Origin of the sequence: Methylobacterium sp. V23 (assembly GCF_002917135.1) — a bacterium.
GTDB lineage: Bacteria > Pseudomonadota > Alphaproteobacteria > Rhizobiales > Beijerinckiaceae > Methylobacterium.
On record NZ_PDHT01000016.1, the window covers coordinates 53,545 to 110,277 of the forward strand.

Consider the following 56,733-nt stretch of genomic DNA (forward strand, 5'->3'; position numbering starts at 1 on the left):
GGTACCGCTGGATCTCGGCCCGCGCCGTTCCGCTGAAGGACGAAACCGGCCGGCTCGTCGAGTGGGTCGGCGTCGCGACGGACATCCACGAGGCGCGCCAGGCCACGGAAGCGCTGCGCATCCAGGAGGAGCGCCATCGCCTCGCCGTGCGTGCGACGCGCGACGCCGTCTGGGACTGGGACCTGACGACCGACGAGACCCAGTGGAGCGAGGCCGCTCCGCATCTCTTCGGGGAAGGCGATTCCGGAAGCGACCAGGGCGGCGCATCGTGGGCCGGCCGGATCCACCCGGATGACCGGGCCCGCGTCCTGGCCTCCGTCCAGGAGGCCGTCGGGGGGCCGGACGACCGGTGGGACGAGGCGTACCGCTTCCTGCGCGTCGACGATACCTACGCGGAGGTGATCGACCGGGGCTTCATCGTCCGGGACGAGGCCGGGCGGGCCCTCCGCATGGTGGGGGCGATGCACGACGTCACCGAGCAGCGCGAGGCGAACTCCGCCCTGCGCAGCAGCGAGGAGCGCCTGCGCCTGGCGCTCCAGGCGGGGCGCATGGTCGCCTGGGAGCGGGACATGACGACGGGATTGGCCACCCGCTCGGCCAACGCGATGGCCCTCCTGGGCATCGGCTCGGGGTCGATCGCGCTGCTGATCGACCAGGTCCACCCGGCCGACCGGCCGCAGGTCGAGAACTTCGTCGCCTATGGCGGAACCGCGCACGCGGTCGAGTTCCGGTACTTCCATCCCGCGGGGCCGATGATGTGGCTGATCATGCGGGCCGATCGGGTCACCGACGACCGGATCGTGGGCATCACCTTCGACATCACGGACCGCAAGCGCGCCGAGGAGCATGCCTGGTCGGTCGCCCATCACGACGGCCTCACGGGCCTCGCCAACCGCGCCTTCTTCCTGCAGCAGCTCGAGGCGGCGCTGACGGAGGCCGAGCGGGCGGGGGCGTGCGTCAGCCTGCTGCTGATCGACCTCGACGGGTTCAAGGACGTGAACGAGACCCTGGGCCACGACGTGGGAGATGCCGTGCTCGTCGAGGTCGCCCAGCGCCTCCGGGCCGGTCTCGGCCCGCGGGATGCGGTGGCGCGCCTCGGCGGCGACGAGTTCGCGCTGCTCCTGACCGAGGCGCCGGGGCTCGCGCACGCGGTTCCGTTCGCATCGACGCTGTTGGAGCGGCTTCGCGCGCCGCTGAGCTATCGCGGCCGCGCCCTCACCTGCAAGGCCAGCATCGGGATCACCGCGTTTCCCGACCATCACCGCGATGGCCTCGAACTGCTCAAGGATGCGGATATCGCGCTCGACCGCGCCAAGGCGTCGGGGCGGAACCGCGCCGTCGTGTTCGATCCGTCCATGCGCGCCGAAACCGAACACCGCGTCGGCCTCATCGCCGAAATCCGCGCCGGGATCGACGCCGGCGCCTTCGTGCCCTTCTATCAGCCCAAGGTCTGCCTGCGGACCGGCGCCGTCGTCGGCTTCGAGGCCCTGGCGCGCTGGCAGCATCCGACCCACGGCCTGGTGACGCCCGGCTATTTCGGGCTGGTCTTCGAGGATCCCGAGCTCGCCACGGCCCTGGGGGATTGCCTGATCCGGCAGATCGCCGCCGACATGCGGAGCTGGCACGGGGACGCCCTCGCCTTCGGTCGCGTCGCGGTGAACTTCGCCTCCGCCGAGTTCCGGAAGGCGGATCTCGCCGGCCACGTCCTCGCCGTCCTGGAGCAGTTCCAGGTCCCGGCCGCCGCCTTCGAACTGGAGATCACGGAGACCGTCTTCCTGGGCCAGGGCTCCCATTGCGTGCCGCAGACGCTGCAGCGCCTGCACGACGCAGGCGTGATGGTGACGCTCGACGATTTCGGGACGGGCTTCGCGTCCCTGACGCATCTGAAGCAGTTCCCGGTGGGCCACATCAAGGTGGACCAGAGCTTCGTGCGCAACATGGAGAAGGACCCGGATGACGCCGCCATCGTGGCGGCGGTGATCGGCCTCGGGCACAGCCTGGATCTCCAGGTCACGGCGGAGGGCATCGAGACCCGGGGGCAGGCGGAGCAGCTCGTCCGGATGGGGTGCGATTACGCGCAGGGCTACCTCTACGCGAAGCCGATGATCGGCGCGCGCATACCCTGGTTCCTCCGGAACTGGACCGGCGCCGCCCAGGGGGCCCCCGAGGCGCAACGAGCCTCCGCGTGAGGCCGGCCCGCCGCCCGGGCCCGCCGGACCATCCGGCAGGCGGGGCGCATCGACGGCGGGACGCGCGTCCTCCGCGCCCGGCCCGCCTCCGCGCGCACCACGCCGCCGCGCCGCCGAGCCCGAGCCGTCCGGTCCGCTGGGACGGGACGGCGGAATCGGCGGGCCGACAGGCTCCCCGGCGCTGCGTTTTCCGCTAGGCTGTCGGACATCCGAGGAACAGGAAGGACACGCGGGCGATGAGTACGGACAGCCTGACGGCGCACGGCGTCTTCGACGTGGCGGAGCAGGCCGCGCGCCTGCCCGAGACCTCCGACACCATGGTGGCGGATCACCGCTTCACCGACGATCCGGCGGCGAGCGCCCGGGTGTTCCGGGTCTACCACCCGACGCCGCCGCACAGCCACGCCTCCTGCGACGAGTACCTCTACGTGCTGTCCGGGCGCTGCCTGATGAAGTTCGGCGACGAGGCGCCGGTGGAGGTCGGCCCCGGCAAGCTGGTGTTCTTCAAGCGCGGCGTGGTGCATTCGGTGCCGGAGATCCTCGAGCAGCCGATGGTGTTCCTCTCCGTCGACACGCCCCGGCGCGAGCCCCGCGACATCCGCTTCGTCAGCGACGGCACAGGCACACCTGACACCTTCATGCGGCAATCGTGAGCGGCGCCCGTCCCGCGGGGGCGGCCTACTCGACCTTCTCGTTGGGGTAGACGCCCCAGAGCCGCTCCTGGCGGATGTAGCCGTCCACGTCGCCGCGCCGCTGCGGCAGCGCCACGATGATCCGGCACCAGGTGCCCGTGCAGGTCTTGACGCTGCCGATGACGCCGGCCTGGAGGCGGGCCTCCTCGCCGGAGGCCTCGTCGGCCTTGGCGTAGAGCGGCACCGGGGCCTTGTCGCCGCCCTTGTCACTTGCTTTGCCGGCGGTGACGATGGAGGTGCGCCGGCCCGAGAGCAGCGAGTGCAGCACCCAGCCCTCGGTGCCCTCCGAATCGCGGATGCGGCGCCAGGTCTCGAACTCGGCGACGATCTCGACGGGCAGGCCGGCGCGCTGGAACACCCAGAGGGTGCGGTGGTCCTTCGAGGGCCCCTCGCGCAGGTTGACCCGGTCGGTCTTCAGGCTGGCGTAGCGCGGCAGCGGCAGCTTCGTCACCGGCCCCAGGGCGACGTCGGGGCCGGCCCCCGAGGCCGGGGCAGCCGCGGCGGCGCCGGCCGACAGGAGGGTCGCGAGGGTGAGGAGCAGGGCAGGCGCGCGCATCGTCCGGTGATCCTTCACGCTGTCCGGTTGCGGGCCGAAGGCTGGCGGCCGGCCCCGGCGTGCATTGTGTTCCGCGGCCTCTCTGGTAGAGAGGCCTCAGGGTCGAGAGGACCCTGGGGTCGTGGCCTTCCGGCCGTCGGCCCGGTCGTCTCGAATGTCTTGACCGGTGCGTGGTTAACGCGCGGTAAGCCGGCGGTGTCGCCCTCGCATCGGAGATCGCGCCGGAGACCGGCCGGGTCGGATCGGGGCTGGCCGACACCGTTCGCGGGGAGGGTGCATGTCGTCGTTGAAGCGCAAGCCGCTCGTGGTCGTCACGCGGCGTCTGCCCGAGGTCGTGGAGGCGCGCATGCGCGAGCTCTTCGAGATCCGACTCAACACCGACGATGCCCCGATGGCGCCCGACGCCCTGATGGCGGCCGTGCGCGAGGCCGACGTCCTGGTCCCGACCGTGACCGACGAGATCGATTCGGGCCTTCTCGCCCAGGCCGGCCCGAACCTGCGGCTGATCGCCAACTTCGGCAACGGCGTCGACCACATCGACGTCGCCGCGGCATTGGAGCGCGGCATCACCGTCACCAACACCCCCGGCGTCCTCACCGAGGACACCGCCGACATGACCATGGCGCTGATCCTCGCCGTGGCCCGCCGGGTCACCGAGGGCGCCCGGATCATTCCGGACGACGCCTGGACCACCGGCTGGTCGCCGACCTGGATGCTCGGCCGCCGAATCACCGGCAAGCGCCTCGGCATCGTCGGGATGGGCCGGATCGGCCAGGCCCTGGCCCGCCGGGCCAAGGCCTTCGGCCTGCAGATCCACTATCACAACCGCCGGCGCGTCCCGGCGCAGATCGAGCGCGACCTCGACGCGACCTACTGGGAATCCCTCGACCAGATGCTGGCCCGCGTCGACATCGTGTCGGTGAACTGCCCGCACACGCCGGCCACCTACCACCTGCTCTCGGCCCGCCGCCTCAAGCTCCTCAAGCCCGAGGCCGTGGTGGTGAACACCGCCCGCGGCGAGGTCATCGACGAGACCGCCCTCGCCCGCCTGCTCGAGGCCGGCGACATCTCCGGGGCCGGCCTCGACGTCTTCGAGCAGGAGCCGGCGGTCAGCCCCCGCCTGGTCAAGCTCGCCCGCGCCGGCAAGGTCGTGCTGCTGCCCCACATGGGCTCGGCCACCCACGAGAGCCGCGTCGACATGGGCGAAAAGGTCATCATCAACATCAAGACCTTCATGGACGGGCACCGCCCGCCCGACCGGATCCTGCCGAGCATGCTCTGACGGTGGGGCTGTACCGCGGCATCCATGCCTGCAGCGGATGGCGGCCCCCCATCACAACGTAGGATCGGAACGGGCCCATGCCCGGCACGTTGACCGGCGCTGGCTCGGGCGGGGTCGGTGTTTGGAACGGGTGGATCGAGACATCATGGCCGCGGACACACCGTCGACCGAGGCGGCATCGGTGAGTGTTATGGGGTGCGGCGAGTTCCGGCGTTTCGCCGATTTCGTGCCTCTGATGATGTGGCGTGCCGATCCCCAGGGAGCCGCCGTCCATCACAATGAGTCCTGGCTCGCCTTCACGGGCCGCTCGGTCGAGGAGGAACTCGGCCACGGCTGGCGCCGCGGCCTGCATCCCGACGACCTCGAGCGCCATGCCGCCATCGTGGCCAAGGCCTTCGCCGCCCAGGAACCCTTCACCTCCGAGTTCCGCCTGCGCCGGCACGACGGCGCTTACCGGTGGCTTCTCGATACCGCCAAGCCCTTGCTCGAGAACGGCGATTTCGTCGGCTTCCTCGGGACCTGCTTCGATATCACCGACCGCAAGCATGCCGAGGAGCACTCGGAGCGCGCATTGGTGGAGAAGGAGGCGCTCCTCGCCGAGGTCTACCACCGGGTGCGCAACAACCTCCAGGTGATGGTCAGCCTGATCGGCCTCTACGGCCGCGCCGCGCCGGCCCCTTGCCGAGGCAGCTTCGAGGCGCTCGGTCAGCGGGTCCGTGCCATCGCCCTCGTGCAGCAGCACTTGCACGAAGCACCGCACATCGCCTCCATCGACCTGCGCGACTACCTGCACCGTCTCGCCTCCGGCCTCGGCCAATTGCGCCGGGCCGGGCGCATCGGCGTGACCGTCGGCGGTCACGGCAGCAGCCTGGTCGAGCCGCGCACCGCCAACGCCCTGGGGATGATCGTCGCCGAGGTGGTGTCGGAATGCCTCGACACCACCGCAGAGACGGTCGCTTGCGCTATCGCGATCCAGATCGACGCGGCAGCCGGCGGCCCCGTGCGCCTGAGCATCGTCTCCGGCGCGGGGGAGGGCGCTGCCCCTGGCAAGCTCGAGGTACCAAATCTCGGCCCTCGCCTGATTGCCGCTTATGCGTCCCAGGCCGAGATCGCCGTTCGGGGCGTCGGCACCGCCGCCGAGCCCCTGGAACTGCAACTGCCCGAGGTCCTCGCGCAGCCGTCCTGAGGATCGCATTGGCGATGGGATGAACTATATGCGCGAGGGTGCCGCTGCGCAGGAGCCGTTCCCCCACCCATGCTTCCAGACATTGCGACGATCATCGACAACTTCAGCATCCTCGATGAGGGGCCGGACCGCTACGAGTACCTCATCGAACTCGGGCGAGCCCTACCGCCGTTCCCGGAGGCGTTGCTGACCGAGGAGAACCGAGTCCATGGCTGCGAGAGCCAGGTCTGGGTCGATGCCCGTATCGACCGCGCCGAGGCCCCGCCCCGCCTGCACCTGCGCGGGACCAGCGATTCCGTGATCACCAAGGGGCTGATTGCCCTCGTCATGGCCCTGCACGACGGCAAGGCGCCGGAAGACATCGCCAAGGTCGATGTCTTCCAGACCTTCAAGGAGATCGGGCTCGGGGCCCATCTGACCTCGAAGCGTTCCAACGGCGTCCGGGCCATGGCGGAGCGCATCCACCGGGACGCGATCCGCCTGACGGCCGCCTAGAACCTGTCAGCTCCGCCGCGCGGCGTGCAGCGAAGCGTCCCGCCACAGGCGCGGGCGGGCACGGTCCGGTCCGACCGCGGCGCGCTCCAGTCCATAATGTTCGGCCAAGCGCGCCAGGGCGATGCGCGCCACCACCTTCGCCGAGCGGGCCGGCCAGCGTCGCTCCGCCTCGATCCGCTCGAGGCCCTTGAGGAAGCCGCACAGGTCGATCAGCAGGCCGGACAGGTCGCTGCCGACAGCGTCGAGGGCCGCCCGAACCCGCTGGCGAGCGGCCAGCATCGCGTTGGAGCCTGCGGCCGGATCCCGCGGACCTGATCCATCGACCTTCACACCGCTCCAATCCTGACCCATCCGCGGCATCAGCGCCGCCCCGGTCAGGTCCCGTCGCAGGCGTTCCCCCGCCTCGAAGCAGGCTGCGTCGATGAGGGGGGTGCCGTCGCGATCCCGCCGCCGTGCCATCCAGGCCAGGGGGCTCTCGGATGCATCCCGGACCGGCCGATCCGGCGCGAGGGAGCTGCTCACGAGATCGAGATGCTGGGCGAGATACGGTGTCTGCGAGCCGGCCGCCTCCCTGCGCAGCCGCGCCCGTCCCGCCGGGCTGATCGTCATGCGGGCCGGGCGTCCCGAGCCGTGTTCCGCCAGATCATGGGCCAGCAGTTCGGCACCGGCGCTTCGTCCGAAGCGACCACCCCCGATGGAGATGCCGGTACCGCCCTCCCGGACAATCCAGTCCTCCGTCTCGGTGGGATCGGGCAGCGCGTAGGCCCCTTCCTGCGCCAGGGCGTTGAGAAAACGACGGGCTTCGGTGCCCAGCGTCTCGCTTCCGCGACGGGCGGGCTGAGGGCGCGCGAGCCGGGGGCCGTGCTCCTGGGCCGGCTGCACGGCAGCGATCGACGGGACAGTCCGATCAACGTTCATGGTTTGTTCCAGTACTCAGGACGACAGCGCCACGCGCCGGAACGCCAACAGTACGGGAAATATATCCTAACACAAGTCTTGACGGCGATTTCGCCGAACGCCCATCAGCCGGTCCCGACTCGGAATGATCGGGCCCGGTCACACGCGCTTCAAGGCTCTTCGCAAACGCGGATAAGCTCCGGACGCCGCAGGCGCTCCGGAGCACTCGCAAGCTTACGCCGCTTCGTCGTAGTTTCCGTTGCGGGTTTGTCCGAGGCCGATCGCCTTCGCCAGGTCGGAGCGCGCCTTGGCGTAGTTCGGAGCAACCATCGGGTAGTCGGGCGGCAGGCCCCACTTGGCGCGGTATTGCTCGGGGCTCATGTCGTACTTGGCACGCAGGTGGCGCTTCAGCGACTTGAAGGTCCGTCCGTCTTCGAGGCAAATGATGTGATCGGCCGTCACCGACTTCTTCACGGAGATTGCGGGCTGAAGCGACGCTGCAGGCGCCTTGGCCTCGAGCTGCCCGCTGGCAATCTGGGTCAGCGCCCTATGAATGCGCGTGATCAATTGAGCCAACTCGCCGGGAGGCACCGGGTTGTTGCTCACGTAAGCCGAAACGATGTCGACGGTCAGCTCGACATAATCCGCGGAGTGTTCGATGTCGGTCATAATCGGAAGGGCTCTCCTGACGCGATGCAGTGGATAAGGTACGCAAGCAACTCGACCGCCATCGCGCCGATGCTCGCTCGTTCCGTGGGGCGATCCCGCAGCGTCACCGTGTGTCCTGCATGCGCTATAGAATGCGCAGCAACTTCGCCTGCTACGATTTCTTGATATGCTATTCTCGATGACATCGCAAGACGGGCATGCGCAGTTCGATAACGTCAAGCAACTGTTGCGAACAATATTTCAACCGCGCCGAATTCTCGGGATCTTCATCCCAGCTGGCTGAGCACCAGCCCCATGAAACCCATGGACAGATTGCCGCAGCCGCGGCCGCGTTCGTCGGTTCAGCGCCCCGCGGCCCGCACGCTTGCTTGCTGCCCACGTCCGCGCCACATGGCACGACAACGTGGAGCGACGCGTCTCCGTGTCTCGACCCTGCGTCAGGATTTTTCGCAATGGCTTCCCAGTCAACAAGCATTTCGGTTTCGGCCACCGCTCCGGTCGCGGACGTGCGCCCGCACACCTACGAAGTCCATGGTCGCATGATCCGCGACGACTATGCTTGGCTGAAAGCCGACAATTGGCGGGATGTCCTCAAGGATCCCGCGGCCTTACCTGTTGATATCCGGGAACATCTGGCAAGCGAGAACGCCTATTCGGACGCTGCGCTCGCGAGCACTGCCGCTCTGCGCAAGACACTCGTTGCCGAGATGCGCGCGCGGATTCGGGAGGACGACAGCAGCGTGCCCGAACCCGACGGCCCCTATGCTTATTACACCCGCCATCGCGAGGGTGGACAGCATCCGTTGGTGTGCCGGCGTCCGCGCACCGTCGTGGTGATCCCCGGCCAGGGCGCCGAGACGGCGGCCGACGGGGGGCCGGAAGAGGGGGAGGCCATCCTCATCGATGGTGACCGCGAGGGGGAGGGGCTGGCCTTCTTCGAGATCGCCGCGGCCGTCCATTCCGACGACCACCGGTTGCTCGCCTGGAGTGCCGACACCAAGGGCTCGGAACTGCACAGCATTCGAGTGCGCGACCTTGATTCAGGCTCCGAGCTGTCGGACCGCGTCGAAGCGACCACCGGTGAGGTGGTCTGGACCGCCGATTCCCTAGCCTTCTTCTACGTCGCCGTGGACGACAACCACCGGCCCGCGCGGGTCATGCGCCATCGCCTCGGGACCACGCAGGACGCTGATACCCTCGTCTACGAGGAGGCCGATTCCGGCTTCTTCGTCCATATCGAGGAGACGCAGTCGGGCGACTACCTCACGGTAACGGCCAGCGACCACGAGACGTCCGAGGTTCATCTGCTCGATCGTCGGACGGCGGAGGGCACGCTCACCGTGGTGCAGCCGCGCGAGCCGCTGCTGATCTACTCGGTCGAGAACTGGGCCAACCACCTCTTCATCCTCACGAATGCCGACGGGGCCGAGGACTTCAAGATCGTCACCGCCCGGGTGGAGGCTCCCGGTCGCCAGAACTGGGCCGACGTCATTGCCCACCGCCCGGGCGTCATGATCCGTCACCAGCACGTGATCGCCGACCATCTCGTGCGCCTCGAGATCGAGAATGCCCGCCCGCGCATCGTCGTGCGCGACACCAAGGGCAACGAGCACGTGGTGGCCTTCGCCGAGGAGGCTTACTCCCTCGGCCTGCAGCCGGGGCATGAGTTCGAGACGGCGGTGATCCGCTTCACCTACTCGTCGATGACGACGCCCGCGGAGACCTACGACTACGATTGCGTCACCCGGGCCCGGCAGTTGCGCAAGCGGCAAGCCGTTCCAAGTGGCCACAATCCTGCGGACTACGTCACCCGGCGCCTGTTCGCCACCGCACCGGACGGCGAGACCGTGCCGATTTCGCTGCTGCACCGGCGCGACTGCCCGCTCGACGGCACCGCCCCGCTGCTCCTTTACGGCTACGGCTCGTACGGGACGCTGATGCCGGCGGCCTTCCGCACCAACCTGCTGTCCCTGGTGGACCGCGGCTTCGTCTACGCCATCGCCCACGTGCGGGGGGGGACCGAGAAGGGCTGGCGCTGGTACCTCGATGGCAAGCGCGAGAAGAAGCCCAACACCTTCTCGGATTTCGTTGCCTGTGCCCGCGCTCTGATCGAGGCCAACTACACCGCCCAGGGCCGCATCGTGGCGCATGGCGGCTCGGCCGGCGGCATGCTGATGGGTGCGGTCGCCAACCTCGCTCCCGAGCTGTTTGCCGGCATCGTCGCCGACGTGCCCTTCGTCGACGTGCTGAACACCATGCTGGATGGTGAACTGCCCCTGACGCCCCCCGAATGGCCGGAATGGGGAAACCCGCGCGAGAGCCTCGCGGCCTTCGAGACCATCCTGGCCTACTCGCCCTACGACAACGTGGCGGCCAAGGCTTACCCCGCGATCCTGGCGCTTGGTGGCCTGACCGACCCGCGCGTGACCTACTGGGAGCCGGCGAAGTGGGTCGCGCGCCTGCGGGCGACCATGACGGGGGGGGGGCCGATCCTCCTGCGCATCAACATGGAGGCGGGGCATGGCGGCGCCGCTGGGCGCTTCGATCGCCTGGAGGAGGTCGGCCTGATCCAGGCCTTCGCCCTGCAGGCCGTCGGCAGGGCCTGAGGGCTCTCGCTCAAGGCCGAGGGGCCGCCTCGGGTTGCGGAGCATTCGCCTCCGGGGCCTGGCGGCGTGCCGCCTCGGCCTCGCGCGCCTGCACTTCGCGTGCGGCCTCGTCGGCCGCCTGCTGCGCCCGCAGACGCGCTTGGCGGGCGGCTTCCTCGGAGGCCGCCAGCTTGTCCGCTGCGGCCTTGATGGCGAGGATGCGGGCCTTGTCCATCTCGATGCGGGCGCGGCGCCGCTGGCGCTCGCTCTGGTCGGCCTCGAACAGCTCGATTTTCTCGAGCTCGCGCTGAAGCACCAGGGCGGCGAGCCCGTTCGTTACAGGTCCGGCGTCGATGCTGCGTTCGGGATTTCGAATCGGACCGCTGAAGCCGAGCTGGATCGACGGGTTCGCCCCGCTCCAGCCCTTGGGCGACTGGCTCGCGACGAGAGACCCGCGCGCATCGATGCGTGCGTCCCGCAGGTCGACGCCGAGCGTCCCGATCCAGCGGGCGGATCCGAGGGCCAAGGTCAGCGGGCCGGCGCGCAGGGTGCCGCCGACGAGGCTCGCAGGGCTGGAGACCGATCCCTTCACGGTGAGCGAACCTGCGCCGAGTTCCTCGGCCACGAGGGCCTGAAGGCGGCCCTCTCGCAGGGGGTCGTCCTCGGCCAGGGCCCGTGTCAGCGCCCGATCCAGACCGGCCGGATCGGCCCCCGGGAGGCTGACGTCGGTGAGCGTGAGGGTGCCGCTGCCGCCGAGGTTGTTCATCAACCCGGTCAGGCTCTCACCCGAACTGCCGAAGCGGAGCTGGGCGGTGACACGACCTTCCACCGACCCCGGGCCGATCAGTCCGGGGATCGTCGCGTCGGTGATCTGACCTTCGCCGGAGAGCGCGGCGGCACCACCCTGACGTGTCGAGGTCACGCGTCCCGCGATGCGTCCGCCGGCGAGGGTCGCGTCGAGGTCACGCAGGGTCAGGGTCTCGCCGTCGAGGGTGACACCGAGGGTCGCGCCGGTGGCGGTAAGCCCACGCCCGAGCTCGAGGCTGTCGACCCGGAGGCCGAGGGAGACGGGTGGCCGGCCCGCCGGCACCGGCGCGAACCGCGCGCTCGCGGGGCTCTGCCCCGGCCCGCGCGGGGCTTCGGTCGGCAGGATGGTGGCGCTGGCCAGCATCGGCAGGGACAGGCGGGTCAGGGACGCGCTGCCGCCGATCGCGCCCTCGGCCGTGCGGGTGAGGTCGGCCGAGACGGGCTGGCCGGCGATTCGACCGACGACCCCCAGGCGCAAGTCCGGGCCGGCGCGCGACAGGCGCAGGCCGAGATCGGCCGGGAGCGGCCCGGGGACCGGTACGGCGCTGCCCGCCAGGGTGAGGAGTGGCGCGAGATCGGGCAGGGCGAGCTGAAGCTCACCGCCTCGCGGCAAGGTCTCGGCGGCGTCGAGGCGGAGCGGCTGGACCGTCGCGATCGCGATGTCGGCGACCGTCCCGCTTAGGCGCAGGGCGAGGCCTCCGGGAGACGCGGGGTCATCGGACGGGGCGGGCACGGCGGCGATGCGCAGGCGACCGGGCCGGCGCAGGGCCGGGACGTCGGTGCGCCCGAACCAGGAGGCCGCGTTCGCCGTCGCGATGGTGAGGTCGAGGGTGTCGATGCGGCCGGCCCGGCTCAGAAGGTCGAGGTCGAGGGTGCCGCCCGCCGCGTTGCCCTTCGCCCCGACCCTCAGCGTGTCGGCCGCGCCCGCATCGCGCTCGATGTTGACCGCGAGGTCGAGGGCCCCGTTCCGCAGGAAGGCCGGGACCTGGCGGGCCTCCGTCACCCAGACTCGGTCGAGGAGCGCGAACAGGGGAGCGGCCACCGCCGCCGAGACCTGCCCGGCGATCCGACCCGTGCCGTCCGGACTGATCCGGCCCGAGAGCTTGGCATTGGCGCCGGCCAGGTCGGTGATGTCGAGGCTGTCGACCACGAGGCTCGGGCCGTCCGACTGGATGCTCGCCGCGATGGTGCCGTTGCCCCCATGCGCGCCGGCAGGCCCGTAGCGCACGTCCCGGGCCTGGAGCGTGATCCCGACATCGTGGCCCCGCAGGTCGGCGAGGGTGCTGCCCAGCACCGGCAGGGCGGCGATGTCGAGGCCCTGCGCGGCGAGCTGCGCGTCGAAGCGCCCCCGCTCCGTGCCCTCGGCCGCGATGTAGCGGGCATTGCCGGTGATGCGAGCCTCGCCGAGCCCGAGGCGCAGAGTGCGCAGGGACACCGTGCCGGCGGCGACCGAGAGGTCCGTCGTCCCCTGCACCGGACGGCCGTCCATCACCGCCACGGCAGGGCCTTCGAGCCCGAGGCGCCGCAGGTAGCGGCCGAACCCATCGGAGGCCGGCGTGTCGAGGGACAGGTGCCCGGTGAAGCGCAGGCCGGACTCGGTGTCGATCTCCCCGCTGGCGCCCAGGACCGCTGCGCCCGGCGCGGTGACGTCGAGCCGGCGCAGCACCACGCCACCGGTGCGGTCGAGGGTGCCGCTGGCGGCGAGGCCCGTCCATTCGTCGAGGCCGAGGGCCAGGCTCTCCACCGCGAGATCGAGATCGACCATGATCGGCAGTCCGAGGCCGTTGCGGCTGCCGGTGCTCGGCACGCCGCGGGCGATCAGCGCCTGCCCGGCCGCCGAGGTCAGGAAGGCGTCGAGGTCGAGGCGACGGGCGGAGAGCGCCAGGGCACCACGCCATTGCTTCAGGTCGAGCTGACCCGTGCCGCCCAGGCGCAGGGCTTGGCCGCCGGGATCGATCTCCAGGGCGACGTCGGTGAATCGGGCCGTCAGGCCGCGCCCCTTGAACTTGCCCGCGAGCGAGAAGGGCAGGTAGGCGCCCGCCGCCTGGACCGGCGGCCCGACGACGATCCGGGCGCTGCCTTCGGCCACCGCCGAGGCCAGGCGCCGGCCGCCCGTTCCCGTGCCGGCGGGGGCGAGGCCGATGCGGGCATCGGCCTCGAAGCGGGGCTGCGTGTCGCCGCCGCCCGCGATCTTCACGCTGACGCCGTCGGGTCCGAGCTCGCCGGTCGAGACCCGGAAGGGAACGCCCCGGCTGATGCCTTCGGCCCGCCAGGGCCCGACGAGGGCCGGCGCCGAGACCTGCAGCGCCTCGGCGTAGAACTGCTCCGTCCGGCCGGTCGCGGGCACCTGGGTCGTCAGCACGAATTGCCGAATCGACAGATCCTCGATGGCGAGGTCGCGCCGCAGGGCCGCCGAGAGCCCGCGCGCGGGCAGCAGCATCGCCTCGCCATCGGTCACGGGGAGCTTGACCTCCGCCCGGCCGACCCGCGTCTCGGTGAAGCGGATCTCGCCCTTCAGCAGCGGCGCCAGGGCGATCTCGGCCTTGATCCACTGCAGGTCGAGCTGGGGCTGGCCGAGGGTGGACTTCTGCGCGGCGCCAGCCCCGGATCCCAGCCGCAGGCGATCGAGCTTGAGGCGCGGCGAGGGCAGGAGCCGGACGCCGATACGGCCCTCGGTCTGAGCGGCGACCCCGAGGGAGCGCGCGATCGTCCGGTCGATCGTGCCGCGATAGCCCTCCCAGGCCACGAAGGGCGGGACGGCGAGCGCCGCGACGAGGAGCAGGATGACGGCGCCCGCCAGCGCGGTCAGGATGTCACGCACCGTCTCTGTTCCGCCTCGTCATCCGGACCGGGTCCCGCTTCGCCGGCGGACATAGCACAGGCAGGGCCGGAGCGCGCCAGGGCCCGCGCCGCCTCCGGCGCTGCGGCTCAGCGACGGCCGGGAACGACGATCGGGGCAGGGGGCGCGCTCGGCCGGAACAGGTCGCTGCGCTGGATCTGCAGGCGCGACTGGTTGGTGTCGAATTGCTGGCGCTGCTCGATGCCCCGGAGTTCGCTGCGGTTGGATAGGCGCTCGTTGGTGGCATTCAGGCTGTCGACGCCCCGCGACGAGACCTGGGCGAGGGCCGGGCTGGCTGCGAGAACGGCGAGGCCGGCGAGAAGGGCGGGGGAGCTACGCATGGCGGCGTCCTTGGCGATGACGGAATGAGATCTGATCTGGTAAGACGACGCATCGTTGGAAAGGCGAGTTCCCAAATCTCAGGCTCCTGCGGCGCTGCGTCGGTGTCAGGCCGAAATCCAGGGGCGCGCCCTCGTCGACGCGCCGCCAACACGGGCATCACCCTCGACGCCGTTCGCGTTTTGGTCCAGGGATGCGGCATGACCCAGCACTCCGACGCGGCCGGCCCCACCGCCTCCGACGCCGCCCCGACCTCCATCGCCGCCCGTGCCATGGCCTCCCTGCGGCCGCAGGGCAGTCCCTACCTCGAAGGGCTGAACGCCGAGCAGCGCCGCGCCGTCGAGGCGACGGACGGGCCGGTGCTCGTGCTGGCCGGGGCCGGCACCGGCAAGACCCGGGTGCTGACGACGCGAATCGCCCACCTGATCGCCACCGGCAAGGCGCGGCCCTTCGACATCCTCTCGGTGACCTTCACCAACAAGGCCGCGCGCGAGATGAAGCACCGCATCGGCGGGCTCATCGGGCCGGCCGGCGAGGGCATGCCCTGGCTCGGCACCTTCCACGCCATCGGCACCAAGATCCTGCGCCGGCACGCGGAGCTGGTGGGCCTGCGCTCCGACTTCACGATCCTCGGCATGGACGACCAGCTTCGGCTGATGAAGCAGGTCATCGTCGACCAGAACATCGACGAGAAGCGCTGGCCGGCGCGGGCCCTGTCCTCGGCCATCGACGGCTGGAAGAACCGAGGCCTGCTGCCCGAGCAGGTGCCGCCCGGCGAGGCCCAGGCCTTCGCCTTCGGCAAGGGCGGCACGCTCTATGCCGCCTATCAGGCCCGGCTCCTGACCCTCAATGCCGCCGATTTCGGCGACCTGCTGCTGCTCTGCCTGAAGCTCTGGCGCGAGAACCCGGACGTGCTGGAGAACTACCAGCAACGCTTCCGCTACATCCTCGTGGACGAGTACCAGGACACCAACGTCGCCCAGTACCTCTGGCTGCGCCTGCTGGCGCAGGGCCACCGCAACGTCGCCTGCGTGGGCGACGACGACCAGTCGATCTACGGCTGGCGCGGCGCCGAGGTCGACAACATCCTGCGCTTCGAGCACGACTTTCCCGGCGCCGTCGTGGTCCGCCTCGAGCGCAACTACCGCTCCACCGGCCACATCCTCAGCGCCGCCTCGGGCCTGATCGCCAAGAACGAGGGCCGCCTCGGCAAGACCCTGCGCACCGAGGACGTCGCCGGCGAGAAGGTGACGGTGTCGGGCGCCTGGGATTCGGAGGAGGAGGCCCGCCAGGTGGCGGAGGCCATCGAGAGTCTCCAGGCCAAGCAGCATGCCCTCTCGGAGATCGCCGTGCTGGTGCGCATCTCGGCCCAGATGCGTGAGATCGAGGACCGCTTCGTCCAGCTCGGCCTGCCCTACCGGGTCATCGGCGGACCGCGCTTCTACGAGCGGGCCGAGATCCGCGACGCACTCGCCTATCTGCGCGTCACGGCCAACCCCTCCGACGACCTCGCCTTCGAGCGGATCTTCAACACGCCCAAGCGGGGCCTCGGCGACGCCACCCTGCAGGCGCTGCACGCCTATGCGCGGGCCGAGCGGGTGCCGCTGCTTCAGGCGGCCCGCCTCGTCGTGGAGACCGACGAGCTGAAGCCCCGCGCCCGGTCCGGCGTCCGCGCCCTGGTCGAGAGCTTTTCACGATGGTCCCGGCTGGTGGGGACGCAGCCGCATTCGGAGGTGGCCCAGACCATCCTGGAGGAATCCGGCTACACCGAGATGTGGCAGAAGGAGAAGTCGGCCGATGCGGCCGGGCGCTTGGAGAACCTCAAGGAATTCGTCCGCTCCATGGAGGAGTTCCCGGACCTCGCCGCCTTCCTCGAGCACGTCTCGCTGGTCATGGAGGCCAGCGAGCAGGAGGGCGCCGACCGGGTCTCGCTGATGACCCTCCACGCCGCCAAGGGCCTGGAATTCGACACCGTCTTCCTGCCGGGCTGGGAGGATGGCCTGTTTCCGAACCAGCGGGCGCTCGACGAGAGCGGCCGGGCCGGGCTGGAGGAGGAGCGCCGCCTCGCCCATGTCGGCCTGACCCGGGCCCGCAAGCGCGCCAAGCTGTCCTTCGCCGTCAACCGGCGCATTCACGGCCTGTGGTCCTCCACGGTGCCGAGCCGCTTCATCGACGAATTGCCCGAGGACAGCGTCGACGTGATCGATGCGCCCGCCCACTTCTCGGCCGGGGCCTCGCGCTTCGATCGGAACCCGACGCCCTTCGGCTCGTCCTACGGCACGCCGGGCTGGCAGCGGGCCCAGGCCAACACGGCGCAGTCCGGAAACGCCAACGGCTACGGGGTCGGCAACCGCTCGCCGGCCAGCCGGGGCGGCCCGCGCCAGATCGAGGGCGAACTCATCGCCAAGTCGACGGGCGCACCCTCCGCCTTCAGCGTCGACATGCGGGTGTTCCACACCAAGTTCGGCCCCGGCACCGTGGCGGGTGTGGACGGCAACAAGCTGACCGTTGATTTCGACAAGGCCGGCCGGAAGATGGTCCTCGACAGCTTCATTCAGGCGGCCTGATACGCGGGACGCCATAGCTGCGGAGAGCGACGCACGGATGCGGACTGCGTCTTCCACGACACAGCCCGGGGCAATCGGCAATTGCGGCCGCCTTTCCCCCGCAGTGCAGCATCGGCGCAGACTTTTTACATCATTTTCAAGAATAGTTGTTGTCACGCCCCTGTCGCGCCCGGCGCGGCATGGTGCGTGCAACGCAACGTCCTGCGGTCATCGGGGCCGTATCGGGAATCCACAGCCTTGAGGGACCCGCCCGGAACTTGAGGGCGGTCTCCGGATTGGCTGTGAAGCGGGCGAGGTCGAAAGGATCGCCGAAACGGGATCAGTCACAAGTGATGCGAAGCAAGTTCAGCAAGTCAGGCTCAGATTAAATCCAGGTTGGCAAGTCCGGTTGGAGTGTTGATCGATGAAGAGACGCCGCGCACGACTTGAACTCGTTGAGGACCGTCCGGTCCGGCTGCACAAGACCCGCTTCGACGAAGAACGCAATCTCAGTCCGATCCAGCCCCTCACCGACCGGCAGGCGCAGTACCTCGACGCCCTTGCCCTTCACAAACAGGTTATCGTTCTCGGCCCCGCCGGCACCGGCAAGACCTTCATCGCCGGGACCCGCGCCGCCGATCAACTCCGCCAGCGCCGTATCGCCAAGGTGATCATCACCCGGCCGAACGTGCCCTCCGGCCGCTCCCTCGGCTTCTTCCCCGGAACGCTGGAAGAGAAGATCGCCCCCTGGGTTGCGCCCCTGACCGAGACCATGAAGGAGCGCATGGGCGAGGCCGCCTTCGAGATCGCGGTGAAGACCGGCGACATCGAGGTGGTGCCCTTCGAGGTCATGCGTGGGCGCACCTTCAAGAACTGCCTCGTGATCCTCGACGAGGCGCAGAACACCACTACCGCCGAGATCAAGATGTTCCTCACCCGCATCGGCGACGATTGCCAGGTGATCATCAACGGCGACGTCTCCCAGACGGACTTACGCGAGACGTCGGGCCTTCGCACGGTGATCCACCTGATCAAAAGTCGGATGATGCCGATCCCGGTGGTAGAATTTACCCTCGACGATATCGTCCGCTCCGGAATTTGTGCTGAGTGGGTGCGCGCTTTCGAGGAAACGAATCTCTGACTCAGGTGTTGTCAGCGGCAGGTCGGAACGGGGCCTGCCGCTCACTCCGGTGCGCGACACAAATTTCTCGGCCTCGGGCGCGAGAGAACCAACCGGGTGCCGCGCTCGGCCAAAAGAGAATGGGAGTCTACACGTGAGGAAACTGACCCTTGCTTTCGCCGTGCTCGCCTCGCTCGGCGGTGCCAGCCTCGCCACCTCCGCCTCGGCCGCGCCGGGCACCCCGATGGGCGTGACCGCCCCCGAGACGGTGTCCACCGTTCAGATGCGCATGGAGCGCCGGATGGAGCGTCGCATGATGCACCGTCGCATGGAGCGCCGCATGATGCGCCGTCACATGGAGCGCCGCATGATGCACCGTCGCATGGAGCGCCGGATGATGCACCGCATGTGATCGGTCGCTCGATCTGACCGATCTGGAGAAGGGTCCCTCACGGGGCCCTTTTTCGTTGGGCGCCGGGCTGCCCCGCGTCCCGGCCGGGCGCCGACCCGGGCGCCGTTTGCTAGGAGATTGCCGGTATCGCGCCCGGGGCGCGCGCCCTCGATCGGGAGACCGGCCGTGACCTTCCAGACCTGGTGGCTGTTCTTCAGCGCCGTCTTCCTCCTGTCCGGCACGCCGGGGCCGAACATGCTGCACATCCTGGCGCGCAGCGTCCGCGTCGGCTGGCGCCGCAGCCTCGCCGCCATGGCCGGATGCCTCAGCGCCGTGGTCCTCGTACTGGTGGCCTCCGCCGCGGGACTGAGCGCCGTCCTCCTGGCTTCGCCGGTCCTGTTCGATGGCCTGCGCTATGCCGGAGTCGCCTACCTCGTCGTGCTCGGCGTCCGGGCCTGGCGCGGGCAGGACGGAGCGCTGGAGATCCCCGGCCCCGCGGGGATCCCGGCGCCGGTCGGGCTGGGTCGTCTCTACCGCGACGGGCTGCTGATCGGCCTGAGCAACCCCAAGCTCCTGCTGTTCGCCAGCGCGTTCCTGCCGCAATTCGTCGAGCCGACGCGGCCGCAGGCCCCGCAATTCGCGATCCTGGTCGTCACCTTCGCGGCGGCGGAGCTGTTCTGGTACGGGGTCTACGCCCTCGGCGGCCGCCGGCTCGCCGCATCCCTGACCCGTCCGGCGCTGCGGCGGGCCTTCAACCGGATCACCGGCGGGATCTTCCTCGGCTTCGGCGCCATGCTCCTCGGCACGCGCTGAACCGGGGCAACTCGGCTCAGGACGATTTCGCGCCTCAATTCTTGGGCGTGGTGGAGCCGGTGGTCTTCGGCGAGGCGATGGTCTTCGGCGAGGCGGTGGTCTTCGCCGACGCGGTCATGGCCGCCGAGGCGGTCTTGTGGGCCGGCTTCGCCGCCTTGTCCTCGTCCGGCTTGCCGCCCTTGGCCGGGGCGAGGGCAGCGTGAGCCGCCTTCGCGGGCGCGGACTTGGCCGCAGGCTTGGCCGCGACGGGCTCCGGCTCGGCCGCAGCCACGGCCGGGACGGTGGCGGCGTCGGCGGCCGGGGTCGCGGGGGCGCCGTTGCTGAACAGGTTGCCCATCAGCGTCTTGTAGGCGGCCGGATCGCCCTCGGCGTCGGCCACCATCACGCGGGCGGGCTTGGCCGGCTCGGCCACCACGGGCTCGGGCCTGGCTGACGGCGCGGCGCCCTTCCGGGCGAGGTTCGCGGCGGCGGCCTTGGTGGGGATCGGAGCGGCCGCGGCCATCATCACCGGACGGCCCTTGGCGTCGACCTCGATCTCGCGCTCGCCGGCGGCCAGGCTCTCGGGGCGGCTGACGTCGCCGAGCTTGTGCTGGGCATATTCCTTGGGATCGTATGGCAGCTCGGGCTCGGGGTTGGATTTGCCGAGGCTCGCGAAGGTCAGAGTGCTGGCGGGCGTCTGCGGACCGCGGAACACCGGGTTCTGGCTGCCGTCGTCGTAGACCAGCCGGGTCGCGGGCGCGCCCTTGGCGATCAGGTCGGCGATCTCGCGGTTGTCGCGCTCACGCTTCTCCGCCACCTGGGGCTCGACCTTGGGGGTGCAGGAGCCGGCCGCCGCGTCGGCGCCGCCGAAGACGTACTTCGTTCCGCACAGGCCGACCCGCGGCTCTTCGCGCAGGGCCTCGAAGTAGTCGGAGCCTTCCTTGAGGTTCTTCCAGAACGGCGCGTTGGGGTCGTTGCGGAACTTGGCGATGTTGGTCGCCGTCATCCGGAACGGATACGACTGAAATTGGAATGCGCGCTGGCCGCCGGCAAAGGAATCGCGCGCCAGGGCGTAGATCTCGCCCATCGACTCGTCGGTCATGGCAAAGCAGCCCGACGACGAGCAGGTGCCGTGCACCATGATGTAGTTGCCGGTGCGCCCGTTCGCCCGGTCGTAGGCGTTCGGATAGCCGGTGTCGAACGAGAGATAGTAGGACGAGTTCGGGTTCATCTGACCCGGCGTCACGGTGTAGAAGCCCTCGGGCGCCTGACGGTCGCCCTGCTTGGTCTTCGGGCCGAGCTGGCCCGACCAGCGGCAGATCGGGAAGGTCTTGAGCAGGGCGTACTGGCCGTTAGTGCCGCGCTTCCACACCTCCATCTCCGCTTCCCGCTTGTAGGCGCGGATCAGGATGGGATCGCTCTGCGACATGCCCTTCTGGGCCATCAGCGCGAGGGTCTTCGGCGGCACCGGGGCCAGGGCCCGCAGCGGAACGCCACCGCCCGTCGAACCGTCCTGGCAGGCGCCGAGCGACAGGGCGAGCAGAGCGAAACCGGCGGCCACGAGCGGGCGCATAGCCATGGGGAACCTATCCTCAGTCACGCAGCCCCGGGCTCACGCCCGTGGCATGCCACTCCCCAACCCCTTAGCGTCGTTAAACTTACCCGGTTGTTACCGCAAGGAGACGGCCGCGGCGGCCTGGGCGGGATGTGGATTGCGGACATCACCGGCCCGTCGACGCGATCTCGCCGCATTTGACGCCGCGTCGGGCGGGCGGGAAGGAAACGGATTGATTTCGCAGGTTTTTCGCCAGCGCTTCGCCGCGCGTCGATGTGGCGAAACCTTGGCAGCGGCTGGCAAGCCGACGGGCCCGTTGGTTCCCGCCGCGATCTGCGGCGGAGTGTCGCGATCTTAGAGCTTCCGACCGATCTCCATGAACTTCGCCGCGCGCCGATCCCGGATCTCGTCCGGGCCGAGCCCCTGGAACTCCACCAGGGCGGCTTCGATGGCGGCCCCCGTTGCCTCGATCGCGGCCTCGCGTCCGCGATGGGCCCCGCCCGTCGCTTCGGGCACGATGCCGTCGATGATGCCCAGGCGCAGCAGGTCCTGGGCGGTGATCTTCATGGCGGTGGCGGCGTCCGACGCGCGACCCTGGTCGCGCCACAGGATCGAGGCCGCGCCCTCCGGCGAGATCACGCCGTAGATCGCATGCTCCAGCATGAGCACCCGGTTGGCGGTGGCGAGCGCGATGGCGCCGCCCGAGCCGCCCTCGCCGATGACCACCGCGACATTCGGCACGCCGAGGGCGAGGCAGGCCTCCGTCGAGCGGGCGATGGCCTCGGCCTGGCCGCGCTCCTCCGCCTCGATGCCCGGGAAGGCGCCGGCGGTGTCGACGAAGGCCAGCACGGGCAGGCCGAAGCGATCGGCGAGCTCCATCAGGCGCACGGCCTTGCGGTAGCCCTCGGGCTTGGCCATGCCGAAATTGTGCCGCAGGCGAGTCTCCGTGGTGGAGCCCTTCTCCTGGCCCAGCACGCAGACCGGACGGCCGCGAAAGCGTCCGAAGCCGCCCACAATCGCCTGGTCCTCACCGAAGGCGCGGTCCCCGGCGAGCGGGCTGAAATCCGTGATCAGGCCGGCGCAGTAATCGATGAAGTGCGGCCGCTGCGGATGGCGGGCGACCTGGGTCTTCTGCCACGGGGTCAGCCCGGCATAGATGTCCGAGAGGGCGGAGGCGGCCTTGGCCTCCAGGCGGCCGACCTCCTCGCTGATCGAGACCGCACCGTCGCGGGCGGCCATGGTCTTCAGCTCCTCCAGCTTGGATTCGAGCTCGGCCACCGGCTTCTCGAAGTCGAGATAGGAGCGCGTCACCGACATGGGTCAGGGATCCTTATTCGTCGCCATCGCGCGCGGGGCGGCCGGGTCAGGGACGATGGCGGCGGAGGGCGTGCGGGAAAAGCCGCGACTGGGCGGGGGGTGTTGGCGAAGGAACTCCGCCTGTCAACCGTCCACAGGGCCCGGGTTGGGCCCGACCGCGGGACTCGCGGGCGCGGTTCGGCCTGACGTTCGGCCCAGGTGTCGAGGGGCTCGGACGCGAATCCGGCCCGGCAGTCTCCGCCGACGCGCTCGCCGGACACCCTCGTCAGACCCTCCCGCCAGGCAGCCATGCCTCACCGTTTCGGCGGCCAACCCGACCGGGCGGTCCTGCCGCCGAAGCCGGGCGCCGCTGGGCGAAGATCGAGGGCCTGACAACCGAGCCGCTTCGTCCCATCCGATGGATGGCGGTCGCCCCGGGCTTGCGTCATGGTGCGCCGCACGCACCGGGCAACCGTGGGTTGGTGCCTCGCCGTTGGCGGGACGACTCGCGGGATCCCCGAGGCGGTGTGTGGTTCATATCGCGAGAGGGCCTGTCGTGTCGGCATTTCCCAGCGGCGAAACCAACGTTCTCGTGCTCCAGGGCGGCGGGGCGCTCGGCTCCTACCAGGCGGGCATCTACGAGGCGCTGGCGGCCCAGGGCCACGCGGTGGACTGGGTCGCGGGAATCTCCATCGGAGCCATCAATGCGGCGCTCATCGCGGGAAACCCGCCCGAGCGGCGCGTGGAGCGAATGAGAGCCTTCTGGGAGCTCGTCTCCTCGGGGGTGACGGGAGCGCCCTGGTTTCCCGGCGAGAGGGCCCGGGCAGCGTTCAACGAGGCGAGCGCGGGCTGGATCGCCACCTTCGGGGTGCCCGGCTTCTTCACGCCCCGTTTTCCGCCCGCCGGCTTCTATCCGGCCGGCGCGCCGGAGGCGCTGAGCTACTACGAGACGACCCCGCTCCGCGCGACCCTCGAACGCTTCGTGGATTTCGACCTGATCAACGCGGGGCCGACCCGCCTCAGCGTCGGCGCCGTCAACGTTCGCAGCGGAAACTTCGCCTACTTCGACACCCGGCGCGACCGGATCACACCCGAGCACATCATGGCCTCGGGTGCCCTGCCCCCGGGCTTCCCGCCGGTCACCATCGAGGGCGAGCCCTACTGGGACGGCGGCATCGTCTCGAACACGCCGCTGCAATACGTCCTCGACGAGGAGCGCGGGCGCGACCTCATGGTGTTCCAGGTGGACCTGTTCTCCGCGCGCGGAGCGATGCCCCGGACCCTGATCGACGCGGCCGAGCGCGAGAAGGACATCCGCTTCTCCAGCCGGACCCGGCTCAACACCGACATGAGCCTGGAGATCCGCAAGGCCAAGGCGGCCACGCGCAGCCTCCTGGCCAAGCTGCCGCCCGAATGGCTCGGCGACCCCGATGTCGAGTTTCTGCGAGGGATCAGTCACGACAACGTCGTGACGATCATGCAGCTGATCTACCGTCGCAAGGCCTACGAGGGGAATTCGAAGGATTACGAGTTCTCGCGCACGACCATGCTGGAGCACTGGGCCGCGGGGCTCGACGACATGCGCCGGTCCCTGCGGGCGCCCGCCTGGCACGACCGCCGCCCCGACGCGAGCGGCATCTGCGTGCTCGACCTGACCCGCGCCGCGCAGGACTGAACGCCCTTCACCCCCAGGGAGACGAGCCCGTGACCCGCGACGAGATCCTCGAGACACCCTCGATGCCCGCCTTCAGCCCGAGCTACCCGCGCGGGCCGTATCGCTTCCTGCGGCGCGAATACCTGATCGTGACCTATGAGACCGATGCGGACGCCCTGCGTCGGGCCCTGCCCGAGCCCCTGGAGCCGCATCCGGACAACCTCGTCTACTACGAGTGGATGAAGATGCCGGATTCCTCCGGGTTCGGCGACTACGAGGAGAGCGGCTCGGGAGCTCTCGCCAGCTTCAACGGCGAGCCCTGCAACTTCTCGATCCAGATGTACCTCGACGACGAGCCGCCGATCACGGCCGGGCGCGAGATCTGGGGCTTCCCGAAGAAGTGGGGCGTGCCCCGCCTCAAGCTCACCAAGGACACCCTCACGGGCACGCTGCACTACGACGACGAGCGGGTCGCGATGGGCACCATGACCTACAAGCATCGGAGCCTGGAGCACGATCTCGCCGCGGTGAAGCAGGGCCTGGGCAAGCTCAACATCAACCTCAAGCTGCTGCCGGATGTCGGCGGCGGCCCGAAGGTCGCGCAACTCGTCGGCTATCGCCTGGAGGACATCACCGTCCACGGCGCCTGGGAGGGGGAGGCCCGCCTTCACCTGATCCCGCACGTGAACTGCCGGGTGGCCGACCTGCCCGTGCGCCGCATCGTCGGCGGCCGGCACATGGTCGTCGACTTCACATTGCCCTACGGGCAGGTGCTGCACGATTATCTCGCCTGATCGACCAGACGTCCCGCGTCGTGCCCGACCCCGCCCGGACCGGCCACCGCGCTCAGGCTTTGTTCGACCGCGCGCCTGTCCGGCGCGCTCGGGTCCCCTCGTCGAAGACTGCCCCTAGGAGGCTTCCATGATCCTGAAATCCAAGACCGCCGTGGTCACCGGCTCCACCAGCGGCATCGGCCTGGCCTGCGCCCGCGCCTTCGCCAAGGAGGGAGCCAACATCGTGCTCAATGGTTTCGGCAAGCCCGAGGATATCGAGGCGGCGCGGTCCGGGATCGAAACCGAGTTCGGCGTGAAGGCGGCTTATTCGCCGGCCGACCTGACCAAGCCCGCCGAGATCGAGGGGCTGATCCGACTGGCGGAGGAGACCTACGGCTCCGTGGACGTGCTCGTGAACAATGCCGGCGTCCAGCACGTCTCGCCGATCGAGGACTTCCCGCCCGAGAAGTGGGAGCAGATCATCAGCCTGAACCTGTCCTCCGCCTTCTACACCATGCGGGCCGCGATCCCCGGCATGAAGCAGCGCGGCTGGGGCCGCATCATCAACACGGCTTCGGCGCACTCGATGGTCGCCTCGCCCTTCAAGTCCGCCTACGTGGCGGCCAAGCACGGCCTCGTCGGCCTGTCCAAGACGGCGGCCCTCGAACTCGCGACGCACGGCATCACGGTGAACTGCATCTCGCCGGGCTATGTCTGGACGCCCCTGGTCGAGAGCCAGATCCCCGACACCATGAAGGCGCGCGGGATGACCAAGGACGAGGTCATCAACGAAGTGCTGCTCAAGGCGCAGCCCACGAAAGCGTTCGTCACCATCGACCAGGTGGCGGCCCTGGCCGTGTTCCTGGCCTCCGATGCGGCGAGCCAGATCACCGGCGCCAACATGGCCATGGATGGCGGCTGGACGGCGCAGTAGCGCGGTCCCGCATGGCCGTCCCGCTCCGCCCAGCCGCGACGGCGGTCGGAGCGGGACGGCCGGGGCTGGGTTCTAGCGGCGCCCGTGCAGCAGCAGGGCGAGGCCGTAGCCGACGGCGCCCGCGATCACCAGGGCGATGAACGGGTTCTCCTCGACGCGGTGACCCACCACCCGGCTGCCGTCGCGCAGGTAGGTGCCGCCGCGCTCGTAGGCGTCGCCAGCGTAATCCGAGACGTTGTCGGCCACGTCGCGCAGGGTGTCCTTGGCCTGTCCGTAGATGTCCTGCGCGCGACCCTCGGCCTCGCGGTAGCGGCCCTCGGCGGAGGTGCGCGAGGACCCCGCGAGGTCTCCCGCAGCGCCCTGAACCTTGCCGCCGAACTCCTTGGCGGTGCCGACGATGCGATCCGTATCGACCATGGTCTCTCTCCTGAACGCGGATGATGCGGGCCACCCGTCCGGGGTCGGGGGCGCCCGCATCCGACGTTCACAGAACGCCCGACGGCGCGAAGGAGACCCATGCCCGAGGGTGAAAATCTTCCGGTGCCGGCAAAGGGCCGTGTCGCGCGCCGCTCAGCCGCCAGCCCGGCCGCGGACCACGAGACGACGCGCCACCTCCGTGCAGGCTCGGGCGAGACGCTCTCCCGGGGCCTCGCGCCGCGGCCGCACGGGTGCCTTCGCGGGGCGCTGCGTCCGGGGCGGGAGCGGGATGTGCACGAACAGCGCCGGGGGCGCATCGCGCAGGGCGCGAAAGTAGCTGGCGTTGCAGAGGTAGCGTCCCGCATCCCGCGAGGGAATCGCCGCGATCCCGTGCCTGCGCAGCGTCGCGAGGGCGGGGGCCGCCGCGGGTGAGCGGCGCGCGGGCGGGCCATCCGGCTCGAGGGTCAGGCGCGACGCGATCCGGCCGGAGGCATCGGGAAAGAGCCGGCTCGTGCGGTTGCGGCCCTGCACCTCCACCCGGACCCGCTTGGCGCGGGTCGCGACGCCGAGCATGAGGATCGCGGCGGGCGCCTCGGCGAGGGCCGGCTCCAGCCTCTCGGGGATCGCCGCGTAGGTGGTGCGCAGGATCAGCACGCGCACCGGAATGCCGCCGAGCTTCAGGGGCGCGAGGGCACCGATGCGCCGGGCCAGGGCCGCGCTCGGATTGCGCGGCACGCCGGGAAACGGACCGAAGCCGGTGATCAGCAGCGGTCCCGGCATGCGGGTCAGAGGCCGATCAGGGTGGCGATGGCCTCCGCCCCGGCGGCGGGCGAGGCATCCCCGCGCCCGACCGCCGCCTCGGCCTCCGCCGTCTGGCGGCGCACCTCGGCCGAGCCGACGAGGCGCTGGTGCAGGCGCTCGTGCACGAGGGCCCACATCCACTTCACGTCCTGGGTCCGGCGCTTCGCGGCGATCTCGCCCGTGGCGGTGAGCTTGTTGCGGTGGTCGACGATCCGCTCCCACAGGCCGTCGAGGCCCTTGTTGTTCAGGCCCGAGATCGTGACCACCGGGGGCGTCCAGGTGGAGCTCGGTGCGGAGAGGATGTGCAGGGCGGCGCGATACTCCGAAGCGGCCGCGCTGGCCCGGCGCTCGCCCTCGCCGTCGTCGGCCTTGTTCACCGCGATCATGTCGGCGAGTTCGAGGATGCCCTTCTTGATGCCCTGGAGTTCGTCGCCGGCCCCCGGCAGCATCAGGACGAGGAAGAAGTCGGTCAGGTCCGCCACCGCTGTCTCGGATTGGCCGACGCCCACGGTCTCCACCAGGATGACGTCGAACCCCGCCGCCTCGCAGAGCAGCATGGTCTCGCGGGTCTTGGCCGCCACGCCGCCGAGAGTGCCGGAGGAGGGGGAGGGGCGGATGAAGGCGTTGGGGTCGAGGGCGAGGCGCGCCATCCGGGTCTTGTCGCCCAGGATGGAGCCGCCGGTGCGCGTGGAGGACGGGTCGACGGCCAGCACCGCCACCTTGAGCCCGGCCGCCGTCAGGTTGGCGCCGAGCGCGTCGATGGTGGTCGACTTGCCGACGCCGGGTACGCCGGTGATCCCGACGCGGATCGCCGTGCCGGTGCGCGGCAGCACCGCGTCGATGAGGCCGCGCGCCGCCGCCCGGTGGTCCGGCCGCTTCGATTCGGCCAGCGTGATCGCCCGCGCGAGGGCGGCCCGGTCTCCGGCGAGCAGCCGCTCGCGCAGGGCATCGATGTCGAGGGCGGGTGCGGGGGAGGCGGCCATGGTTGTCTTCTTTGCCGGTCCGGCCCGGTTTCGTCGAGGGGGGCGGTCCGGCGCGCGGGCGCTTCCGCCGCAAACCGGCGCGATCCGGAGGCGTGCCACCCTGTGGGGCGGGGGCCACAGGCCCGCCTCTGCCCGCAATCCACATCGCCACGGCCACGCCTCCGCCCCGCCATGGTCACGATCCTGATCGACAGGGTACTGACGCGTTGCGCCCGTCCCGGGGCCACCACGTTCAGGGCCGCCTTGCACGACATGATCCGAGCCATGATCCGACCCCAGCCTCCCACCCGTCGCGCGCTGCTGCGCTTCGCCGCCCTCTCGGGGGTGGCCGGCCTGACGCCCGGACTGGCCGGCTGCGTCGCCGACGGACTCGTCACCGATGCGGTGGGCGGCGGCGCGCCGGAGCGCCAGTCGGCCCTCGACGTCAGCCCGGTGCTGCTCGTGGCCACCACGCGCAAGCCCGTCGGTTCGCCCCCCAAGAGCCCCTACTTCACCTCCGAGCGCGGCCGCGGCCTCAGCTTCGCCGAGGTGCGCCTGTCGGCACCCGACCGCTCGCTGATCGGCAAGGTCTCCTCCGTGGTGACGGGCGACTGGGCCGTGACGGCGGTGCCGCAGGTCGAGACCGGCGCGGGGGCGGCAGCCGCCTTCGCCCAGGCGGCTTTGGGGCGCGACGTGCTGATCTACGTCCACGGCTACCGCGAGAGCTTCCAGTCGGCGGCCCTGAGTGCGGCCAAGCTCTCCGACGGCATCCGCTTCCGCGGGGCCTCGGCCCTCTTCACCTGGCCCTCGGCGGCCGCCACCTTCGATTACGGCTACGACCGCGAGAGCGCCCTGTGGTCGCGCGACGGCTTCGAAGATCTGCTGAAGGCGCTGGCGAACTCCCCCTCGGGCGGACGCATCAACATCGTCGCGCATTCCATGGGCACGCTGCTGACCCTGGAGACCCTGCGCATGTTGCGGGCCGAGGCCGGCGAGGCCGCCATGGCGCGCATCGGCGCGGTGGTGCTGGCCGCCCCCGACATCGATATCGACCTCTTCACCAGCGCGGTGGAGCGGATGGGACCGGACGTGCACAAAATCACCGTGATCTCGTCGACGAACGACCGTGCCCTCGAACTCTCCGGCGCCATCGCGGGCGGCATCGTGCGGGCCGGCGCGGCGGACCGCGAGCGCCTGGAAGCCCTGGGCGTCCGCGTGGCCGACGCCTCCGATTACGGCGGCGGCCTCATCAACCACGACCTGTTCCTGTCCAATCCCGACGTGCAGGGCGTGGTCAAGCGGGCCATCGCCCGGGCGAGCGGCGGCGCCTGAGGCCCGGCCACCCACCGCAAACCAACCCCCGGCCTTCCGGGCCTTGGCCTCCGCCCCGTTCGCCCCTACACGGACGGCGGCCCCGAGGCTGCAGACAACAAGGATTCGCGATGTTCACACTCGAGATCGATGGCGTGGCCATCGCGGTCATCAACGGCTCCGAGGAGGTCGCCAACGACCTCTTCACCTGCGATGGCTTTAAGGACGACATCCAGACCATGAAGAGCGACGGCAAGGTGCTGTGGAACGGCACCTCCCCGCTCAAGGTCCGGGCGGCCACCGAGGAGGAGATCGAGATCTTCGAGGACGCCCTCGCCGAGGACGATTCCGAGGAGGACGAGCCCTACGAGCCGGATGCCCGCCACGCCGAGGCCTCGAACGACGACGAGGCGGACGACGCGGACGAGGAGGATGCCGACATCGTGTTCCTGGTCGACATCGACGAGGACGGCGGCCTCGATTCCTGATCGCCGACCCAGCCGGTCGCCCCGTTGCGGGCGACCGGACGGGGGCGCAGCTCAGGCGCGCCGCTGCCAGACCAGGAACGGATCGGGCAGTCCGCAATCGGGGGCGGCATCGAAGGCGCCCCGGTCCGGCCCCGTATCGATCGGGCAAGCGTCGAGGGCGGCCCGGATGGCCGTCTCGTCCAGGCTCGTGCCGATGAAGACCCGTTCCTGGCGCCGGTCCCCCAGGTCTCGCTCCAGACCCCGTCGAGGCGCGCGCGGAACGGCCTGCCACCGGAACCCATGGCGGAGACCCGTGCCACGGTTCCGGCCAGGGAGAATCCGCCCACCCAGTCGGGTCGCGAGGTGAGCCAGAAAGGGCCCTCGGTGCGGATCAGCCCGGGCCAGGTCGCGCCCACGAAGGCGTTGAACCGGGTCGGGTCGATCGGTTGCCGGGCAGACGTAGATCGTAAGGCAGCATCACAAACATCATTTGATATGTTATAACATAACAATTTCTGGTGAATCCGGGGTTTGTCAACCGCGCGTCGTCTCCCGGGAATGGTGGAACGGACGCGACGCGACGGCCGGAGGGGACCGCCGGAGCAAGGCGGCCCCCTTCGGGCCCGGCGGGCCTTCCCGGGGGAGAGGGTCCGGCGCGGGTTCAGTCGGTCGGGGGGAGCGCCGCGCGGCTGGGGATCGATCGCGGCGGGACCGGATCACCGGCCGCCTGGTCGGCACCGGCACGTGCAGGCCGTGGGGCGGCTGTCTTGCCAGGACTCTGCGCCGGGGCCGCGCCGGGGACGGCACCCTTCTCAGCCGATGCCTTCTGAGCCGATGCCTTCGGCACGAGCCCGGGTGGGACCAGAGCGGCCTCGGCCGGCTTGGCGAGAGGCGACTTGGCGAGAGTGGGTTTGGCGAGAGTTGGCGTGACGGGGGACGGCTTGTCGCCCGGGGCCCGGGCGGATGCGGACCCGGCGGTGGAAGCCTTGGTCGTCGCGGGCACGGTCACCGACGGCGGCGCGATGGTGCCCGTCGCCGCCACGTCCGGCATCGGCACCGCCGGGCTGTCGATGCCGTAGATGTCGTCGCGAAAATGAGCGCGGCCGTCCGGGGTTGCGTAGCCCGTGAGATACACGAAGGTCACCGGGATCTGCTTCGGCAGCTTGATGTCCAGGCGCTCGTTCGTCGCGATGCTGGTCTCGATCTCGATCGGTCCCCAGGTCGAGCCGGTGCCGTTGGGACCCGGCGTGCCCTCGAGCAGCCAGCCGGCGAGTTCCTTCACCTGGGCGACCCGCACGCAGCCATGGGAATGGAACCGCACTTCGCGGGCGAACAGCGATTTCGACGGCGTGTCGTGCATGTAGACCGCCTGCTTGTTCGGCATGTCGATGCGCACCTGGCCCAGGGAATTGTCCAGGCCGGAATCCTGCCGCAGGGTGTAGTTGGCCGCCTTCTCGCTCGACCAGTCGATGGCGGTGGGGTCGACCTCGACGCCACCGGGACCGAGGATGCGGATGCGCTCCCGGGCGAGGTAGCCGGGATCCTTGCGCATCTTCGGAATGATCTCCTTCTTGATGATGGAGACCGGCAGGGTCCAGGTCGGATTGAGGTTGACGTCGGTGATGCGGGCCTCGATCCGCGGCGTCGCCTTGTCGGGCTTGCCGACCACCGCCACGTAGCGGCGCACCACGACCCCGTGGTCCACCGCCTCCACCGTGGCCGAGGGAATGTTCACCACAACGTAGCGATCGCCATAGGCGAAGTTCGAGCCGATCTGGCGCGCCGCGGAGGCGGCGAGCTGGCGCTGGCGGGTGGCCGCCGGCACGTTGAGCGCCGTCACCGTCTGGCGCCCGATCAGCCCGGTCTCGGGCAGGCCGTGTCGGGCCTGGAATGCCTTCACGGCCGCCACCAGGGAGGCGTCGAGCTGGTCGTTCATCGGGGCATCGGGAGGCAGGTCGCCGACGAGCGCGAGGTGCTTGCGCAGGGCCGGAATGGCCGGATGGCTGGCGCCGGGCTTGACCACGAGATCGGCGGGCAGCGCGGTCCAGCCGCCGGCATCCACCATGGCCTGATAGCGGTCGGCCATCCGCAGGGTGTCGAGGAACGTCGCGGGACTGAGGGTCGGCACCGGGTCGGCGGAGACCCGGGCCACCACGAGCGGCGGCAGTTCGCGGGATTTCTTGGCCGGGACGGCTGGGGTGGCGCTGGCCTCGCCCGCGCTCGGGGCGATCGCCTGGACGGCGGGCGTCGCCGGGGCGGTGGTGGTGAGGCTCTCGACCTTCGGAGCCTTCGCGGGTGAGGGGGCTTCGGGTACGCCGGAAACCTGAGCCGTCGCGGCGCCGCCCAGCGCCCAGAGGAGGGCCAGGGGCGACAGGCCCGCGCGGAGGCGGTGCGGGCGGAGAACGACGGTCCTGTGGCGCGAAAGCATCGCGAACCTTTCGAGTGCAATGTCTCCCCGACCATGCGTGCAGAGGGTTACCAATCTCCTCTCGTGCCGTGACGGGCGCCGACACCTGCCCTAACTCCCGCCCCGGAACGGCAGAGCAGCATACGGCAGAGCAGGAGCGGCCATGACCAACCATCCGGCAATTCAGGCGGGACGGACCGCCGTCGTCACCGGGGCGGCGAGCGGCATCGGGCTCGCGGCGGCTCGCCGTTTCGCCGCGGCGGGCATGCGGGTCTGGCTTGCCGACCTGCCGGGCGAGGCGCTGGACTCGGCCCGCGCCGAGGTCGCGCGCGACGGGACTGCGGCGTCCGTCCACGCGATGGCCACGGATGTGGCACGGCCCGAGGCCGTCGCGGCCCTATGCGCGGCGGCCTGTGCGGAGGGTGCACCGGCCGTGGTCATGCTGAATGCCGGGATCGAGGCGGGGGGACAGCTGTTCTCGACCCCCGAGACCTGGGCACGCATCCTCGACACCAATCTCTGGGGCGTCATCAACGGCATCCAGGCCTTCGCGCCGGCGATGATCGCCGGGGCCGAGCCCGGCGCCATCGTGGTCACGGGTTCGAAGCAGGGCATCACCACCCCGCCCGGCAATACGCCCTACAACGTCTCGAAGGCGGGGGTGAAGGTCGTCACCGAGGCCCTGGCCCACGACCTGCGCAACCGCGCGGGCGCCCGCGTCAGCGCGCACCTGCTGATTCCGGGCTTCGTCTATACGGGCCTCACCAAAGCGCGGGGGGTGGAAGAGAAGCCCGCGGGCGCCTGGACGCCGGAGGAGACCGTCGCCTTCATGCTGGAGCGGCTGGAGGCCGGCGACTTCTACATTCTCTGCCCGGACAACGAGACCACGCGGGCGCAGGACGAGCGCCGCATCACCTGGGCGGCCGGCGACATCATCGAGAACCGTCCCGCCCTGTCGCGCTGGCACCCGGATCACGCTGAGGCGTTCCGGGCGTTCGCTACGGGGCGCTGACACGAGGGGTGTCTCGCAGGCGATTCGTCTGACTCCGAGAGGCGATCCGGGATCCGCGAAGGCGCGAGCGATCGATCTGACCCGGGAGCACGCCGTTCGGCCGCCGCGGATCCGCAGCCGAGACTGTCGTCCGGGCGGCCGAAGCGCTTGCGCGGAGTGGGCCGACGGACTGCCGAGCGCATAAGAATATATAGCTATCATAGGTAAGATGAACGACCTCGGATGGCTTTCGCACCAGGGGACGGCCATGCGTGAGGGTCTGCCGGCGATCCCCGTGAAGGCGCTTCGTTGGCCGTTGGCCGCTCGCGATGTCGAGGCGAAGCTCGTCCGTGCGCCTGGCGCTCAAGGTGTTCAACCCGTTCCAGCCGCGCGTCCCGGCCGGCACCCGTGAGGGCGAACGATGGTCCGGCGACAGCACCTCGGACGGGTCCGACGACGGTTCCTTGATCCGGCCTGTCGCGGGCCGGGAACGGGACCGGATCTCCGGAGCGGAGCTTGCCAAGGATCCCGACTTCAACCGCCATATCGTCGACAGGCATGTCGGGAAGACCGACGCTGATATGATCAAGCGCGTCGCGGACAGTTCCGGGCGGGAGCTGTTCGGTCTACTGCCGCCGACCTGACCGATGATGAGGGACGGCTTCTTCGACGCGATCGAGTCTGCGAGACCCTTTATCCGGGAAAGTCTGGAGAAGAAGAAAGGCGCTGTTCAGCGAGTCGCGGAAGGGTCGGAGCCCGACGCCTGGCTGACGTCGCGCTTCGGCTATCCGACACGCAAGGATGGCTACAGGGCCTTCTCCAAGCTGATCCGTGATACGGCCGACCAGCATGGGCGAGGCGTCCTGCCCACAAGGGTCAAGCTCACACGCGATCTGTGATGCTGTCGCGCGCAAGGTTGCGACGATCGAGAGTTCAAGGGGTGATTGTCCAGGGAACCGATCCCTCCGCCCCCGCCGCGGGGCCGACCCGCCTTGGCGAGGTTCCTGCAGGGGTATAATCCCGACGGTGATGAATCGGTCGGCTCGGTTGCCGGCACCGTCGACCCTCAGGAAACCGGGAGCCGCCTTTGGCCACCATTATCCCCGTCGCCTCCTTCGATTGCGTCGTCTTCGGCGCCACCGGCGACCTGACGACGCGCAAGCTGCTGCCGGCCCTGTTTTACCGCTTCGTGGACGGACAGATCCCCGAGACGAGCCGGATCATCGGCGCCTCGCGTTCGGAGATGAGCGCCGAGGCGTTCCGCGAGCGCGCCCGCGACGCCATCAAGCGCTTCGTTCCGGCCAGCGACATCACCGAGGACAAGCTCGCCGCCTTCCTCGACCACCTCGACTACGTCGCCGTCGACGGAGCCAGCGACGAGGGCTGGGAGGATCTGGTCGCCAAGCTCGCCGAGCGCCCCGACCAGGTGCGGCCCTACTACCTCGCCACCTCACCCGACCTCTACGGCTCGATCTGCCAGAATCTCGCCAAGCACGGCCTGATCGGCGAGAAGTCCCGCGTCGTGCTGGAGAAGCCTATCGGCAAGGATCTGGAATCGGCCCGCGCCATCAACGACGCGGTCGGCACGGTGTTTCCCGAGGAGCAGATCTTCCGCATCGACCACTATCTCGGCAAGGAGACGGTGCAGAACCTGCTCGCCCTGCGCTTCGCCAACACCATCTTCGAGCGGCTCTGGACGGCCGACGTCATCGACCACGTCCAGATCACGGTGGGCGAGACCGTCGGCGTCGAGGGCCGCGCAGGGTACTACGACACCTCGGGCGCCCTGCGCGACATGGTTCAGAACCATATGCTGCAGCTTCTCTGCCTGATGGCGATGGAGAGCCCGCTCTCCCTCGACGCCAATTCGGTGCGCGACGAGAAGCTGAAGGTTCTGCGGGCCCTGAAGCCCATCACGCCGCACGACGTGCAGAGCGTGACGGTGCGCGGCCAGTACACGGCGGGCGCCGTCAACGGCAAGCCGGTGGACGGCTACCGCGCCGACCTCGGCGGAGACGTCGACAGCCGGACCGAGACCTTCGTCGCCCTGAAGCTCGAGGTGCAGTCCTGGCGCTGGGCCGGCGTGCCGTTCTACCTGCGCACCGGCAAGCGGCTGCCCCGGAAGCTTTCCGAGATCGTGGTGCAGTTCCGCGCCTCGCCGTTCTCGATCTTCCCGGCGGAATCCTTCGGGCGCGAGCCCAACCGCCTCGTCATCCGGCTCCAGCCGGAGGAGGGGATCAAGCTCGAGGTCATGACCAAGGATCCGGGTCCGGGCGGAATGCGGCTGCGGCCGACCAACCTCGACATCTCCTTCGAGGAGACCTTCAAGCAGCGCTACCCCGATGCCTACGAGCGCCTGCTCATGGACGTGGTGCGCGGCAACGCCACGCTGTTCATGCGTCGCGACGAGGTCGAGGTCGCCTGGGCCTGGGCCGATTCCCTCCTGAAGGCCTGGGCCGACCGGCCCGAGCCGCCGCGGCCCTACGCCGCCGGAAGCTGGGGGCCCACCGCCGGCATCGCGCTGATCGAGCGCGACGGCCGGACCTGGCACGAAGAGCTGCGCTGAGAGAAGCCCCCGCCGGATCGAGGCGGGGGCGGTATTCGGTGGCCCCCAGGGACTCGAAGACACGCGACTCCGCCATCCCGGTGGCATCGCGTGGATTTCGCGGGCGGCCTCCGCGCGGAACCGGGCTATAGTTCCGCAATCCCTCGACAATTCTGAGTCGACGGATTACCAGAGGGAGTATTTTTCATTCCTCTTCCAGACGTCGTGGACCCATGAACAAGATCGAACCGGGCCTCGGCATCAACCGGCGCTATCTGCACGATGAAGTCGTCGACCGAATGCGCGACCTCATCCGCGCGGGTGAGCTGGAGCCACGGGCGCGGATCAACGAAAGCGAGTTGACCGAGCGCTTCGGCATCTCGCGCACGCCCCTGCGCGAGGCGATCAAGATCCTCGCCACCGAGGGGCTGCTCGAGCTGCTGCCCAATCGCGGCGCCCGCGTCGCCAGCCTATCGCAATCCGAGATCGAGGAGATGATCGAGGTCATCGCCGGCCTGGAGGCCACCGCCGCCGATCTCGCCTGCCGCATCATCACCGATGCGGAGATCGACGGCATCTCGCGCGATCACGAGGCCATGGTGGCGGCCTGGCGGGCCGGCGAGGAGGGGGTCTACTTCGCCCTCAACCGGGAAATCCACGAGGGCATCATGCGGGCCAGCCGCAACGCCACCCTCGGGGGTATCTACGACAGCCTCTCGGGCCGCATCCAGCGCTCACGCTACGCCGTACATCAGACGCCGGAGCAGTGGGCGCAGTCGGTGGCCGAGCACGAGCGGATGATCTCGCTCCTGCGCGCCCGCGACGGCGATGCGCTGGCCCTGCTCATGCGCGCCCACATCCGGGCCCGGACCCCGGTGATCGCCGAGAATTTCGGCGCCGCCCGGCGCGAGGCGGCCGGGTCGGTCGGCTAGCGCGGCCCGAGCCGCTCGCATCGGGGACGCCCCCGCGGGCGGACGACCTTTACCCCCGGCGGGCCGCACGGAGCGCCGGCCCGCGGACGGGCGCTCCCTGACAGGTGGACCGGTTGCCCTCGAGGGTTTCCGGGTCCCGCCCGCGCCGAGTCCGGTCAGGCCGCCCGGACGGTGCCGAGGAAGCGTGCCAGTTCCTGCGCGAGATGCTCGGCTTCGTGCGAGAGCTCGGAGGCCGAGGCCAGGACCTGCGACGCGGCCGCCCCCGTTGCCTCGGCCGCTCCGGCGACCCCGGCGATGTTGGTCGTGACCTCGCCGGTGCCGGTGGCGGCCTCGCCGACGTTGCGCACGATCTCCTGGGTGGCCGCGCCCTGCTCCTCCACCGCCGCCGCGATCGAGGTGGCCACGTGGCTGATCTCGCGGATCCGACCGCTGATGCCCTCGATCGCGGTCACGGCCTGGCCGGTGGAACCCTGGATTCGGCCGATCTGGCCGCTGATTTCCTCGGTGGCCCGGGCCGTCTGGTTGGCGAGTTCCTTGACCTCGGCCGCCACCACGGCGAAGCCCCGGCCCGCTTCACCGGCGCGGGCCGCCTCGATGGTGGCATTCAGCGCCAGCAGATTGGTCTGGCCCGCGATGGTCGAGATCATGGCGACGACGTCGCCGATCCGCGCGGCGGCGGCGCTGAGTTCCTGGACCTGCGACGCGGTCCGGGCGGCCTCGTCCACCGCCCGCTGGGCGAGTTCCGTGGAGCCGTCGACCTGGCGCCCGATCTCCTGGACCGAGGCCCCGAGTTCCTCGGCGGCGGCCGCCACCATGCCGACATTGGAGGCAGCCTGGTCCGCCGCCGCCGCGACCGTGCTGGATTGCTGGGCCGTCTCGGAGGCGGTGTTGGCCATGCTCTGGGCCGTGCCGCGCAGCTGGCCCGCCGCCGCAGTCACCCGGTCGAGGATGCCGCCGACGGCGCCCTCGAACCCGTCGGCCATCTCGCGCATCGCGGCCTTGCGCTGCGCTTCGGCACCGGCACGGGCGAGGCGGGTCTCGTCCTCGAGGGCGCGGCTGCGCAGGAGATTGGCCCGGAAGGTCTCGAGCGTGTCGGCCATGGCGCCGATCTCGTCCTGGCGGCCGACGCTCGGGATCTCGGTCTCGGCCTCGCCGTCCGCCACGCGCCGCATGGCCGCCGTCATCGCGCCCAGCGGCCGGGTGATGCCGCGGATCGTGTAGGCCATGGCGGCCAGCGCCATCAGGACGGAGAGCCCGAGCATGACCTGGGTGGTCCGCACGGCACTCGCCTGTTCCGCGCGCGCCGCCGCCTTGGCGGCCTCGCCGGCCTCGCCGTTGAGCGTCACGAGCTTGCGCATGCTGGCGCTGGTGGCGAGATAGTTGGCGTTCATCGGCCCCCGGAACAGGGTCAGGATCTCGTCGCGCCGGGTCGGATCGATGGCCTGGAGCTGGGTCCAGTCCTGGCCCATCTGGGCGAGCTTGGCGCTGACCTCGTCATAGAGGATGCCCTCGGCGCGGGAACTCACCAGCGTCCGGTAGGCCGCGCGCCGGGTCTCCAGTTCCGTCGCCAGGGTCGCCGCCTGCGCGACGCTGTTGGTGCGCTCCTCGGCGGTGTCGGCGATGACGTAGCGGAACTGCCAGAGCCGGATCCGCATCACCAGGGCATTCATGGCATGGGCGGCATCGACGGAGGGGAGGGCGTTGTCGGATAGAACCGTGATGCGGTCGCCGATGGCATCCATCTTCGCCAGGGAGACGAGCCCCTGCCCGGTGGTGATGACCGCCAGTAGACCGAATAAGCCGATCAGGGTCGACTTGAGAGAGAGGCGCATGGGAAAAGCCGGTGACCGCTTGGCGAGAATGAGCAGGTCTCGATTAGCAGGCCTCCCTTAAGATTGACTTGCCTTCCACCGGGCGACATCCGTCGGTTGTGTTGTCGCCCCGGGCTGAGATCGGGGCGACGTCCTCGCGGTTGGTCAGGCCGCGGCGTTGATCGAGCGCAAGCCGGCCACCAGATCCGAGAAGCGGTCGCCCTGGACGATGACGTGGGCCCGCAGCCGGTCGGAGGCCGCGGTCTCGTCGCCCGACACGATGGCGGCCACGATGGCCTCGTGCTCGGCCAGGGACTGGCCGAGGCGGTTGCGGGCGCGCAGCTGGAGCCGTCGGAAGGGCGCGAGCCGCCGGTGCAGCTGGCGCGCCTGCTCCTCCAGGAAGCCGTTCCGGCAGGCCCGGTACACCACCGTGTGGAAGATGTAGTTCTCCGCGTAATAGGTCTCGGGGTCGCCGGCCGCGGCCGAGGCGGCACAGGCCGCCAGGGCCGCCTTGAGCGCGGCCTCGTCGTCGGGGATGAGCCGGCGGGCCGCCAGCCGCCCGCAGGAGGCCTCGATCTCCGCCATGGTCTCGAACATGGCGATCAGGAGTTGCGGATCGGGGGCGCTGACGATGGCCCCACGCCGGGGCTTGATCTCTACGAGGCCCGTCATGGCGAGTTGCAGAAGTGCCTCGCGGATCGGCGTGCGCGAGACCCCGAAGCGCTCGGCGAGCTCCGTCTCGTCGAGGCGCGCGCCGATGGCGACGCGTCCGTCCACGATCTCGGTCTCGATGGTCTGCCTGAGGCGGCGCGATTGGTTCATGCGCTGAGATCCCGGCCCGTTTTAATCCCGCCGACTCACGAAAATCAGGCGTCCACCATTATTCAATCGCGTTGACAAAATATACAAGGCGTCGTTTCATGTATAACGAAGACGCAGTGCAGTATAAATGCTGCGCTGCAAAACGAAGCGGCCGGGCACCGGCCCAGGGAGAGACACGCCATGATGCTGACACGCCGTGCCCTCGTCGCCGGCGGCCTCGCCGCCCCCGCCATCCTGTCCCTGGGCTCGCGGGCCCAGGCTGCCACCACCCTGAAGCTCTCGCACCAGTTCCCCGGCGGCACCATCGACGAGGGCGACTTCCGCGATCGCATGTGCCGCAAGTTCGCGATGGCCCTGGCCGAGCGCTCGAAGGGGGCCCTCGAGGTGCAGGTCTACCCGGGCTCGTCGCTGATGAAGACGAACGCTCAGTTCGCGGCCATGCGGAAGGGCGCCCTCGACCTGTCGCTCTATCCCTCGCCCTACGCGGGCGGCGAGGTGCCTGAGCTGAACATCGGCCTGATGCCGGCGCTGGTGAGCTCCTACGAGCAGGCCATCGCCTGGAAGAAGGCGCCGGTGGGTCGCAAACTCACCGAGATCCTCGACGCCAAGGGCATCATCCTCGTTTCCTGGGTCTGGCAGGCGGGCGGCGTCGCCAGCCGCGAGCGTCCCCTCTTCGCACCGTCCGATGCCAAGGGCCTCAAGGTCCGGGGCGGATCCCGCGAGATGGACCTGATGATGAAGCAGGCCGGCGCCGCCACCCTGTCGATCCCCTCCAGCGAATCCTACGCCGCCATGCAGACCGGCGCGTGCGACGCGGTCATCACCTCCTCCACCAGCCTGATCTCGTTCCGCCTGGAGGAACTGGGCAAGGCCCTGACCTCGGGCCGCGAGCGCTCCTACTGGTTCATGCTCGAGCCGCTGATGATGTCCAAGCTCGCCTTCGAGCGCCTGCCCAAGGACCAGCAGGACCTGATCATGGCCATCGGCGCCGAGCTCGAGCCGTTCGGGCAGGCCGGGGCCAAGGCGGACGACACCAAGGTCGAGGAGATCTTCACCAAGGCCGGCGCGAAGGTCCAGAATCTCGACGAGAAGACCCTGGGCCAGTGGCGCGACATCGCCCGGGAGACCGCCTGGAAGGACTTCGCGGGCAAGTCGGCCGGCTGCGCCGAGCTCCTCAAGCTGGCGGAGCAGGTGTCGTGAGCCACGCCTTCGACGCGGCTTCGGCCGCCGCCGAGACGCACACCACGGCAGAGCCCCGGGTTCCGGGGCTCCTCGGCACCATCGACCGGGCCCTGAAGGGCGTCAATCACGTCATCATGCTGCTCGGTGGCATCGCCCTGGTCTGCGCCTGCCTGGTGCTCAGCTACAGCGTCGTCATCCGCTACGTCCTGCACGAGCCCACCGACTGGCAGGACGAGATGGCGGTGTTCCTGATCGTCGGCGCGACCTTCTTCTCGGCCGCCGCCGTGCAGGCCAAGCGCGGCCACGTGGCCATCGAGGCGCTGACGGGCCTGCTCTCGCCGCGGGTCAACCGCGCCCGCCTCCTGGTGGCGGACGTGATCAGCTTCATCTTCGTGGCGTTCTTCGCCTGGAAGAGCTGGACCCTGCTCCACGAGGCCTGGGTCGACGGACAGGTGTCGCAGTCGAGCTGGGGGCCGCCGCTCTGGATCCCCTACATCCTGATGGCGATCGGCATGACCCTGCTGGGCATCCAGTTCGCCCTGCAGATCGCCGAGGAGATCCTCTACGGCGCCGAGAAGGCCGGCTGGGCGAACCCCAAGATCGGCCTCGGTGCCGATCTCAACCGCGACACGCAGGGGCACCCCGGCGGCACCCCGACGGGCACGCGGCCCCTCGGCGATCCCCTCGCCAACACCGTGCCGGACACGAAGGTCACCGGGAGGCATCCATGAGCGTCGCGGCCATCGGCTTCCTCTATGCGGGGGCCACCCTGAGCGCGATGCTCGCCGGCATCCCCATCGCCTTCGCCCTGGGCTTCGTCGCCCTGGCCTTCATGTACGTCTTCATGCCGGGCGCCTCCCTCGATACGGTGGCGCAGAACGTCTACGAGGAGATGGCGTCGATCACCCTGCTGTCGATCCCGCTCTTCATCCTGAAGGGCGCGGCGATCGGGCGGTCCAAGGCCGGCCAGGACCTCTACTCGGCCATGCATGCCTGGATGCATCGCATCCCCGGCGGCCTCGGCATCGCCAACGTGTTCGCCTGCGCGCTCTTCGCCGCCATGGCGGGGTCGAGCCCGGCCACCTGCTCGGCCATCGGCTCGGCCGGCATCCCGGAGATGCGCAAGCGCGGCTACTCGCCGGGCTTCGCCGCCGGCATCATCGCCGCGGGCGGCACCCTCGGCATCCTGCTGCCGCCCTCGATCACCATGATCCTCTACGCGGTGGCGGCCGAGCAGTCGCTGGGACGCCTGTTCCTCGCCGGCATCGGACCGGGCCTCCTCCTCGTCGGCCTGTTCGCGACCTGGTCGGTCTACCGGTTCCGAGCGGAATACGCGGCCGCGAAGGTCGCCTACGAGCGGAACGGCACGGCTTCGCCGATCCTCGCGGAGGATACCTACAGCATGCGCCAGCGCTTCTCGACGCTGCCGCGGGTGCTGCCCTTCGTAATCCTGCTCACCGGCGTGATGGTGGCCCTCTACGGCGGCTACGCCACCCCGTCCGAGACGGCGGGCCTCGGCGGCCTCCTGGCCCTGGGCCTGATCGCCGTCATCTACGGCGTCTGGCGTCCGCGCGACGTGGGTCCGATCCTCACCGCGACCCTGCGGGAATCGACCATGCTGATGCTCATCATCGGCATGTCGCTCCTCTACGCCTACGTGATGAGCTACCTGCACATCTCGCAGTCGGCGGCGGCCGCGATCGTGGCGATGCAGCTCTCCCCCTGGGTGCTGCTGGTGACGATCCTCGGCCTCGTGATCCTGCTCGGCTTCTTCCTGCCGCCGGTCTCGATCATCCTGATGACGGCGCCGATCATCCTGCCGCCGCTCAAGGCCGCCGGGTTCGACCTCGTCTGGTTCGGCGTCGTGATGACCATCACCATGGAGATGGGCCTGATCCACCCGCCGGTGGGCCTCAACATCTTCGTCATCAAGAACATCGCGCCCGACATCCCGCTGAAGGACATCATCTGGGGCACGCTGCCCTTCGTGATCCTGATGGCGGTGGCGATCCTGATCCTCTGCCTCGTGCCCGGCATCGCCATGTGGCTGCCGAACTGGCTGCTGCCCACCACGCGGTGAACCGGGTCGTCGCCCGGGCGACAACCCTGACCGGACGAATCCGGCCCCGGAGGGGCGCGCGACGGGCCCAGGCCGTCGTGCGCCCCCTCCGGGGCCGATCTCTTTTCGCGTATCCCGTCCCTGGATCATCGGATCCGAGGAAAATGCGCGCCTTTAATCCTTTGAACACGGGTTGTTAACGAAGCGGTAACCATACCGGGCATCAATGGTCTGGTAAGGAATCGCGAGAGCCCGTGACTGACACAAGCCCTCCCCGCAGACCCGTTCAGCTTCGTGGCCGCGCCTTCAAGTCCCTGGTGCTGGCCCCGGAGACCCCGCTTCCCGATTGGTTCGCCGATCTGGACGAAGCGCTCAAGCGCTCGCCGACCCTGTTCGACGGGCGCGCCCTGATCCTCGACGTGGCGGCGCTGGCGCCCGCCGCGCCGGACCTCGACACGCTGCTCGCCGAACTCGGCAGCCGGCAGATCCGCATCCTCGGCATCGAGGGCACGGACGTGTCGCTCCTCGGACCGGGGCGCCCGCCGCTCCTCGTCCAGGGACGGCCCTCGAACACGATCGAGATCCCGGCCCAGCCGGAGCCGGAGCCCGAGGTGCCGCCGGCACCCCTCGAGCCGGCCACGACGTCCCTCACCATCGAGGGCTCGGTCCGGTCCGGGCAATCCATCGTCCACCCCACCGGCGACGTCACCGTCATGGGGTCGGTCTCCTCCGGCGCGGAGATCCTCGCCGGCGGCTCCATCCACGTCTACGGCGCGCTGCGCGGCCGGGCCATCGCCGGCGCCGCCCGCAACCCCCGCGCCCGCATCTGCTGCCGCAAGTTCGAGCCCGAGCTTCTCGGCATCGACCGCCTCGTCCGCACGGCCGAGGAGATGGGCAACCACCTGCGCGGCAAGGCCGTGCAAATCTGGCTCGATGGCGGCGCCATCAAATTCGCATCCTTGGATTGAGGAGACAGCTCATATGGCCAAAATTCTGGTCGTGACATCAGGCAAGGGCGGCGTCGGCAAGACGACGACGACGGCGGCCCTCGGCGCGGCGCTCGCGCAGGCCGGCAAGAGCGTGGCGGTGGTCGACTTCGACGTCGGCCTGCGCAACCTCGATCTCGTGATGGGCGCCGAGCGGCGCGTCGTCTACGACCTCATCAACGTGGTCAACGGCGACGCCAAGCTCAACCAGGCCCTCATCCGCGACAAGCGCCTGGACAAGCTCCACCTGCTGCCCGCCTCGCAGACCCGCGACAAGGATGCGCTCACCGACGAGGGCGTCGCCCGCGTCATGGACGAGCTGCGTGAGAAGTTCGACTGGGTGATCTGCGACTCGCCGGCCGGCATCGAGCGCGGCGCCACGCTGGCCATGCGCCACGCCGACGTCGCCGTGGTGGTGACGAACCCCGAGGTCTCCTCGGTGCGCGATTCCGACCGCATCATCGGCCTGCTCGACTCCAAGACGCTCAAGGCCGAGCGCGGCGAGACGATGGACAAGCACCTGATCCTCACCCGCTACGACCCTGCCCGGGCCGATCGCGGCGACATGCTCAAGATCGAGGACGTGCTCGAGATCCTCTCGATCCCGCTGCTCGCCATCATCCCGGAGAGCATGGAGGTCCTGCGCGCCTCGAACGTCGGTTGCCCGGTGACCCTGAACAACCCGCTCTGCGCCCCGGCCCGCGCCTACACCGACGCCGTGCGCCGCCTCAACGGCGATGCGGTCCCGATGTCGGTCCCCACCGACAAGAAGTCCTTCCTCGACAAACTCTTCACCCGGAGGGCAGCATGAGCCTCCTCAACATGTTCAACCGGCGCGGTTCGGCGCCGGTCGCCCGGGACCGCCTGCAACTCATCCTCGCCCATGAACGGGCGGGGGTCGGCGGCTCCGATCTCGTGATGGTGCTGCGCGAGGAGATCCTCGCGGTCATCGCCAAGCACGTCGAGGTGAACAGCGACAAGGTCCAGATCCGCCTCGACCGCGGACAGGACATGTCGACCCTCGACATCGACATCGAGCTGCCGCTCACGGCCGTCACCAAGGCCGGTCCCGCGAAGGTCAAGGCGGCGAAGCTCGCCGCCGCATGAGCCTCCGCGCGCCCGTCCTGGCCGGCATCGCCGTCAGGCCCCGATGAACAACCCGGCGAGCGTCGCGCTCGTCAGGTTGGACAGGGTGCCGGCCAGGATCGCGCGCAGGCCGAACCGGGCGATCTCCGCCCTGCGCTCCGGCGCGAGGCTGGCGAGACTCGCGAGCTGGATCGCCACCGAGGTCAGGTTGGCGAAGCCGCAGAGGGCGAAGCACAGGATCGCGGCCGTCCGCGGATCGAGGGTGCCGCCCTTCAGGACCGGCGAGAGCTGCGCGTAGGCCAGGAACTCGTTGAAGGCGATCTTCTGACCCAAGGCCCCGCCGACGAGGCCGGCCTGGTCCCAGGGCACGCCCATCAGCCAGGCCAGGGGCGCGAACACCGTGCCGAGGATGCCCTCCAGGCTCAGGGCGGGATAGCCCGCGAGGCCACCGGCCCAACCCATGAACCCGTTCAGCAGGGCGATCAGTCCCGTGAACGCGATCAGCATCGCCCCCACCGAGACCGCCACGGCGAGCCCCTTCTGGGTGCCGTCGGCCGCCGCCTCGATGACGTTGACCGCCCGCGTCTCCGCGAAGGTGACCCGCGTGGAGGTGACCCGGCTCGGCTCCGTCGTCGGCACCAGGATCTTGGCGTAAAGGAGCCCGCCCGGCACCGCCATGGCGCTGGCGGCCAGGAGGTACTCCATCGGCACCCCCAGCGCCGCGTAGCCGGCGAGGATCGTGCCCGCCGTGGAGGCGGCCCCGCTCGACATCACGGCGAACAGCTCGGCCGAGGTCAGCGCCACCAGGAACGGGCGCAGCGCGATGGCGATCTCGCTCTGGCCGATGGCGATGGTGATCACCGCCGAGAAGGTCTCGATCCGCGAGGTGCCGATCACCCGCTGCAGCACCGCGCCGATGCCGCGCGCGGCGGCCTGCATCACGCCGAAATGGTAGAGCACCGCGATCAGCGCCGAGACGTAGAGGATCTGCGGCAGGATGCGCAGGGCCAGGATGAAGCCGCTGCCGCCGAACAGTTCGAACATCCGCGGCTCCACGAGGCCGCCGAACAGGAAGGCGGTGCCCCGGTCGCCGTAGTTCAGCACGGTCTGGACGAAGGACGCCGCCGCCGCGAGGCCCGTCCGGCCCGCCGGAATGAACAGCACCAGGGCTCCCAGCGCCAGCTGCAGCGCCAGGGCCGAGATCACCACCCGGGGCGAAATCGCCCGGCGGTTGGTGGAGAACAGCACGGCGACGGCCAGCAGCAGGGCGAGGCTCGCGCCCGCGTGAAAAAGCTTCTCGACCATACCGCCCCGCTGTTCTGCCCTGCGCCGAGCAAGCCCGATGCCGCGGCGTTTGTCGCGGGCGATATCACGTTGTCGACCAGCTCCGGGGGGGAAGCATCGCGGGCGACGGCGTGCCTCTCCGCGCGGTGCCTCTCCGCGCGCCCGTCGACGGGGAGACCAGGATGGGGCCATGGTCCGAGCCACGGTCCCGTCCCGGTTGCCCACGGCCGTCACGACACTGTCGCCCACACTTGCGATCCAGCGCCGCGACCGTCGGCGGTTTGCCGGCAACAGGGCCGCCCGCATGCCGCGCCTCCTCTCCGATACCGCCGCCCTGCCGTGCCTGCTCTTCGCGATGGTGTTCGACGCCGAGGGGCGTGGGCGCCTCTGGGAGGGCGGCGGGTTGCCGGAGCCCGTCGCGGAGGGGTTCCTGTGGCTGCATCTCGACCTCGTCGATGCGCGCCTCGACGGACTGATCGCCGCCGGGCGCTTCGGACCGCCGGCGCTCGCCGTCGCCACCTTCGCCCGTGACGGTCACCAGCGCGTGGTGATCGAGGGCACCGATCTCGGCCTCGTGATCGCCGACCGGGCACGCGAGTTCGACGGCCGGATCGCGGATGAGCCGGGCGGACGCCTCCACTGCGTCCTCGGTGCGCAGCGCCTCGTGAGCGGGCGCCGGCACGCCACCGCCGCCGCCGAGGCCGCCCGCGACGCGGTGCTGGCCGGACGCCGGGTGACGACGCCGGCGGGCCTTCTCGAGATCTTCGTCGCGGGCGTCGCCGCCTCCCTCGACGCCTCCGCGCGGCGCTTCTCCGATGCCCTCGACGCCATCGAGGACCGCATGCTCGACGAGGATCAGCCCGACGATCCCCGGCCCCTGGCGCCGATCCGCCGGCAGGCCGTGCGCCAGCACCGCCAGCTGGCGGGCCTGAGCGCGGTCTTCCACCGCCTCGAAGCCGAGACCGAGGAGGCGGACGACGCCCTGCCCGATGCGGTGGTGCGCATGGCTGCCCGGGTGGTCCAGCGCCTCGACTCGCTCCACCGCGACATGCTGGTCCTGTCCGAGCGCAGCCGCCTGCTGCAGGACGAGATCGCCGGGCGCACGGCGGCCGAGACAAACCGCCAGCTCTTCACCCTGTCGATCCTCACCGCGCTGTTCCTGCCGCCGACCCTGGTGACCGGCGTCTTCGGCATGAACACCAAGGGCCTGTTCCTGGGGGAGTTCGAGGACGGCTCGCTCCTCGCCCTGCTCATCTGCGCGGTCGCCGCCCTGGCGGTCTACGGCGTGATTCGCCGACTCGGGCTCGTCAAACGGCGCGGCTGATCGTAAGCCGGCTCTCTGTCACAGCGCGGGGAGCCTGAAAACACCGCGACCGCCGCAAGATCGTCATCGAAGCGTCACGTCCTGTCGCGAACGGTGCGCCAAACCCCTCTGGGAGCCTTTTCCGCATGGACTTCTTTCGCCGCTTCACCGTCCTGATGTGTGCGCCGAACTTCGACCCGGACGATCTCGAGGGCGTGCGCGTCCAGCAGATCATCGGCTCCGTGGAGAAGCTCGGCTTCGAGGTGGTGCGGGCCCGCCGCGTCGAGGATGCGGCCATCGCGGTCCAGACCGATTCGGCCATCGGCTGCATGGTGGTGGACTGGGGCAAGCGCGGCCTCGACGGCAAGGCCGCGGCGCTGATCAACCTGATGCGCAAGCGCGGGCTGGAGATGCCCATCGTCATCATGGTCCGGCGCAAGCGCCTGGAAGACATCCCCGTCGAGGTGCTGGATTTCATCGACGGGTACATCTTCCTCGCCGAGGAGACCCCGGACTACATCGCCCGCGGCCTGGTGAGCCGGGTGAAGCAATATGCCGAGACCCTGAAGACGCCGTTCTTCGGCGCGCTGGTCGACTATGCCGAGCAGGGCAACCAGCTCTGGACCTGCCCGGGCCACAACGGCGGCATCTTCTACAACCGTTCGCCGATCGGGCGGATCTTCGTCGAGCATCTCGGCGAGGCGGTGTTCCGCGACGATCTCGACAACTCGGTGCTCGACCTCGGCGATCTCCTCGTCCACGAGGGGCCGGCCCTGAAGGCCCAGAAGGAAGCGGCCGTCATCTTCGGGGCGGAGAAAACCTACTTCGTCCTCAACGGCACCTCGGCCTCCAACAAGATTGTGCTCTCGGCCCTGGTCGCCGAGGGCGACCTCGTGCTCTTCGACCGCAACAACCACAAGGCCGCGCATCACGGCGCGCTGTTCCTCGGCGGCGCGATTCCCGTCTTCCTCGAGACCGACCGCAACGCCTATGGGCTGATCGGCCCGATGTACCACGAGGCGCTGGACGAGAAGGCGATCCGCGAGAAGATCCGCACCAACCCGCTGATCACCGACAAGGAGGCCTGGCGGCGCGAGCGGCCGTTCCGCGTCGCGGTGGTCGAGCAGTGCACCTACGACGGCACGATCTACAACGCCCAGATGATCCTCGATAAGATCGGGCATCTCTGCGACTACATCCTCTTCGACGAGGCCTGGGCGGGCTTCATGAAGTTCCACCCGCTCTTCGCCGGCCGCTTCGCCATGGGGCTGAAAGGCCTCGACGAGACCTCGCCAGGCATCATCGCCACGCAGTCGACGCACAAGCAGCTGGCGAGCTTCTCGCAGGCCTCGCAGATCCACACCAAGGACAGCCACATCCGCGGCCAGACCCGGCGCATCGAGCACCGGCGCTTCAACGAGACCTTCCTGGTCCACGCCTCGACCTCGCCGTTCTACCCCCTGTTCGCCTCCCTCGACGTGGGCGCGCAGATGATGAAGGGGCGCTCCGGCGTCGTCCTCTGGGACGATACGATCCGCCTCGGCATCGAGTGGCGCAAGAAGGTCCGGGCCATCCGCCGCGAGTTCGAGGAGAAGGAGGGCGATCCCCTGCGGCGCTGGTTCTTCGACCCCTTCGTGCCGGACACGGTCAAGGGGCCGGACGGCAAGGTGCCGTGGGAGAGCCTCTCCACCGACGAGCTTGCCGGCAACGCGAAGTACTGGGAGCTGACCCCGGGGGCGGACTGGCACGGCTTCACCCACGTGGCGCCGGACTACGCCATGACCGACCCCAACAAGCTCACCGTGCTCACCCCGGGCTTCAACCGGCACACGGGCGCGTATGCCGAGCACGGCGTGCCGGCCCCCATCGTGGCTCAGTATCTTCGTGAAAACCGCATCGTCCCGGAGAAGAACGATCTCAACTCGCTCCTCTTCCTGCTGACCCCGGGCGTCGAATCCTCCAAGGCCGGCACGCTGATCTCCGGCCTCGTGGCCTTCAAGCGCCTGCACGACGACAACGTGCCCCTCGAGGAGGCGATGCCCGAATTCGTGCGGCGCCGGCCCAATCGCTACAAGGGCGTGCGCCTGCGCGATCTCTGCGCCGACTTCCACGCCTTCCACCGCGAGCACGGCACCAGCACGCTCCAGCGCAAGCAGTTCGAGCCGGGGCACCTGCCCGAGATGGTGATGACGCCCAAGGAGGCGGTGCAGCAGCTCACCCGCAACAACGTCGATTACGTCCCGATCGCGGAAGCCGAGGGGCGCGTGGCGACGACCTTGCTTCTGGTCTACCCGCCGGGCATCGGCACGGTGCTTCCCGGCGAGCGATTGGACGAGCGGGCCAAACCCATGCTGGACTACTTCAAGATGTTCGAGCGCTCGGCGAACCTGTTCCCGGGCTTCGAGGCCGAGATCCAGGGCGTGTTCCGCGACGTGGATCCGGACGGGACGATCCGGTTCCACACCTATGTCATGCGAGAGCCCCGCGTCATGCGCGAGGGGCGCTGATGGCGGGCTCGTCCGAGAGCGATCCCGACCTCGTCATCCGGCCCTCGTCGGATAGCGACGTGCCGGACATGGTGGACATCTACGCCCACCACATCCGGCGCGGCGTCGGCGATGTCGGGGATTTCGAGGCGGATCCGCTCCATCCCGACGATCTGAAGAAGCGGCGCAAGGCCATGCGCAAGAAGCGCCTGCCGCACCTCGTGGCCGACCGCGACGGGATCGTGGCGGGCTACGCCTACGCGGTGCCGTTCCGCAAGCGTCCGGCCTATCGCTACACCCTCAAGCACTCGATCTACGTCCACCACGAGCACCTGCACGCCGGCATCGGCCGGCGCCTGCTGCCGGCCCTGATCGAGGCTTGCGCCGCGGGCGGCTACCGGCAGATGATCGGCTACATCGATGCGCAGAACGAGGCCTCGCTCCGCCTCCACGAGGCCTGCGGCTTCGTTCGCGTCGGGCTCCTGCCGGCGGTGGGCTACAAGTTCGGGCGCTGGAGCGACAGCGTCATGGTCCAGCGCGCCCTCGGGACGGGGTCCACGGACCAGCCCGGCACCTGGACCCGCACCGTGGAGGCGGTGGTGGCGGGGCACGACTGGATCGGAAAGTAGCGCGCCGGCGCCGGGGGCGCCCGCGCGGGGATCCGGACGCCTATTGCTGCGCGCGGTTGATCAGCGCCTGCAGCGCCCGGGCCACCGCCTCGCTGACGTTCTTGCGGTACTTGCGGTGGACCAGCTGGCCGTTGTGATAGATGTCGTGCTCCACGTAGAGCTTCTCGCCGTCCCACCGGACGATGTTGTCGGTCTCGGTGGTCTCCTCGACGCCGAGATCCTCGCGAAAGGTAACGCCCCCGGCTTGCGCAAACATGGCTCGTCCCTGGTGATCGAAGCGACTTTCCGGCTTCCTGGAGCCGCATCTTAGGCAGCCGGCGCGTGGCGCGCTACCCGAAACGGGCCTCAGCGCACCGTGACCTGATCCTTGATCCGCTCGTAGACCGCCCGGCTGAGGACGCGCTTCGACAGCAGCTCGCTGACCGAGGCGTAGGGTCGCTTCTGCACGATGGCGCGCCCGATCATGCCGCCGCCCCGGAGGCCGTTCAGCTCGGCGACGGTTCCGGTGTTGAGGTCGACGATCGCGACGCCCCGCGGCCCGGCCGTCTCGGCGGCGTTGTCGATGGCCTCCTCGCCGGCCGATGGACTCGTCGGCCGGGCGGTCGTCCCGAGATCCAAACCGGGAGACGGCAGGGCCGGCGCACTCGGCAGCGGTGACGTGGGCGAAGCGCCATTCGGCGTCGGTGCCGGCGGGGGCGCATTCGGTGCGGGCGCGGGCGCGGGCGTCGGCGGCACGGCAGCTTGTGGCACCGGCGCGGGGGATGGCGCAGCCTGCGGCAGGGGCGCCGGCGACACCGGGGAGACGGGCCGCGTCACGGCCGGCGGCACGGCCGCCTGGGTTCCGGCAGCCCCGGTCTCCGGGGCCGTCCGGCTGATCGGCGCCTCCGGTGTTCCGCCGTCATGCGGACGCAGGATTTGGATGATCCCGGCCAGGACGGCTGCCACCACGATGAGAATGCCGACCCGCAGGACCGCTGAACCGCTGAGCATTGTGAGGGCGGCCTCGCGCCTGTGAAGAGGATGAAGGCCTAACATAGGCGATAAAGTGAAGTCTCGCTGGCGGATCGCCTGTCCTCAAGAGCTTGAAGACTTCGGCCGGTCCCGCGCTGACATCTCCGCGACTGGGTGCGGCGTCTGCGGCATCGACGGGGGTGCCGCTCCCGGTCATGGTCCCGGCCGATGCCCGATCGCCGCTCTCCCCTGACTGCCCTCTCCGCGCGCCTCGGCGCCCTGCGCCACCTGCCGGCCCTGGCGCGCCTCGCCTATGCCGCGAGTCCGCGCCTGCTCGTGGTGAGCCTCGGCCTGCGCCTGGCGCGGGCCAGCCTGCCCGTCGCGATGCTCTACCTCGCCAAGCTCATCCTCGACGCGATCGTGGCCGAGCATGCCCGGCCGCATCCGGGCGACCTCGGGCCCGAGGCCTGGCTGTCGGATCCGGCCCTGAGGCACCTCGCCGTGCTGGTGGCCGCGGAGTTCGGCCTCGCCATCCTGGCCGACCTCCTCGGGCGGGCCAGCACCCTGGTCGACGGCCTCGTCGCCGATCTCTACGGCACGTCCGCCACCCTGAAGCTGATGCGGCACGCCGCCGAGCTCGACCTGGAGCAGTTCGAGGACAGCGCGCAGCAGGACCGCCTCGAGCGGGCCCGCCGCCAGGTCACCGGACGCTCGAACCTCCTGTTCCAGCTCTTCGGTCAGGGGCAGGATCTCATCACCCTCGTGGCCTTCGCCCTCGGCCTCGTGGCCTTCGCACCCTGGCTCATCCTGCTGCTCGCGGTCGCCCTGGTGCCGGCCTTTCTCAACGAGACCTACTTCAACCGCGAGGGCTATCGGCTGGCCTGGACCCGGACGCCCGAGCGGCGCGAGATCGACTATCTGCGCTTCCTCGGGGCGAGCGTGGAATCCGCCAAGGAGGTCAAGCTGTTCGGGCTGAACGGCTACATCGCCGAGCGCTACCGGGGGCTGGCGTCCAAGCTCGTGGCCGACAACCGCGCCCTGGCGCTGCGCCGGGCCGGCTGGGGCGGGGCCTTCGCGGCGCTCGGCACGCTGGCCTACTATCTCGCCTACGCCACCATCGTCTGGCGCACCGCCGCGGGCCAGTTCTCCATCGGCGACCTCGCCTTCCTGGCGGGCTCCTTCCAGCGCCTGCGCGGCCTGATCGAGGGGCTGCTCCTCGGCTTCTCGCAGATCGCCTCCCAGGCCCAGTATCTCGACGACCTGTTCTCGTTCTTCGCCGTGGTGCCGGCGATCCGCTCACCCGCGAACCCGGCGCCCCTGCCGCGTCCGATCCGAAGCGGGATCGTCTTCGAGGCGGTCGGCTTCCGCTATCCCGGCACCGACACCTGGGCGGTGCGCGACCTCAGCTTCCACCTCGCGGCCGGAGAGGTGCTGGCCCTGGTGGGGGAGAACGGCGCCGGCAAGACCACCATCGTCAAGCTGCTGACCCGTCTCTACGACCCGACGGAGGGCCGCGTGCTCCTCGATGGCCGGCCCCTCTCCGCCTACGACCTCGACGACCTGCGCGGCCGCATCGGCGTGATCTTCCAGGATTTCGTGCGCTTCAGCTTCACCGCCCACGAGAACGTGGCCGTGGGCCGGATCGAGGCGCGCGACGACACCGACCGCGTGGCCCGGGCGGCCGGGCGCAGCCTCGCCGACGGCGTCATCGGCCGGTTGCCGCTCCAGTACGACCAGCCGCTGGGCAAGCGCTTCGCCGAGGGCGTCGACCTGTCGGGGGGCGAGTGGCAGAAGATCGCCATCGCCCGCGCCTACATGCGCGAGGCCGAGATCCTGATCCTCGACGAGCCCACCGCCGCCCTCGATGCCCGGGCCGAGTTCGAGGTGTTCCAGCGCTTTCGCGAATTGAGCCACGGGCGCACGGCGGTGCTGATCTCGCACCGCTTCTCCACCGTGCGCATGGCGGACCGCATCCTGGTCCTCGCCGGCGGGCGGGTCATCGAGTCGGGCAGTCACGCGGAGCTGCAGGCGCTGGGCGGCCGCTACGCCGAACTGTTCGAGCTGCAGGCCGCCGGCTATCGCTGAGCCGGCCTAGACGCTGAGGGTGGCGCGATAGGCGGGCGCGAGGCGCAGCCCGAGGGGCAGGGGAGAGCGCGGCGGCGGCGCGCGCACGCACTCGCTGAAATACGCCAGGGTGTCGAAGATCACCGCCTCGGTGAAAGGCTTGGCGATCACGCCGGCGGCCCCCTCGAACCCCTCCGGAAGGTGCTGGGCGTTGGCGGTGACGAAGATCAGGATCATCGCGGCCTCGTCCCGCAATGTCCGGACGATGTCGAGGCCGGACGATCCGCCGCGCAGCTGGAGGTCGACGAAGACGAGGTCCGGCCGAACCTCGCGGGCGACCCCGATCGCCTCCTCGGCGGTCGCCGCGCTGCCGACGACGACGTGGCCGGCATCCTCCACGAGGAATTCGAGCTGCATCAGGATGAGCGCTTCGTCTTCCGCGATCAGGACCCGGAGGGGTTCGCTCACGTGCTGTCCTTGGCGCCCGGGGATTCGCGCGGGAGGCGAATGTCGATCGAAGTTCCGGGATGACCCGGCTGCCAGGCGATACTGGCATTCAGCTGTCGCGCCAAGCTCTCGATCAGGCGCTTGCCGAACGAACGCGTGCCCACGACTTCCTGGGGCATGCCGATGCCGTCGTCAATGATCCGGATGCCGAAGTAACGTCCATCGGGCTGGACCCGGATCGAGAGGCGGCCGGGCCGGTTGTCGGGGAAGGCGTGCTTCAGCGCGTTGGTGATGAGCTCGTTCATCATCAGCGCCACAGGCGGCGCCTTCTCCACCGGGACCTCGACCGGCTCCAGGTCGAGGTGCAGGCTGATCCCGGAGCGGCCGGAGCCGCGCACGAGGTCCGTGGCGAGCTCGCGCGCGAACTCGGCCACGTCGAAGCGCTCGACGTCGTGGGACTGGTAGAGGCGCTTGTGCACCGTCCCCAGGGCCTCGACTCGGGTCAGCATCGACTTCATGGCTTCGCGCGCCGTGGGGTCGGAGATGCTCCGGGTCTGCATCGTGAGGAGCGAGGCGACCATCTGGAGATTGTTCTTCACCCGGTGGTCGACCTCGTGCACGAGCATGGTCTTGGCCGCCAGGGCGTCCGACAGCTCGCGCGTCCGCTTGGCGACCTCGCGCTCGAAATGCTCCTTCTCGTTCTGCGTCCGCATCTGCGCGTCGACCCGGTCGGTCACGTCGAGCTGCGAGGCGAAGAAGTAGTGCAGGTCACCGCTCTTGGTGATGACCGGGCTCATGTAGAGGGCATTCCAGAACGGGCTGCCGTCCTTGCGGTAGTTGAGGATGTCGACGGCGATGTCGCGCCTGGCATCCACCGCCTCGCGGAGCTGCTGGATCGCGTTCGGGTCGGTGTCGGGCCCCTGAAGGAAGCGGCAGTTGCGCCCCATGATCTCGCCGCGCTCGTAGCCGGTGAGGCGCAGGAAGGCATCGTTGACGAAGACGATCGGATTGTCGTCGCGGCGCGGGTCCGTGACGATCATGGGCATGCGGGTCGCCCGGATGGCGGCAGCGAAGGGATCGCCCTTGCCGTGCTCGACCATCAGATCGCCCGTCAGGTGCCACGCATCGTCTCGTTCCATCGCCTCTGCCTCCTCCTCGCGCCACCGATCCCTGGGGCTGTCCTGCTCACCCCGTCATCCGTCAGGACCGTCGACGGCACATGCGGGCGGCACGGCCGGTCTGCGTAAGCGCAACCGGTCGGCGAAAGCAGGTTTCGCGAGGGAAACGGGATGTCGGATCATGACCGCGACGGTCAACCGTCACAGTATGGTGCTCCAACGGACGTGTGCGCAGGAAGTTCATTTGATGTCGGGGCGGGCCACGGAGGGCCCCGGCGTCCACACGCTTTCGCGAGATCGCGTGAGATCCCGGCATCTGCTGCGCGAATGCCACACCGGTACGGCGTCGCGAAGCGTAGCCGGAACACGGCAACGGCCAAGCTCGTTTTCCGTGCTAGGGTTGCGCCGGGGTCGGGCTCCGGAATCCAGACTGTGGACTTGGCTGTGGACATGTCGAACATGCGTCGTCTCGGTTGGACCCGGGGGCTCCTGGCCCTGCTCGTCGCGAGCCAGGTCGCGGCCTGTGGCACCACGCCGCGTACGTCCTACACGGCGAGCGAGGCGGCCGCCGCGGTCCTGCCCGGGCTCGATCCGAACGTCCGCGCCTACGCGGATGCCTCGGAGAAGACCTTCACCGAGATGTCGGCGCGCCCCCAGAACAGCAAGGTGCCGTTCGCCTACCTCGCCCTGTCCGGCGGCGGCGGCGACGGGGCCTACGGCGCCGGCCTGCTGAACGGCTGGACCGAGTCCGGCAAGCGCCCCGAATTCTCCCTGGTCTCCGGCGTCTCCACCGGTGCGCTGATCGCGCCCTTCGCCTTCGTCGGGCCGGAATACGACGCCATCCTGAAGGACATCTACACCAGCGGTGTCGCCTCGACCCTGGTCCAGTCGCCGAGCTTCGCCAACGTGCTGTTTGGTTCGGGCCTGTTCGGGGACGGGCGCCTGCGCGACCTCGTGCGGCGCTACGTGACGCCGGACCTCCTGGCGGCGGTCGCCGCCCAGCACGCCAAGGGCCGTCGTCTCCTCGTGGTGACGACGAACCTCGATGCCCAGCGCGCCGTGATCTGGAACATGGGCGCCATCGCCACCAGCGGCGGGCCGGCCGCCCTCGACCTCTTCACCAACGTGCTCACCGCCTCGGCCAGCATCCCGGCGGTGTTCCCGCCGCAACTCATCGACGTCCAGGCGGCGCAGCGCACCTTCCAGGAGATGCATGTCGACGGTTCGGTGGTGACGCCGGTGTTCACGCTGCCGCAATCGTTCCTGCTGCGCGACGGCCGGTTCAAGGCAGGCGCCAAGTCCGACATCTACGTCATCATCAACGGGCGCCTGGAGCCGGAATTCGACCTGGCCCAGAACAACACGCTCTCCATCGTCGAGCGCTCGTTCACCACCGCGAGCCGCGCCCGCAGCCGCGCCACCCTGGCCGCGACCTACGCGCTCACGCGCAACAACGGCATCGGCTTCAACCTCGCCTATATCGACGAATCCGCGCCCAACGCCTCCACGGCCCGCGGCTTCGACACCGCGTACATGCGCAGCCTGTACGAGACCGGCTACGAGACCGGGCGCACCGGCACGTTCTGGCACAAGAACGTGCCGGTGGCGCCGCTGGTGAAAGCCTCGGTGGTGGCCGCCCAGTAGGCCGGCGCCCCGGCTCGTTTCCCGTCCGGGCACGACCCTGGGCTCGACCCGGGGCGCGTGCGGCGAGGGGGGCGGTTGCGTGCCGTGCCCCTCGCGTCCGATGGTGCGGTGCGGTAGGGTCTCGGACCGCGTCCGGGTCCGTCCGGTGCCCCCGCCCCCGACGAGCCCCCGCATGATTCAGATCGAAGACCTCACCTTCAGCGCCTGGGGCCGGCGCTTCTTCGATCGCGCCAGCGTCGCGGTTCCGCCCGGCTCCAAGGTCGGGCTGGTGGGCCGCAACGGCGTCGGCAAGTCGACCCTGTTCAAGATCATCCTCGGCGAGCTGCAGCCCGACGGCGGCGCCATCCTGCTGCCGAAGACTGCCCGCGTCGCCTCGGTCGACCAGGAACACCCCGCGACCCCCGTCAGCTTGATCGACACGATCCTGGCGG

At 69.9% G+C, this 56,733-nt stretch carries 51 protein-coding genes and 1 pseudogene (2 of these 52 cut by a window edge); 32 read left to right on the top strand and 20 right to left on the bottom strand.

Translation table 11 applies throughout. The features are described from left to right. Together CRT23_RS16165 and CRT23_RS16170 are read left to right on the top strand one after the other, a co-directional pair. On the top strand, positions 1-2,189 hold the 3' portion of the coding sequence (locus CRT23_RS16165) for a diguanylate cyclase (RefSeq protein ID WP_146056406.1). The gene continues 1,864 nt to the left of window position 1, outside the view; only the last 2,189 of its 4,053 coding nucleotides appear in the window; its start codon lies off the left edge, out of view; its stop codon occupies positions 2,187-2,189. Between the two features lie 236 nt (positions 2,190-2,425). Further along, positions 2,426-2,842 (top strand): cupin domain-containing protein, encoded by a 417-nt coding sequence (locus tag CRT23_RS16170; protein WP_103710508.1) that lies wholly within the window; start codon positions 2,426-2,428, stop codon positions 2,840-2,842. Positions 2,843-2,867: 25 nt separating this feature from the next. Here the strand turns inward: CRT23_RS16170 and CRT23_RS16175 are convergent, their stop codons facing one another. Beyond that, positions 2,868-3,437, bottom strand: coding sequence for an SH3 domain-containing protein (locus CRT23_RS16175; RefSeq protein ID WP_103710509.1), 570 nt, complete (start codon positions 3,435-3,437; stop codon positions 2,868-2,870). Positions 3,438-3,714: 277 nt separating this feature from the next. On the opposite strand from CRT23_RS16175, the gene CRT23_RS16180 reads away from it, so the two are divergent. The 3 genes from CRT23_RS16180 (at position 3,715) to CRT23_RS16190 (ending at position 6,400) form a co-directional block, all read left to right on the top strand. Then, positions 3,715-4,719: a D-glycerate dehydrogenase gene (locus tag CRT23_RS16180; RefSeq protein ID WP_055945949.1), complete on the top strand. Its 1,005-nt coding sequence runs from the start codon at positions 3,715-3,717 to the stop codon at positions 4,717-4,719. Between the two features lie 145 nt (positions 4,720-4,864). Continuing rightward, a complete protein-coding gene (locus tag CRT23_RS16185; protein WP_055945946.1) occupies positions 4,865-5,905 on the top strand; it encodes a PAS domain S-box protein in 1,041 nt (346 codons plus the stop codon). Positions 5,906-5,974: 69 nt separating this feature from the next. After that, positions 5,975-6,400, top strand: coding sequence for a SufE family protein (locus tag CRT23_RS16190; protein WP_055945943.1), 426 nt, complete (start codon positions 5,975-5,977; stop codon positions 6,398-6,400). 6 nt (positions 6,401-6,406) lie between these two features. On the opposite strand, the gene CRT23_RS16195 is transcribed toward CRT23_RS16190, so the two are convergent. Together CRT23_RS16195 and CRT23_RS16200 are read right to left on the bottom strand one after the other, a co-directional pair. Next, positions 6,407-7,318, bottom strand: a complete 912-nt coding sequence (locus CRT23_RS16195; RefSeq protein ID WP_245436291.1) for a DUF6456 domain-containing protein — start codon at positions 7,316-7,318, stop codon at positions 6,407-6,409. A 213-nt stretch (positions 7,319-7,531) separates the two neighbouring features. Then, a complete protein-coding gene (locus CRT23_RS16200; RefSeq protein ID WP_103710510.1) occupies positions 7,532-7,966 on the bottom strand; it encodes a MucR family transcriptional regulator in 435 nt (144 codons plus the stop codon). Between the two features lie 452 nt (positions 7,967-8,418). Between CRT23_RS16200 and CRT23_RS16205 the strand changes: the two genes are divergently transcribed. Next, a complete protein-coding gene (locus CRT23_RS16205; protein WP_103710511.1) occupies positions 8,419-10,572 on the top strand; it encodes a S9 family peptidase in 2,154 nt (717 codons plus the stop codon). A gap of 10 nt (positions 10,573-10,582) precedes the next feature. Here CRT23_RS16205 and CRT23_RS16210 read toward each other — a convergent pair whose 3' ends face one another. Then, entirely contained in the window at positions 10,583-14,179 is a 3,597-nt protein-coding gene (locus CRT23_RS16210) for an AsmA family protein (protein WP_103710512.1), read from the bottom strand. A gap of 107 nt (positions 14,180-14,286) precedes the next feature. Then, entirely contained in the window at positions 14,287-14,538 is a 252-nt protein-coding gene (locus CRT23_RS16215) for a hypothetical protein (protein WP_055945926.1), read from the bottom strand. A 198-nt stretch (positions 14,539-14,736) separates the two neighbouring features. On the opposite strand from CRT23_RS16215, the gene CRT23_RS16220 reads away from it, so the two are divergent. The 4 genes from CRT23_RS16220 (at position 14,737) to CRT23_RS16235 (ending at position 19,406) form a co-directional block, all read left to right on the top strand. Then, positions 14,737-17,103 carry a UvrD-helicase domain-containing protein gene (locus tag CRT23_RS16220; protein ID WP_055945923.1) on the top strand — a complete coding sequence of 789 codons (2,367 nt, stop codon included), beginning with the start codon at positions 14,737-14,739 and terminating at the stop codon, positions 17,101-17,103. A 403-nt stretch (positions 17,104-17,506) separates the two neighbouring features. Further along, a complete protein-coding gene (locus tag CRT23_RS16225) occupies positions 17,507-18,223 on the top strand; it encodes a PhoH family protein (protein ID WP_055945921.1) in 717 nt (238 codons plus the stop codon). A gap of 133 nt (positions 18,224-18,356) precedes the next feature. After that, the gene (locus CRT23_RS16230) at positions 18,357-18,614 is read left to right on the top strand and encodes a hypothetical protein (protein WP_055945918.1); all 258 of its coding nucleotides are present in this window, start codon (positions 18,357-18,359) and stop codon (positions 18,612-18,614) included. 165 nt (positions 18,615-18,779) lie between these two features. After that, positions 18,780-19,406 (top strand): LysE family translocator, encoded by a 627-nt coding sequence (locus CRT23_RS16235; RefSeq protein WP_103710513.1) that lies wholly within the window; start codon positions 18,780-18,782, stop codon positions 19,404-19,406. Between the two features lie 34 nt (positions 19,407-19,440). Here CRT23_RS16235 and CRT23_RS16240 read toward each other — a convergent pair whose 3' ends face one another. Both CRT23_RS16240 and CRT23_RS16245 read right to left on the bottom strand, forming a co-directional pair. Next, positions 19,441-20,964 (bottom strand): murein L,D-transpeptidase family protein, encoded by a 1,524-nt coding sequence (locus CRT23_RS16240; RefSeq protein WP_103710514.1) that lies wholly within the window; start codon positions 20,962-20,964, stop codon positions 19,441-19,443. 330 nt (positions 20,965-21,294) lie between these two features. Next, positions 21,295-22,257: an acetyl-CoA carboxylase carboxyltransferase subunit alpha gene (locus tag CRT23_RS16245; RefSeq protein WP_055945910.1), complete on the bottom strand. Its 963-nt coding sequence runs from the start codon at positions 22,255-22,257 to the stop codon at positions 21,295-21,297. Positions 22,258-22,792: 535 nt separating this feature from the next. Between CRT23_RS16245 and CRT23_RS16250 the strand changes: the two genes are divergently transcribed. The 3 genes from CRT23_RS16250 (at position 22,793) to CRT23_RS16260 (ending at position 25,597) form a co-directional block, all read left to right on the top strand. Continuing rightward, positions 22,793-23,911 carry a patatin-like phospholipase family protein gene (locus tag CRT23_RS16250; protein ID WP_245436293.1) on the top strand — a complete coding sequence of 373 codons (1,119 nt, stop codon included), beginning with the start codon at positions 22,793-22,795 and terminating at the stop codon, positions 23,909-23,911. A gap of 29 nt (positions 23,912-23,940) precedes the next feature. Continuing rightward, positions 23,941-24,684 (top strand): acetoacetate decarboxylase, encoded by a 744-nt coding sequence (locus CRT23_RS16255; protein WP_103710516.1) that lies wholly within the window; start codon positions 23,941-23,943, stop codon positions 24,682-24,684. A 127-nt stretch (positions 24,685-24,811) separates the two neighbouring features. Next, positions 24,812-25,597, top strand: a complete 786-nt coding sequence (locus tag CRT23_RS16260; protein ID WP_103710517.1) for a 3-hydroxybutyrate dehydrogenase — start codon at positions 24,812-24,814, stop codon at positions 25,595-25,597. Positions 25,598-25,669: 72 nt separating this feature from the next. Here CRT23_RS16260 and CRT23_RS16265 read toward each other — a convergent pair whose 3' ends face one another. The 3 genes from CRT23_RS16265 to meaB all read right to left on the bottom strand — a co-directional run bounded on the left by CRT23_RS16265 (position 25,670) and on the right by meaB (position 27,798). Next, positions 25,670-26,014 carry a CsbD family protein gene (locus CRT23_RS16265; protein ID WP_055945897.1) on the bottom strand — a complete coding sequence of 115 codons (345 nt, stop codon included), beginning with the start codon at positions 26,012-26,014 and terminating at the stop codon, positions 25,670-25,672. A gap of 153 nt (positions 26,015-26,167) precedes the next feature. After that, positions 26,168-26,794: a peptidase C15 gene (locus tag CRT23_RS16270; RefSeq protein ID WP_103710518.1), complete on the bottom strand. Its 627-nt coding sequence runs from the start codon at positions 26,792-26,794 to the stop codon at positions 26,168-26,170. Positions 26,795-26,799: 5 nt separating this feature from the next. After that, positions 26,800-27,798 carry a methylmalonyl Co-A mutase-associated GTPase MeaB gene (gene meaB / locus CRT23_RS16275; protein WP_055945892.1) on the bottom strand — a complete coding sequence of 333 codons (999 nt, stop codon included), beginning with the start codon at positions 27,796-27,798 and terminating at the stop codon, positions 26,800-26,802. Positions 27,799-28,062: 264 nt separating this feature from the next. Here meaB and CRT23_RS16280 point away from each other — a divergent pair, with 264 nt between their 5' ends. Both CRT23_RS16280 and CRT23_RS16285 read left to right on the top strand, forming a co-directional pair. After that, on the top strand, positions 28,063-29,109 hold the full coding sequence (locus CRT23_RS16280) for an alpha/beta hydrolase (RefSeq protein WP_181017371.1): 1,047 nt from the start codon (positions 28,063-28,065) through the stop codon (positions 29,107-29,109). Between the two features lie 110 nt (positions 29,110-29,219). After that, positions 29,220-29,576 carry a hypothetical protein gene (locus tag CRT23_RS16285; protein ID WP_055945889.1) on the top strand — a complete coding sequence of 119 codons (357 nt, stop codon included), beginning with the start codon at positions 29,220-29,222 and terminating at the stop codon, positions 29,574-29,576. 51 nt (positions 29,577-29,627) lie between these two features. Here the strand turns inward: CRT23_RS16285 and CRT23_RS29745 are convergent, their stop codons facing one another. The 3 genes and pseudogenes from CRT23_RS29745 to CRT23_RS16295 form a co-directional block, all read right to left on the bottom strand. Beyond that, positions 29,628-29,927, bottom strand: coding sequence for a GTP-binding protein (locus CRT23_RS29745; RefSeq protein ID WP_348628862.1), 300 nt, complete (start codon positions 29,925-29,927; stop codon positions 29,628-29,630). Continuing rightward, positions 29,912-29,971: pseudogene (locus CRT23_RS29625) on the bottom strand (hypothetical protein); the annotation flags it as partial. The gene CRT23_RS29745 and the pseudogene CRT23_RS29625, both read right to left, overlap by 16 nt. 245 nt (positions 29,972-30,216) lie before the next feature. Next, positions 30,217-31,983, bottom strand: a complete 1,767-nt coding sequence (locus tag CRT23_RS16295) for a L,D-transpeptidase family protein (RefSeq protein ID WP_103710519.1) — start codon at positions 31,981-31,983, stop codon at positions 30,217-30,219. 142 nt (positions 31,984-32,125) lie between these two features. Between CRT23_RS16295 and CRT23_RS16300 the strand changes: the two genes are divergently transcribed. The 5 genes from CRT23_RS16300 to CRT23_RS16320 all read left to right on the top strand — a co-directional run bounded on the left by CRT23_RS16300 (position 32,126) and on the right by CRT23_RS16320 (position 36,430). Then, the gene (locus tag CRT23_RS16300; protein ID WP_103710520.1) at positions 32,126-32,974 is read left to right on the top strand and encodes an SDR family NAD(P)-dependent oxidoreductase; all 849 of its coding nucleotides are present in this window, start codon (positions 32,126-32,128) and stop codon (positions 32,972-32,974) included. Positions 32,975-33,303: 329 nt separating this feature from the next. Next, complete coding sequence (locus CRT23_RS16305; RefSeq protein WP_103710521.1) at positions 33,304-33,597, top strand: hypothetical protein; 294 nt, start codon at positions 33,304-33,306, stop codon at positions 33,595-33,597. Positions 33,598-33,600: 3 nt separating this feature from the next. After that, entirely contained in the window at positions 33,601-33,852 is a 252-nt protein-coding gene (locus tag CRT23_RS16310; RefSeq protein WP_103710522.1) for a hypothetical protein, read from the top strand. A 188-nt stretch (positions 33,853-34,040) separates the two neighbouring features. Beyond that, the gene (gene zwf / locus CRT23_RS16315) at positions 34,041-35,519 is read left to right on the top strand and encodes a glucose-6-phosphate dehydrogenase (RefSeq protein ID WP_103710523.1); all 1,479 of its coding nucleotides are present in this window, start codon (positions 34,041-34,043) and stop codon (positions 35,517-35,519) included. 212 nt (positions 35,520-35,731) lie between these two features. Beyond that, the gene (locus tag CRT23_RS16320) at positions 35,732-36,430 is read left to right on the top strand and encodes a GntR family transcriptional regulator (protein WP_055945875.1); all 699 of its coding nucleotides are present in this window, start codon (positions 35,732-35,734) and stop codon (positions 36,428-36,430) included. A 155-nt stretch (positions 36,431-36,585) separates the two neighbouring features. On the opposite strand, the gene CRT23_RS16325 is transcribed toward CRT23_RS16320, so the two are convergent. Both CRT23_RS16325 and CRT23_RS16330 read right to left on the bottom strand, forming a co-directional pair. Beyond that, positions 36,586-38,262, bottom strand: coding sequence for a methyl-accepting chemotaxis protein (locus CRT23_RS16325; RefSeq protein WP_103710524.1), 1,677 nt, complete (start codon positions 38,260-38,262; stop codon positions 36,586-36,588). Positions 38,263-38,406: 144 nt separating this feature from the next. Then, positions 38,407-39,063, bottom strand: coding sequence for a GntR family transcriptional regulator (locus CRT23_RS16330; RefSeq protein ID WP_103710525.1), 657 nt, complete (start codon positions 39,061-39,063; stop codon positions 38,407-38,409). Positions 39,064-39,243: 180 nt separating this feature from the next. Between CRT23_RS16330 and dctP the strand changes: the two genes are divergently transcribed. The 6 genes from dctP (at position 39,244) to minE (ending at position 44,397) form a co-directional block, all read left to right on the top strand. Then, a complete protein-coding gene (gene dctP / locus CRT23_RS16335; protein WP_055945867.1) occupies positions 39,244-40,263 on the top strand; it encodes a TRAP transporter substrate-binding protein DctP in 1,020 nt (339 codons plus the stop codon). Then, the gene (locus CRT23_RS16340) at positions 40,260-40,976 is read left to right on the top strand and encodes a TRAP transporter small permease (RefSeq protein ID WP_055945865.1); all 717 of its coding nucleotides are present in this window, start codon (positions 40,260-40,262) and stop codon (positions 40,974-40,976) included. Before dctP ends, CRT23_RS16340 begins: the two co-directional genes overlap by 4 nt. Then, on the top strand, positions 40,973-42,325 hold the full coding sequence (locus CRT23_RS16345) for a TRAP transporter large permease (protein WP_055945862.1): 1,353 nt from the start codon (positions 40,973-40,975) through the stop codon (positions 42,323-42,325). The genes CRT23_RS16340 and CRT23_RS16345 overlap by 4 nt, the downstream gene beginning before the upstream one ends. Before the next feature lie 233 nt (positions 42,326-42,558). Next, positions 42,559-43,272 (top strand): septum site-determining protein MinC, encoded by a 714-nt coding sequence (gene minC / locus CRT23_RS16350; protein ID WP_055945859.1) that lies wholly within the window; start codon positions 42,559-42,561, stop codon positions 43,270-43,272. A 13-nt stretch (positions 43,273-43,285) separates the two neighbouring features. Continuing rightward, positions 43,286-44,101 (top strand): septum site-determining protein MinD, encoded by an 816-nt coding sequence (gene minD / locus CRT23_RS16355; protein ID WP_055945856.1) that lies wholly within the window; start codon positions 43,286-43,288, stop codon positions 44,099-44,101. Next, positions 44,098-44,397 (top strand): cell division topological specificity factor MinE, encoded by a 300-nt coding sequence (gene minE / locus CRT23_RS16360; protein ID WP_055945853.1) that lies wholly within the window; start codon positions 44,098-44,100, stop codon positions 44,395-44,397. Before minD ends, minE begins: the two co-directional genes overlap by 4 nt. A 33-nt stretch (positions 44,398-44,430) precedes the next feature. Here minE and CRT23_RS16365 read toward each other — a convergent pair whose 3' ends face one another. Then, positions 44,431-45,681, bottom strand: a complete 1,251-nt coding sequence (locus CRT23_RS16365; protein WP_103710526.1) for a nucleoside transporter C-terminal domain-containing protein — start codon at positions 45,679-45,681, stop codon at positions 44,431-44,433. 169 nt (positions 45,682-45,850) lie between these two features. Here CRT23_RS16365 and CRT23_RS16370 point away from each other — a divergent pair, with 169 nt between their 5' ends. The 3 genes from CRT23_RS16370 (at position 45,851) to CRT23_RS16380 (ending at position 50,078) form a co-directional block, all read left to right on the top strand. Next, positions 45,851-46,984 (top strand): CorA family divalent cation transporter, encoded by a 1,134-nt coding sequence (locus CRT23_RS16370; protein WP_245436295.1) that lies wholly within the window; start codon positions 45,851-45,853, stop codon positions 46,982-46,984. Between the two features lie 125 nt (positions 46,985-47,109). Further along, positions 47,110-49,470: an Orn/Lys/Arg decarboxylase N-terminal domain-containing protein gene (locus CRT23_RS16375; RefSeq protein ID WP_103710528.1), complete on the top strand. Its 2,361-nt coding sequence runs from the start codon at positions 47,110-47,112 to the stop codon at positions 49,468-49,470. Further along, positions 49,470-50,078, top strand: a complete 609-nt coding sequence (locus tag CRT23_RS16380; RefSeq protein WP_055945844.1) for a GNAT family N-acetyltransferase — start codon at positions 49,470-49,472, stop codon at positions 50,076-50,078. The genes CRT23_RS16375 and CRT23_RS16380 overlap by 1 nt, the downstream gene beginning before the upstream one ends. Positions 50,079-50,118: 40 nt before the next feature. Here CRT23_RS16380 and CRT23_RS16385 read toward each other — a convergent pair whose 3' ends face one another. Continuing rightward, positions 50,119-50,334 carry a hypothetical protein gene (locus CRT23_RS16385; protein ID WP_055945841.1) on the bottom strand — a complete coding sequence of 72 codons (216 nt, stop codon included), beginning with the start codon at positions 50,332-50,334 and terminating at the stop codon, positions 50,119-50,121. 89 nt (positions 50,335-50,423) lie between these two features. Then, positions 50,424-51,068 carry a helix-hairpin-helix domain-containing protein gene (locus CRT23_RS16390; RefSeq protein WP_103710529.1) on the bottom strand — a complete coding sequence of 215 codons (645 nt, stop codon included), beginning with the start codon at positions 51,066-51,068 and terminating at the stop codon, positions 50,424-50,426. Between the two features lie 189 nt (positions 51,069-51,257). Between CRT23_RS16390 and CRT23_RS16395 the strand changes: the two genes are divergently transcribed. Then, positions 51,258-53,114 carry an ABC transporter ATP-binding protein gene (locus CRT23_RS16395; RefSeq protein WP_103710530.1) on the top strand — a complete coding sequence of 619 codons (1,857 nt, stop codon included), beginning with the start codon at positions 51,258-51,260 and terminating at the stop codon, positions 53,112-53,114. Positions 53,115-53,120: 6 nt separating this feature from the next. On the opposite strand, the gene CRT23_RS16400 is transcribed toward CRT23_RS16395, so the two are convergent. Beyond that, positions 53,121-53,561, bottom strand: coding sequence for a response regulator (locus tag CRT23_RS16400; protein WP_103710531.1), 441 nt, complete (start codon positions 53,559-53,561; stop codon positions 53,121-53,123). Further along, complete coding sequence (locus CRT23_RS29630) at positions 53,558-54,679, bottom strand: histidine kinase dimerization/phosphoacceptor domain -containing protein (protein ID WP_055945833.1); 1,122 nt, start codon at positions 54,677-54,679, stop codon at positions 53,558-53,560. The genes CRT23_RS16400 and CRT23_RS29630 overlap by 4 nt, the downstream gene beginning before the upstream one ends. 429 nt (positions 54,680-55,108) lie before the next feature. On the opposite strand from CRT23_RS29630, the gene CRT23_RS16410 reads away from it, so the two are divergent. Both CRT23_RS16410 and CRT23_RS16415 read left to right on the top strand, forming a co-directional pair. Then, positions 55,109-56,302, top strand: coding sequence for a patatin-like phospholipase family protein (locus tag CRT23_RS16410; RefSeq protein WP_103710532.1), 1,194 nt, complete (start codon positions 55,109-55,111; stop codon positions 56,300-56,302). A 172-nt stretch (positions 56,303-56,474) separates the two neighbouring features. Beyond that, positions 56,475-56,733 carry the start of an ABC-F family ATP-binding cassette domain-containing protein gene (locus CRT23_RS16415; protein WP_103710533.1) on the top strand. It continues 1,367 nt past the right edge of the window, so only the first 259 of its 1,626 coding nucleotides appear in the window; its start codon is at positions 56,475-56,477; its stop codon lies off the right edge, out of view.

Bases quoted from the DNA above. Each gene is read 5' to 3' on its own strand.
- CRT23_RS16245 (WP_055945910.1), bottom strand. From the start codon at position 22,257: ATGTCGGTGACGCGCTCCTATCTCGACTTCGAGAAGCCGGTGGCCGAG.
- CRT23_RS16190 (WP_055945943.1), top strand. From the start codon at position 5,975: ATGCTTCCAGACATTGCGACGATCATCGACAACTTCAGCATCCTCGAT.
- CRT23_RS16310 (WP_103710522.1), top strand. From the start codon at position 33,601: ATGATGAGGGACGGCTTCTTCGACGCGATCGAGTCTGCGAGACCCTTT.
- CRT23_RS16395 (WP_103710530.1), top strand. From the start codon at position 51,258: ATGCCCGATCGCCGCTCTCCCCTGACTGCCCTCTCCGCGCGCCTCGGC.
- CRT23_RS16170 (WP_103710508.1), top strand. From the start codon at position 2,426: ATGAGTACGGACAGCCTGACGGCGCACGGCGTCTTCGACGTGGCGGAG.
- CRT23_RS16220 (WP_055945923.1), top strand. From the start codon at position 14,737: ATGACCCAGCACTCCGACGCGGCCGGCCCCACCGCCTCCGACGCCGCC.
- CRT23_RS16200 (WP_103710510.1), bottom strand. From the start codon at position 7,966: ATGACCGACATCGAACACTCCGCGGATTATGTCGAGCTGACCGTCGAC.
- CRT23_RS29630 (WP_055945833.1), bottom strand. From the start codon at position 54,679: ATGGAACGAGACGATGCGTGGCACCTGACGGGCGATCTGATGGTCGAG.
- CRT23_RS16380 (WP_055945844.1), top strand. From the start codon at position 49,470: ATGGCGGGCTCGTCCGAGAGCGATCCCGACCTCGTCATCCGGCCCTCG.
- CRT23_RS16180 (WP_055945949.1), top strand. From the start codon at position 3,715: ATGTCGTCGTTGAAGCGCAAGCCGCTCGTGGTCGTCACGCGGCGTCTG.
- CRT23_RS16295 (WP_103710519.1), bottom strand. From the start codon at position 31,983: ATGCTTTCGCGCCACAGGACCGTCGTTCTCCGCCCGCACCGCCTCCGC.
- CRT23_RS16225 (WP_055945921.1), top strand. From the start codon at position 17,507: ATGAAGAGACGCCGCGCACGACTTGAACTCGTTGAGGACCGTCCGGTC.
- CRT23_RS16390 (WP_103710529.1), bottom strand. From the start codon at position 51,068: ATGCTCAGCGGTTCAGCGGTCCTGCGGGTCGGCATTCTCATCGTGGTG.
- minD (WP_055945856.1), top strand. From the start codon at position 43,286: ATGGCCAAAATTCTGGTCGTGACATCAGGCAAGGGCGGCGTCGGCAAG.
- CRT23_RS16265 (WP_055945897.1), bottom strand. From the start codon at position 26,014: ATGGTCGATACGGATCGCATCGTCGGCACCGCCAAGGAGTTCGGCGGC.
- meaB (WP_055945892.1), bottom strand. From the start codon at position 27,798: ATGGCCGCCTCCCCCGCACCCGCCCTCGACATCGATGCCCTGCGCGAG.
- CRT23_RS16345 (WP_055945862.1), top strand. From the start codon at position 40,973: ATGAGCGTCGCGGCCATCGGCTTCCTCTATGCGGGGGCCACCCTGAGC.
- CRT23_RS16280 (WP_181017371.1), top strand. From the start codon at position 28,063: ATGATCCGACCCCAGCCTCCCACCCGTCGCGCGCTGCTGCGCTTCGCC.
- dctP (WP_055945867.1), top strand. From the start codon at position 39,244: ATGATGCTGACACGCCGTGCCCTCGTCGCCGGCGGCCTCGCCGCCCCC.
- CRT23_RS16260 (WP_103710517.1), top strand. From the start codon at position 24,812: ATGATCCTGAAATCCAAGACCGCCGTGGTCACCGGCTCCACCAGCGGC.
- CRT23_RS16330 (WP_103710525.1), bottom strand. From the start codon at position 39,063: ATGAACCAATCGCGCCGCCTCAGGCAGACCATCGAGACCGAGATCGTG.
- CRT23_RS16240 (WP_103710514.1), bottom strand. From the start codon at position 20,964: ATGGCTATGCGCCCGCTCGTGGCCGCCGGTTTCGCTCTGCTCGCCCTG.
- CRT23_RS16205 (WP_103710511.1), top strand. From the start codon at position 8,419: ATGGCTTCCCAGTCAACAAGCATTTCGGTTTCGGCCACCGCTCCGGTC.
- CRT23_RS16185 (WP_055945946.1), top strand. From the start codon at position 4,865: ATGGCCGCGGACACACCGTCGACCGAGGCGGCATCGGTGAGTGTTATG.
- CRT23_RS16370 (WP_245436295.1), top strand. From the start codon at position 45,851: ATGGTCCGAGCCACGGTCCCGTCCCGGTTGCCCACGGCCGTCACGACA.
- CRT23_RS16215 (WP_055945926.1), bottom strand. From the start codon at position 14,538: ATGCGTAGCTCCCCCGCCCTTCTCGCCGGCCTCGCCGTTCTCGCAGCC.
- CRT23_RS16175 (WP_103710509.1), bottom strand. From the start codon at position 3,437: ATGCGCGCGCCTGCCCTGCTCCTCACCCTCGCGACCCTCCTGTCGGCC.
- CRT23_RS16375 (WP_103710528.1), top strand. From the start codon at position 47,110: ATGGACTTCTTTCGCCGCTTCACCGTCCTGATGTGTGCGCCGAACTTC.
- CRT23_RS16270 (WP_103710518.1), bottom strand. From the start codon at position 26,794: ATGCCGGGACCGCTGCTGATCACCGGCTTCGGTCCGTTTCCCGGCGTG.
- CRT23_RS16195 (WP_245436291.1), bottom strand. From the start codon at position 7,318: ATGAACGTTGATCGGACTGTCCCGTCGATCGCTGCCGTGCAGCCGGCC.
- CRT23_RS16365 (WP_103710526.1), bottom strand. From the start codon at position 45,681: ATGGTCGAGAAGCTTTTTCACGCGGGCGCGAGCCTCGCCCTGCTGCTG.
- CRT23_RS16285 (WP_055945889.1), top strand. From the start codon at position 29,220: ATGTTCACACTCGAGATCGATGGCGTGGCCATCGCGGTCATCAACGGC.
- CRT23_RS16385 (WP_055945841.1), bottom strand. From the start codon at position 50,334: ATGTTTGCGCAAGCCGGGGGCGTTACCTTTCGCGAGGATCTCGGCGTC.
- CRT23_RS16320 (WP_055945875.1), top strand. From the start codon at position 35,732: ATGAACAAGATCGAACCGGGCCTCGGCATCAACCGGCGCTATCTGCAC.
- CRT23_RS16300 (WP_103710520.1), top strand. From the start codon at position 32,126: ATGACCAACCATCCGGCAATTCAGGCGGGACGGACCGCCGTCGTCACC.
- CRT23_RS16410 (WP_103710532.1), top strand. From the start codon at position 55,109: ATGTCGAACATGCGTCGTCTCGGTTGGACCCGGGGGCTCCTGGCCCTG.
- minE (WP_055945853.1), top strand. From the start codon at position 44,098: ATGAGCCTCCTCAACATGTTCAACCGGCGCGGTTCGGCGCCGGTCGCC.
- CRT23_RS16325 (WP_103710524.1), bottom strand. From the start codon at position 38,262: ATGCGCCTCTCTCTCAAGTCGACCCTGATCGGCTTATTCGGTCTACTG.